Raw genomic sequence first — 55794 nt, forward strand, 5'->3', positions numbered from 1 at the left:
GCCAAACAGTCTGCCCGTGCGTGCAGATCGCATCCACTTCGCCGGGAGCGACATCGGCCGCTTCCAGCAGTTCGCTGACCGCGTGGGCGTACCACTCCGCCAGTCCGAAATGGGCCAGGGTCAGCCGGTCGATTCGGGCCGTCTGCGGACTGCACAGCTCGGCCAGCCACTCCCGCAGCTCATCCGAGTACGGCAGGTAGTGAAATTTTCGGAGACGGACCGCGGCGATGGCACCCGCCTGGTCCGTTTCGATCGCCACCAGCGCGGCATCCACTCCGTCGAGCGAGGTTCCCGACATCAATCCGATGACCAAATGCTCCCGTTTCTCCCGGTAGCACCGCTGCGCTTGACCGTCCATTGGGCCACCTCCTTGCGAGCATTCCACAAACAGAATGTTGAAAAAATACAGACTTTAAAGCGCTATCACCATTATATGTAACAAAATTTCTTCAGTCAATTAATAGTAACTAAATTTTATTTCAAGAAAGATAACAAAAGCGGCGGACCTGCCAGGCAAGTCCGCCGCAGCTAGCTGCGTTCTCTTTTTTTCGCGATGATCCGCGCTCATTTGTAAGACAGAGACGTTTGAGAAGACGCACGTTTTTGCGATGGATGTCATTTTCATATTGACAATGATAATAATAATCATTATCTTGTTCGATGTGAGAAACCTCACCGTGCATCCATACATTATCAACATAGGAGGAACTTGTCGTGCGCTTCGGACGAAAACAAATGAAAATGGGCTTGGTTTTCCTCGCGATTATGGTTGTAAGCGTACTGCTTGCAGCTTGCGGAAGTTCCGGAAGTCATTCGGGCGATCACTCGCCGAACGCTTCTGCCGGTTCAAGCCAGCCCGGCGAACAGTCGGCATCTGATCGAGTCATCCAAGACGCCATGGGCCATCATGTAACGATTCCGGCCAATCCGCAACGGATCATCGCCTCGTATTTGGAGGATCCGCTGGTGGCCTTGGGCGTCAAACCAGTCGCCCAATGGTCGGTGGCAGACGGCAAAACGGTTCAGGGTTACCTGCAGTCGGAACTGAAGGGAGTGCCGACGATCAGTTACAATCTTCCCCCCGAAGAAGTGGCGAGTTTTAATCCGGACCTGATTGTCATCGGCTCGCCCTCGTCCGTACAAAACGGTCTGTACGAGGCGTATTCCAAAATTGCGCCGACCTATGTGCTGGGAGACGAAATCAACAGCGATTGGCGGAAAACGCTTCTGAAGATGGGGGAACTCCTTGACAAGAAGAACGAGGTCGAACAACTGCTGAAGCAATACGATCAAAAAGCGGAAGCATTGAAGGCGAAACTGCACCAAACCATCGGCGACCAATCCGTCGCGATTCTCTGGTTGACGCAAAAACAATTCTACGTGGTGGACAAAACGCGTTCCAGCGGCTCCGTTCTGTACGGGGACCTGGGAATCAAAGTCCCGCAGTACCTGTCCGATCTGCCCAGCAGCTCGCAAGCGACATGGAGCCCGGTTTCGCTGGAAAAGCTGGCGCAACTGGACGCCGATCACATCTTCCTGGTCAAGAGCGACACCGAGCAGACATCGGAAATCTTCAACAATCCGATCTGGAAAAACCTCCCTGCCGTCAAGAAAGGACACGTGTATGAAATGAGCTCCGACAGCAGTTGGTTGTACAGCGGATTGCTCGCAGGCCAACAGGTGATGGAAGACGTGTCGAAAATCCTGGCAAACAAATAAGGGCCGCAAAAAGCCGGACACCCGCCTTTGGGTATCCGGCTTTTCTTCGTTGGGGACACCGCATTTCAGCCGCTTGATGCAAACCGTACGGCACGGCTGATCAAGGCCGGCAGCAGCGATAGATGGCCTTCCCCCTCAAACTCCTTGAACTCCACGTGCACTCCGCGGCCTGCCAGGGTCCGCAGGCGTTCCGCCAGTTCCATCGTGTTGTCGTTTACGCGGCTTGGATGGCTGCTCTCCCATTCCCCCACCGCGAGCAGGATGCGGACGTCGATCTTTTCTTGTTTTACGCGGGCCACGAATTGCTGCTCCTCTTCGCGAATGACGCGCTTGTTCCAATGAATGGATGGGCTGCCTGCGACATACGTCCGGAAGGCAAGCGGCTTGGTAAAAAGCGCGTGCAGCACGAAGAGGCCGCCCAGCGAATGGCCGATGATCGTTTGCCTGCCTCTGTCAATCTTGAACCGGCGCTCGATCTCCGGCTTCAGCTCTTCTTCAATGAAACGCAGGAATGCGTCCGCCCCGCCCTGTTCCGGCCATGCTGTCCCGTCGGGTTTCACGGGCAGCTCCGTTACAGGCACCGGCAGCGTAAAATCGTAATGGCGCGCGGGTGGGAACGGATCGTCCGTCGGATAACCGATGCCGACGACAACCGCCGGAACAACTCCCGTCTTCTCGGGTCGTCCTGCCTGCGCTCGAAGCGTCTCCACCATCGTGCCAAACACGGCATTGGCGTCCAGCAAGTACATCACCGGATAGCCTGCAGAAGGCGGCTCTTCCGCAGGTGCTGCCACAACAATTCGATAGTCCCGGTTCGCAGCGCGCGACTGCATCACCCACTGGGTTGTCAGCGGGATTGTGACCTCGCGGCTGACCGGACCGTTGGCCATCGTGACGGATGGTTCAATGATTTTGCGAGCCACCGTGTCGAATCCCTCCCCAATTGACCGTTTCGTTTGCATGCAACTCCTTCATCCTTCCAAGCATCGCTTGGAAACCGTTCCCCGCCCCATTCGTCATCCATCACAACGGGACATGACGTTTTGCAAAAAATGTTCCACAAAACGGCCGGCGTCGACCTCCAGGCAGACATCGACGTTGGGCGGGGCTGCCGGCTGCGGGCGCCTGTCGCCAATCGTCCGCCCGTCGGACAGGCCACCCGACGTGTCTACCTGCACATGCATCGGGACGCTCGTGACAAACGTCGGGTCGATGACCGCCCCGACCGCCAGCGGATCGTGCAGCGCGCAGCCGCGCACATGGCCCACCCGGGCGTAGGCCTCCATGTAAAAGCTGCAGATGTCGGCAAAAAAGCGGCTGACCGGCGTGTCGCGCCTTCTCCACTCCTGCAGGTGGTCGCGGGTGAGCAGCGTCTGCATCGTCACGTCCAGCCCCACCAGCGTAATCGGCAGGCCCGATTGGAAGACGTACGCGGCCGCCTCCGGGTCGGCGCAGATGTTGGCCTCCGCCACCGGCGTGCGGTTGCCCGGTACGGTAACCGCTCCGCCCATCACGACCGCCCGTTTGACCAGCGGGACGATCTCCGGCGCGGCCATGATCGCCAGTGCCAGGTTGGTCAGGCTCCCCACCGTCACCACCGTAACCTCATGCGGGTGGGCCTTGATCGCCGAGATGAGGAAGTCGGCGGCACTCTCCGGCCGGGCCGCCGTCCTCGGCGGAGGCAGTTGGACGTTACCCAGGCCGTTTTCGCCGTGGAACAGCTTTGCCTTTTCCTTCAGCTCCCGAAAGAGCGGCTTGGCCGCTCCCTGAAAGACCGGAATGTGCGCCGCATCCAGCAGCTCCAGCAGCTGCAGCGTGTTGCGCGTCGCCTCTTCCACCGCGATATTGCCGAACGTGGTGGTCACGCCGAGCACGTCCAGTTCGGTCGCGTGCACGGCGTAGGAAATCGCCAGCGCATCGTCAATGCCGGTGTCCACGTCCAGGATCACTTTTTCTCTCATCGGCTGCCCTCCTCTCCCGGAACGATTGCCTGCAGGCTTGGATACGCCTGCGCGGCGTCCACGGCGACGCAGACGTCGACGTCCGTTCCGACGCGGGGAACGGCCCGCAGATCGGCCAGCACCGCACCGGCGGACAGCGCACTTTGGCATTCCACCGCCAGTTTCATCCGTTCCGTCCGGGCCGCTTCCGGGCACAGTGCGACCAGCATCGCCGCCAAGGCGTCGAGGCGGGCTGCCACGTCCGTCACGGGCCCAAGCGGCGTTGGCCAGGCTTCCACGGCCACAGGCAGGGACAGGGAGCGGGTGGCGTCGAGCGGCACCAGCGTCAGCGGCAACCCCGCTTCCAGGACGAATCGGGCCGCTTCCGGGTCCGCGTAAACATTGGCTTCGGCCACGGGGGTCACATCGCCCGGCACGCGAATCGCCCCGCCCAGCGCGACCACGCGCTTCAGCTTGCGGCCAAGCTCCGGGTCCCGGGCCGCCGCCAGCGCCAGGTTGGTGAGCGGCCCCAGCGTCACGATCGTCAAGCCGCCCTCAGCCTGCTCCGCCGTCTGCACGATCAGTTCCGCCGCCGATGCGGCTGCGGGCATCCGGCCGGCGTCCGGCAGCGGCAGACTTTTTTCCTGACGAGCCGTCCCCACGGCCGTTCCCCGGCGCAGGAGCGGTTGGACGGCCCCTCTGGCAACCGGCATCTGCTTTGCCCCGGCGAGGGCCGCCACCTCCAGCGCACGTGCCGCCGCCTCCTCCTGATCCGGGCCGACGCAGGTGACGGCGCACACTTCCGCATCCGGCCACCGCAGCGCGCACCAAAGAGCGATCGCATCGTCCCGCCGCGCGCACATGTCGACGAGAAGTTGTCGTTTCTCCACCAGGCTTTCCCCTCTTTCTCTGCTTCAGGCAGTCTGTTTGCCCCTATGCTATCCCAATTGGTCTGAATCGGTCAAATTGTCTGAGACGATGAGCCAACGGACAGCAGACCTGCGGGACGGGCTCTGCGTTCACACTCTTGCGTCCCTTCCATGCGTGGCTTACACTGATGCGTAGAAGTGATTGGACGGCAATTCCGACAGCAGGACATTGCCCGCCGGGGACGACGCGCAAGCCTGTCCCCAAGCGCACCGACAAAGGAGTGGCAGCCCGTCATGCTAACCGTGGAAGACCAGAGCCGGGAGCTGCTGGACAGCCTGCGTGTCCATCTCGTGAAAGTGCTCAGGCGACACAAGCGCAAACCGTACCTGCCCGTCTGGGGTGAACTGTTCTGGGCGCTCCGGGAGATCTCCAAAACCGGACAGCGGCTTGCCCAAGACATCCCCATCTACCCGATCCAGCCGCTCGGAACGCTTCTGTACCGCTATCAAACCGACAAGTTCCAGGTCGACATCCCCGACCCCGGCATCACCATCTCGCTGACCGCCGAGCAGTTGATCGACGCGCTGATCAACGGCAGCTTTGCGCCGGTCGAAACCTTTCCCGCACACAAACCGCCCTCCTTCGGCTAGACACCTGTTGTCAGCTTCAGGAGGGGGCCTTTTGGACACATAAAAAAGAGGCGGTCCCTCCTGCACAGTTTTGGACCGCCGTCACGAACTCCCCAAGTTCGTACATACTAGGAATTGTACTATGCTTTTCGCTTATCGAAAAGTGTCGTCTTTTGTTTTCTTCATAATTTGTCAAATCTGCACCATGGCGGGACGCGATTTACAGGTGCGTGCTCCCGTCTGTCCCGGGGCGGTTCGTTCGGTGCCGCCGTTCATCCTCCCTTCATCCTTCCTGCCGCTTTGCCCCGAACAGGATGTACAGGTAGACGTACTGACTGAGGCTCAGCTTGGGAAAGACGAATGCCAGGGTGGTTTTTCCCGGCAGTTGTTTGACGGCGTAGCGCAGGTTTCTGGCTTGCAGCATTTTGGCCAAGCGGGTCGCGTCGCTCCACGATACGGTAAAGGAAATATTCTGCTCCATCCGGGTCAACACCTCAGGAGCTAGTATTCCCCAGTTCAGGAAAAGTTACGAAACCATTTCCCTGAACCATCCTCAAGGATACCGGCGGGACGGCAGGGTGGATGACCGTGCCCTTGACCGACGGACGACTTGGCTATGTGCCCAAAACGGTGATCACCCAATACGCCGCCTCTTCTCCCAAAACCATTACCGTCCACGCCGAAAAAGGCTACGTGTTCAACATTCCTTCCGGGCTGGGAACCGTGCGGGGCAGTTTTTCCAAAGGCACACGCCTGAACGCCATCGACGAAAACGGGCAGTGGTATTTCCTCTCCACCCCGGACGGGAACGGAGGAACCAGCAAAGGCTTCATCGCGAAAACCGTCGCATGGCAGAGATACCATGGACGGAGATGGCGCGACACATCCCTGCTGTGAACAGACGCCAGGAAGCCCCCACATCGGGAGCTTCGCCGTTTCTTTCGCGAAGGCTGCCCTACCCGCCATCTGCAATTAATAAAAAAAAAAAGCCACCTGTATCGTACAAGCAGCTCATAAAGGGAGGGGTAATACGTGAAGCGTGTACCTTACAGACGGCAGGACGGCAAAAAGGTTGCCGATATTCGCGTTTTTGCGAGTCCGGACCTACGCAAATGGTACAATGTTCACAGCGCAGCATGTCCACTACAACCGCAAGGAGGAAGGCATTCGTGAATCGTTTGTCGGAGGAAGAAAAACGGGGCGTGTACAAGGCCATCGTAAACCGCAGGGACATCCGCACGTTTCTGGACAAGCCCGTTCCGGACGAGAAGCTGCTCGCCATCCTGCAGGCCGGCCACCACGCTCCGTCTGTCGGCTTCATGCAGCCGTGGAATTTTGTCATCATCCGCGACCCGGCGACGAAACAGCAGTTGGCGGAGATCGTGCAAAAGGAGCGGCGGGCGCTGGCCATTCACTACGAGGGGACGGACAGGGAACTCGCCTTTTTGGATCTGAAAATCGAGGGGATCAAGGAAGCGCCGATTACCCTCTGCGTCACCTGCGATCCCACCAGAGGCGGGGACCACGTGCTCGGGCGCAACTCCATACCGGAAACGGACATCATGTCCGTAAGCTGCGCCATCCAAAACATGTGGCTGGCCGCCTATGCGGAAGGCTTGGCCATGGGCTGGGTCAGCTTCTACAAAAAGCCGGATGTGCGCCGCATCCTCGGTATTCCCCCGCATGTGGAACCGGTCGCCCTGCTGTCCATCGGCTACACGGACCACTACCCGGAACGGCCGCTGCTGGAAATCTTCCAATGGGAGCGCAGGCTTGACCTGGAGCGGCTCATCTTCGAAGAAAAATGGGGCCGCCTTCCGGACTCCGTGAAAGCCGGCCAGCCCGTCCGTCCGTAAAAGACGCGCTGGCGGGCCAGTCATACGCAGAAGGTTTCCCCCACCTGGAGGGACGCCGGTTCAACACGTGACCGGCTCTCGCACACGAAAAACAGGGCTGTCCCGTCAAGCGGCATTCGCCGCCGCGGATACAGCCCTGTCTTCGTCAGGTCCTCATTTTTTGGGCACGTGTTGCTTCGGCTTCACGAACGGGGGCGGGTCCGGTTCGTCGGGAGCGCCTCCAGCGGATTGTCCGGCCAGTAGTGTTTGGGGTAACGCCCTTTCAAATCTTTCTTCACCTCGAAATAGGCGCTGCGCCAAAAGCTGGCCAGATCGCGCGTCACCTGTACAGGGCGGTGGGCCGGCGACAGCAGGTGGAGCGTCAGCGGCACCCTTCCCCGGGCGATCCGGGGCGTTTCCTTCAGCCCGAACATCTCCTGCAGCCGCACGGCCAGCACCGGGGCCTCGGGATTGCTGTAGTCGACGGGAATGCGCGAACCGCTGGGCACGACGATATGCGTCGGGGCGTACTCGTCCAGCTCGCGCCGCCGCTCCCAGGAGAGCATCCCGGCGAGGATGTCGGTCAAGGAGAGACGCTGCAGGTCGTCGCGGCTTTTCAATCCGTACAGGTGCGGCCCGAGCCAGTCAGGCAGCGAAGCCGCCAGCGCCTCCTCCGACACGTCTGGCCAGCCCTCCTCGTGCCGGCTCATGAACAGCAGCCGCTGCCAAAACTGGCGGGCCTGCTTGGTCCACGGCAGCATCTCCAGCCCCTCTTCGGCGATCCCGCGAAGCAGCGCAGCCGCGGTCTCTTCCGGATCGGGATCGGCCAGGGGGACGTCTTTCAGCACCAGGGCCCCCAGCCGCTCCCGTTGTCTCGCCCGCACGGCCTGCGCCTCGCGATCCCAGTAGACGGTCGTCTCCGCCTCGATCTGGTCGGCGAAGTGCCGCTCCAGATCGGACACGTCCACCGGAGCAGCGAGATGCACGCGTCCTTCCGCCCCCAGATCGTCCAGTTCGGCTGCCACCAGCCAGGGAGCTTTGGCCAGCGGCTGCGGCCCCGCCAGCGCCGCCCCGCGGCCGTTGCGCAGAAGAAACCGTCCGCTGTCGCGCCTCCGCGCGATCCGGTCGGGGTAGGCGAACGCGAGCAAAAGCCCACACGCGTCCACGTCGTCGCCGCTGTCGTCGGCAATCCCCGCCTCCCGCTTCCAGTGGTTCGCCTCGGCGAGAATCCGCCGGCACGCAGCCGCGTCCACCGTGTAACCGGGCGGTGCGGCATCGCCGGGCCGCCCTCCCGCCGCTGCCTGTCGCAGCGTCTCCACCCGCAGGCGCAGATCGGCGTCGGCCGGAGCATGACCGCTGCGCAAAACGTCCCGTTCACTCAGAATTGCCGCCAGTTCGCACGCCAATCCGCCCAAACCGAGCGGAATGGCCCGCAGGATCATGTGCGCGAGGCGGGGATGTAGACCGAGCTCCGCCATCCGCCGTCCGTGCGGGGTAATCGTACCGCTTTTCTCCAGCGCGCCGAGCTGGACGAGCAGGTCGCGCGCCTGCGCAAGCGCGGCGGCCGGCGGCGGATCGAGCCAGCGCAGCTCCGCCGGGTCCACGACGCCCCAGGCAGCCAGCTCGAGCGCCAGCGGAGCCAGGTCCGATTCCAGAATCTCGGGCGTGTTTCGCAAAGCCAGGTGCCGGTGCTCCTGTTCAGTCCACAGGCGGCGGCATACGCCGGGGCCGAGACGGCCTGCCCGGCCCCGCCGCTGCTCGGCCGACGCCTGCGACACCCGGACGGTTTCCAGCCGCGTCATGCCGGTTCGCGGCGAAAAGCGCGGCACCCGCGCCAGGCCGCTGTCAATCACCACCCGGACCCCTTCCACCGTCAGGCTGGTCTCGGCGATGGAAGTCGCGAGGACAATTTTGCGCTCGCCCGGCCGTCCCGGCGCGATCGCCCGGTCCTGCGCCTCCTGCGGCAGATTCCCGTAGAGGGGGGCCACCCGGACGGAGGCGCCCAAATCCAGCTCGGCGAGCCTTTCTTCCACCCTGCGGATCTCGCCCGCGCCCGGCAAAAAGACGAGGATGTCTCCCGGTTCGGACGCGAGCGCTTCCTGAATCTGGCGGACGACGACCGGTTCGACCGGTCCCTCCACCCGGCGGTCCAGATAGCGCGTCTCCACCGGATAGGCCCTCCCCTCGCTCGTCAGGACCGGCGCATCGCCCAACAGCGCGGCCACCGGCTCGGCGTCCAGCGTGGCGGACATGACCAGGATGCGCAGATCGTCGCGCAGCACGGACTGGGCCTCCAGGCACAGGGCCAATCCCAGGTCGGCGTGAAGGCTGCGCTCGTGAAATTCGTCAAAAATGACCAGTCCCGTGCCCTCAAGAGCCGGGTCGGCCTGCAGCATCCGCGTCAGCACGCCCTCGGTAATCACTTCGATGCGCGTGGCAGGCCCGACCCGGGAATCCAGGCGCACCCGGTACCCCACGGTGTCTCCCACCTGTTCCCCCAGTGAGGCGGCCATGTAGCGGGCCGCCGCCCGCGCAGCCAGACGGCGCGGCTCCAGCATCAGAATGCGGCGTCCGGCCAGCCACGGCTCGTCGAGAAGCGCAAGCGGCACCCGGGTCGTCTTCCCCGCCCCGGGCGCAGCCACCAGCACCGCGCCGCTGCGGGTGCGAAGCGCCTCTTTCAACTCCGGGATGATCGAATCGACGGGCAATGTGTTCATGCGATCACCTCATGTTTGTTCCAGCCGCGAACATCCTGTTCTTCCTCTGCTATTATAGCCGCTTCGCAAGCGGCCGGCACGCGTTTTGACGCACACGGCGGGTGCGGGGGCCCGGCGGCCTGCAGCTGTCAGCTCTCCACGACGTAGGTATCGGGGGAAAGCGCGGTCACAAACGGGCTCACCTCGCCGACGGCATACAGGTGCAGTTCATGCATCGCCCGTGTACAAGCGGTGTAAAACAGCCTGCGTTCCGTCTCCCGCCCGTACTTCGCCCGAGACGCGTCGTAGATGAGCACCGCGTCGAATTCGACGCCTTTGGCCAGATAGGACGGGATGACGAGCACGCCCGGTTCGAAGGAGACCGTCTCCTTGCCGATCAGGCGCACCGGCAGCCTGTCGCTGAGCGCCGCGTGCGCGTCCCGGCTTTCCCGGGCGGTTTTACAGATGACCGCAATCGTCCGGTGTCCCGCATCTTGAAGCGCGCGGATGCGGGCGGCGATCTTGTCGGTCAGGTCGGTCGTGTCGGCGGCTTGCGTCAAGGTCGGCTTCACCCCGTCCCGGTTAAACGGCTGAATCACTTCGCCCCCGGCGATCAGCCCTCGGGTAAACTCGACGATCGGCCGCGTGGACCGGTAGCTCCGCGTCAGCACGATCGTCTCGGTCTGCCCGTCTTCGTACAGCGAAGCGAGCGGGGAAAAGTCCGTTTGGGCATCGACATGGGCGAATATCGCCTGGTTCAAGTCGCCGAGCACGGTCATTCTGCTGTGCGGGAACAGCCGCCGGATAAAGGCGAACTGAAACGGCGAGTAGTCCTGCGCCTCGTCGATAAACACGTGCCGGACCGACGTGTTGGTCTGAAACCCTTCAATCCGCTCCTTTACGTACAAATACGGCGTGGCGTCCTCCCAGAACAGCTCGGATCGGTCCAGCATCTCCACGGTCCGGGCGCAGATCTCCTCCCACTGCTGCGGCAAGGGGACGTCGTTCGCAAAACGAGACGCGTACCGCGGATCGGCGAACAACTGCCGGTAGACGGCCGGCATGTCGACAAATCCCAACTGCTTCACCCACCGGCGCAGCGGATCGAAGTGATCGTTGACGACCGTGGCGGCAAGCAGCTCCCGTTCGCGCTCAAAGTCGTCAAACGTCTCTTCGGTGAAGCGCTTTTGCCGCCGGAGCTTTTGATAGGCGCGGTAATACGCCTCCCGATCAAGCAGGTCGATTTCGTCTTCCACCCACGGTTGGGTTCGCTCCTGGCGCTCCCGCTTCCGCAGCTCCTCCAGCAGCCACTCCGCCGTCAGCCTCATCCGGTTGGGAAGGCGCAGCGAGGGATCGAGCGAGTAAAACTGCTCCCGGATTCGCTCGGCGTCAATCAGGGTCCTGCCGCGGAACGTCACATCCGCAAAGATCATCCCCGCCTGCCCGAGCGATTCCACGTAGCGCTCGATCACCTGCATGAACGCGGCGGACGCCTTGAAGCGGATTCCTTCCATGCGGGCGTCATACCCCGGTTCGTCCATGGCGGTGTAGGCGTATTCCATCTGCGCGAACGGATCTTCGATGCGAAACGTCTCCCCCAGCCTGTGCTCAACGTACGCCTGGAACGTTGTCTGCTGCATGTTCTCCTCCCCCAGTTCGGGAAGGACGGTCGACACGTAGCTGTTAAACAGCGGATTGGGGGAAAACAGCACGATCTGCTCCGCCCGCAGCGTTTCCCGGTACCGGTAGAGGAGATAGGCCACCCGCTGCAGAGCGGCCGACGTCTTGCCGCTTCCCGCCGCCCCCTGCACGACGAGCAGCCGGCTTCGCTCGTTGCGGATGATGCGGTTTTGTTCTTTTTGAATCGTGGCCACGATGCTTTTCATCTGCCCGTCCGCCTGTCTGCCGAGCACTTCCTGCAGCAGTTCGTCGCCGATGGTGACCCCCGTGTCAAACATGCTGCGGATCCGGCCGTCACGGATGATGTACTGCCGCTTCAGCTCCATCGTGCCGGCAATCGTGCCGCCGGGGGTCTCGTACTGCGCCGGTCCGGGCGGGTAGTCGTAGTACAGGCTGGACACCGGCGCCCGCCAATCGTAGACGAGAAACTGTTCGTCCCGTTCGTCGAGCAGGGAGGCGATTCCCAGGTAGATGCGCTCCGCTTCCCGCTCCCCGTCTTCGACAAAATCGATCCGCCCGAAATAGGGCGACTTTCTCAGCTTCCTCAACGTGTCAAGCTGCCTGCTCGCATGGCGGTGGCTGCGTTCCCGCTCCGACAGCACCTCTGCCTGCTGCTTGATGCTCGCGTACGTCTCCACCGCTTCCGTCGCATCGTCAACGTTGACCGTCACGTCGTCCCAGAAGTTTTTGCGGATCTCCACGATGTCCGCCCGCACGTCGCTGACATGCTCCTGCAGACTGCCGATTTTCCGGTCAATCTCGCCGATGACACGTTCAACGCGCTCTTCTTCTTCCCGCCATTCTCTCTCCGTTACGCTCATCGTATCGCTCCTCTTCAGCCAATTTTTTGGGACCACAGTGTTTGACAATCCGGATCATTTGTGGTATGATTATATTGGGATATATTATTCAGTTTTTGTAATTGGTAGTGACCACTCCTCATTCTAACACAGACGGGTGCAAAACACAATGCGGTTGGCGCCGGAAGAACACGTCCGGTTCCACTCGCAGCGAAACGAACGGAATAACGAACGGAATAACGAACGGAATAGAGATAGACCAAACGGAGACGCGCGATTCGTCTCCGTTTTTTCGTGGATGCTGCCAATGATTGCGTTCCGGTCTTTTTTTTCATCCAATCTTTCAGAACGGCTGTAAATCTTCTATACTAATACCATAGATTTCCATGTAAGATCAAGAAAAATTCGAATACACGCCGATCATGGAGGAGGATCATGACGAACCCGTGAACGCATCACAGTTGCTCCTGATACGCACATCTTGAAAGCGACCGTCACATTGAGACTATGTTCGCCAGAGGTTTTACGGGGGACCGCCGACGACCGGCAGGCGGTGGCTGAAGCATGGGAAGCAGCCCTGCTCGGCAGTGGGTTGGCACCCATTGACGTGCATACACCCTTGTGGTTGTGGAGCCGCGCAGGGTTCCCATCACTTGCGGTCTCCAAAGCATCACGAAGCAGGTAAAAGGGGAAGGGGGATTCGATTGAGTACCGTGCTGCAAACAAGTGTACTTGCAGGTTTGCTGACCTTTTTGGCCATAGGGGGATTGCTTGCGAAGGTGCATTGGAAGTGGAAAGCGAACCCGTGGTTGGTTGGCATCATGGTTTTGCTGTTCAATGCTGCACTTTTTGGTGCTGTCTTCCTTACCTATGTCAACATGAGACGCGCCCTGTTTACATGTGTTCCCTGTGCAGTGGTTCTGGGCATCACGGTGTGGTTGACGATTGGCAAACTCTGGCGAGGAACAAAAAAGGAGCGTTTCATTTTGGCGGCAACAGGAAGCAGTCTCTACTGGGTGTTATCCTGTTATGTCCTGTACAGAAGAATGACCGTTACCCCAAGATATCCCGGTGATGATGTATTCATGGCTGCCCTTGGTCTCGACATTGCATTGCTCGTCGCGGGAACTGCTGCTCTCTCCTGTACACTCATGTTGGGATGGCCCCGAAAGGACACTTACCAGAGCCATTGAAACAGCCTGCGGTCCATGAGATTGGTGTCGACCGGACATTCTCTCGCGTTTTCGCCATACTGCCATGCCCACACCTGTGCCGGACAGGGGGGACGTACGGGTGAATACGCCGGTGCTTGACGCGGGGACGATGGGCCCGGCGTAGGCTCCTGGCTCCACAGCACCGTTCGCGTTCTCACCTTTTCACTCTTTTCCTGCGCAAGACAATAGGCTCTGGAAAAGGCGGGTTGACTCGGGTCACAGTAAATCCCCGGACGATATCCCCCCTGATCGACGGCATCCACCCAACCGCGGATCCACGCCTCATCGACCTGAAACCGTTTCTCTATGTTGGCAAACAGCATGGTTCCCTTGGGAATACCGAGCAGTTGAGCATAATACATGCTGTTTCTTGCAGCGATTCGCCCCTGGCCATAGCCGACCGCTTGGGTGAATTTACTGTAAATCGGCAGGATCTTCACGCCGTTGCGATGAAGAAAAGACGCTTCCGCTCTCGTAAGTCCGTCCGCCGCATTGGGTACGGTTGCCAAATACCTCCCCCAGTAGGCAGGTTTGCCGAAGTTGCGAACCACACATTGATACAAATTGTTTCCCACTCGTGAAGCTGAATCTACTCCCCACAGCATTTGTTCCGGCATGCTCGCAGGCCCCCTCACATTTTGTTCCCTCCATATATATGGGGGGAGCAGGGGGAACGACAAACACGTCATATCTGCTTTTATTCTCCAGTGATTTGTGGTATCCTAAAAACTACACAGCGCTGGGACGTTTCCCGTCTTGAACAATAACCAAGGCGTGGTTCACATTGTGGGGAGTAGGTCACCATGCAGCCAAGCTCAAGGGTGATCGGCTGTTAATCTTCAGGGTTTTGTGGTATCTTAAACCCAGCAGCATTTGTGCACACTAAAAAAGACCAACAGCGCGGCAACGCTGTCGGTCTTGCACAATAGACGTTCCCCAAAAGGGGGCGGCTCAAGTTCATTTCGGAGTAGACCGCGCGAGATGTCAGCTCAAGGGCGGTCTATTTCTTTTTGAGGTAAGTCAGCAATGCGAGGATGAACATGCCGAACATGAACATCAGCGTCAATGCTTGATAAACCTCCATCAGCATCACCCCCTTTCATGAGGGGATGAGCCGACCACCCTTGAGGAGCCGATTCTATTGTGCAAGTAACATTCTACCACAGTTTGGTAAGATCTGCCTCAGTCTCCTGAACTGGGGCTTTTGCGCTTTCATAGAAGCAGTTTACGACAACTTTGTTTAATCCCGCACACCACAGCACACGCTGATAAGGCGCGTAGGAGCTGCCGCATTAGGAATACTGCCCTCCCGAACAGGAAGGGCATAGTTATTTCATGGAAAAATTTGTTCAATTTTGCGTAGTTTGTCCCCACATTGTTCCCAATTGACTTTGCAGCAGCCTATAAGACAGATAATGTTGTTCATTTCCAATAACCGGAATTAGCCAACCTAGAAAATAGACAACACCCGGTGACCAATAGATACCATGATCCGTCGGATATGCTCCTGTTCTCGCCACGGATTCCGCAAATCTGGCGATATGAATGGAATCACCGAAAGGCTCGGCTGAATATCGCAAATTAAAATGAACGCGAATGGCTGCTGCGGCTGTCAGGATAGCTAAAATAACAAACATTTCAAGTTTTCTGCTCAAATTGAGATTCACCTCTTTACGTAGCACCTATTCCCTTTTCCGTTACGACATCCAATAGAATAAAAGGCATTACGCGCCACTATTGTCCATTTTCCTACCGCCAGTTGTTTAGACGCTTTAACCCAAAAAATGTTACGATTTAATTTTGATTGGGGATTTATTTGTAAGAGGATTTTTATGAAGTATCAATTCCGTCTAAGGAATCTGTCCGGTACGATTACGGAACATGCCTGGATTGGACGGCTGCCAGTCACATGGCGAGATAGTTGAGGAACTGCTGCGTAACCTGGAAGAAGCAAAGCGCGGATGGTTAGAGGTTAAGCTGGAACATGGCGATGCGATCCGATCCCGGAACCGCAAGAGGAGGACAGCGGCAAAATCAATCTGCGTATGCCGAAGTCACTGCACCGGCAGCTTGCTGTCGAGGCACAATTGGAAGGTGTAAGTTTGAACCAATATATGCTCTACAAATTGAGCAAATCGCTCCAGAAAAGGCCCCTGTCATCAGGCGGAGGTGTTTGTACGGATAGGAAGGGACCTTGCAAATAAAAAATGCCCCACTTTTAGTAGAGCATCGGTCGGTTACCTTCCCCGGAGAGTTTTGATTTCAGCCCTCTCTACATTCATAGCTTTGTCGCTCCTCTTTTTTCCTTCCCCTCCACGGCATAGGCTACTTTTTCGTAAAAAAGTCAGCCAAAAGCAAGTACTCCTGTCAAAAGCATACTTTTGGCTGACTTCAAATTATTATGGTTGCTTAAAATGATGAGTGATTTTTAGATGTCTAAAAAATGTTGGCATCCAACGAAAATCGCCGATATTATGTTTCGCATTAAACTCCCATTTCTTCAGGAACATATCTAAGCCATAGACCCAATTTGAATATTTTTCTTTTATCGCGTTTACAAAAATCTCATTACCACCTAGAACAGCAAAATCACTGTGTGCAACCAATATTCCCCAGAGGCCACTAGGAGAATAAATAGCATTTTCAAAAAGGATAGGGGGGGTTGTACCGGTATATTCCTCATAGGTAACATCTACATGTATTTTCCAGTGGTTTTCATCATGAAAAGACTGAATGGACTTGCCTTCAACTTCAGATAGATAGAAATATTCGTCTCCAACCAATTTTGCTGCATATGCGACAGCCTGCAATAATTCCTCGTCAAGTAAAGGGCTTGGAATCGGGCAAATTAACAATCGGTAAGAAACATCCTCTTGAAATATCTCACCCATTGGATCGTTGCTATTAAATACTTTATCATACAATATTTTTATTGATGATTTTTCGGCAATTGATGTGATTTGAACTATGCTCATATATTCACTCCGTGGGATTACGTTTCTGTAGGATAAAATTTTAGTTTCCGCAAATTCTTTATACCATTAAACGAGAGCGTTGGTACTCCATCCGTGGACCAGCTACGGTATGTAATAATAACTCCATCCTCATTTTCACCTGTAACTGCCCCATTTGATCTTTCTATTATAGTGTCTTCTTCTACAGAGTTGATAAAAATATTATAAGCTGCATCATCAGCATCTGAATAATCTCCGTTAACCCAAATTACTCTAATATAATCTTGCTCTCCAGGCTCACTATAATAATATAATTCCTCAAGATCTTCCGAATCTAATTTCTCGTCTTTTGACGCCGCTTTTAGAATTCGAATCAGCGCTTTTATGAATGACTTGAAACTTTGCGTTTCTATTTGATTTTTTTCTATCGCATATTGTTCTGTTGAAGTGGTTTCAATACCCTTAGCACCAGTTTTTGTTAAAGTACTGTGATCATTGGCGAATACAGGAACAGAAAAACTTGTACATAACAATAGAGTAAAAGCAATAGCAATGTGGAACACTTTCATAAAATCTACTCCTTTTCAATTTTTTTTACATTCCTTATATAGTAAAAAATGATATTTTTCAATATTGATCTTATTTTGGAACAACAGCTTTCCGTGTTTGAAGAACAGTACCTACCACAGAAAAAAACAAAAAGGTGGTAAATCGAAGTCAGTAAGATAATAGTGCACAATGATGGTACGGAAGATGTTTGGTGACTTTGTTTGCCCACAATTTATGACGGAAAGTAATAGGGTTAATAGGAGGAGGAGAAGGAGAAGGAGATGGAATTCTACGAAAAACTTAGCGAAGTATATGATATCGTATTTCCAGCTAATCCGGATACCGTTCGTTTTCGCTAACCTCGGGAAGCCGCGTGTTGGATATCGCTTGCGGGACTGGCGGCTATTCGGTGAAAATCGCTGAACAAGGTCATCAAGTGGATGCCATTGACCTCGACATCGGCATGTTTCGCAGAGTGAGAATGCGCGATGGTGCGCAAGTCAATTGGGTGCAGGGGGATATGACTTGGTTGCGCCACTTCTGGCCAAATGAATCGTTTGACCTGATCAAGACGATTGCCGATTGCCATCGTCAATTAAAAAGAAATGGACGTTTGATCATTGGGACTGTAAATTTTCGAAAAATCATGACCAACAACATACGGACACTCCTACCATTGAACGAAAAATGGAAGGAATACGTTTTGAGCGCAACTATAGGCTGGTTGAAATGACTGGCAAAGTTTCATTTGAAAGCCGACTTAAAGAGAAAAAGGGGAATCAGGGTATGTTACGACCATGCTGTACAGTTGCTTCCCTTATACGGCAATGACCTTTCAACGCTCTCCTTACATTCAGGATTTTCGAACGTAAGGCTGTATGGGGTTTTCATAAAGAAGCTTATTGCCCGCTTTGCTCACCTGCCGTTGTGTTACAGGCTGATTCATCACAGCTTCCTTGCTAGTTACGTTGCCATCATTGCAGCAATTAACCAAAAGAAATAGACCGCCTCGCCAAGGTAACGGTTTATTTCCCGATCGTAATACCCAAGCCGACCGCCTTTGAAGGGGTTTACTGTGCCGGGGAGTCGTGTTACCGCACGACTCCTTCTTTGGTTATATTATACATTTTCCAATTTCTACATGCAACATACAGGTCAACACAAAAAGCACAGCCTGTAAATAAGCTGTGCTGATTTATTTTTTATGGTGGAGCATAGCGGGTTCGAACCGCTGACCTCTACACTGCCAGTGTAATTTTTTGCTTTTGGTCTATGTTGTTATAATTGGATAAACCTTTGATTTAAAAGGGTTTTTCCTGTTCGTATATTGTTCCATAGAAGCTTTTATAGGCCTTTGTTGACGGTTTTCGTCAACAATTCGTCAACAACTTTCCGAGTAACTATTGTCCCTTTAACCACTCCACAAATACACTTTTTAGAATCCTGTATCTTTGACCGATCTTTATTACTTGAAACTGACCCGAGTGTATTAATTCGTAAGCATGATTCAGGCTTATCCCCAGTATCTTTTGAATATCCTTGGGAGTAAGGATATCATCATAATTTTTCAGCACATCGTCATCTACTTCTGGTAGCCCTAATTCTTTCCTCAGCTCCGCTTTTTCCTTTTCATACTGGTACTCCTTCAATAGCTCCCGGTATGCACGCACTTCTTTAATCAGAGTATCCACATCAATCATCATTAGCTTTTGCATGGACTTTAAACGCTCTTCAATCTCTGAAATTTGTTTGTCTGTTAGAAAGTTGTGTACCATTCTAGCACCCCGTTTCAAATGTACCACCTTCCTATCTACCTATCTACTCTTCAAAAAGTTAGCCACCGTATTCATTTCCTATGTCAGGATAATTGAGGTAAACGGAAAACCTTTTGTGGAAAGGGCACTCAACTGTGCCAATCCCAGCAAGGCTGTTATTGATTACTGCAAAGGTATCCGTAAGTTGGGAATACCTTCGCAGGGAGGCATCCAAGAAACGAACGTCAATTCCCGAAGGCGGCGTTTGCCGTCTGATCGTCAAGGCAGCATTGTCTTTTGTTATCCCATGTTGGTGACGCAATAAAAGGATCACCTCCTCATACAGGAAAGCCCTCCTACATGTAGAAATTTGTAAAAAGAAGGGAGGTGAAAATGTGCCCAATCAACATGTAACTCCGCATCCGGATGGTGGATGGCAAGTAAAGGGGGCGGGCAATAAAAAGGCTACAGTCCGTACAGACACCCAAAAGGAAGCAATTGAGAAAGCAAAGGACATCGCTAAAAATCAAGGATCAGACGTAATTATCCACCGTCCGAATGGGCAGATTCGTGATAGAGATAGTTACGGCAACGATCCATATCCTCCAAAAGGTTAATCTCGATTATTTATGTTTTACCACCCTCGCCGGTGGTTCTTTTTTCGAAAAAGAAAAAGCACCGCGTGGGTGCAATTTAGACTCTATTCATCCTCAACATTGCTTATGAACTTTATAAAATACTCACCATAGGGACTCAACTTTACATTTTCTCTTGATAATTCCTGCCCTTCACCTCCAATATACCCCCACGTTCTCATTACATAGATGAGTGACAAATTTGCCAACTTCGAATCAGCATAATTGACCAATGCGTCCATCTCACTTCCAATAAAATAAAATCCCTCTGGATATATTTCGTCCAAGCCTGCGAAGTAGCCCAACCTTCTGATATCTAAATAACGAAGTCCCCGTAAAGTATCAAAATAGGCCAAGATTCTTTCTTCGTCATAAATAGGCCCGTCGAGTACACTTTTGAATCCATTCAGAATGTATTGGATCTTCATATCGTCGTGCTCTTCAAGCAAATCTTCAAAAACGATTGGGAAAACTCTTTCTTTAATGAAATCAATGTCGATGTTTGGTTTGCTAAGCGAACCTTCAATTTGTTTAAGCAGGTGTTCATGTTCCTGGAGTCGTTTTTCCAAACGCCTAAATTTTTGAAACTGAAACGCTTTACCTATATATGGAGCTAAAAATACTCCCGCTTCAAAAACTTCATAGAGAATAGTCCCTTCTTCTATGCCAACAGATTCAAGGATTGCTTTTAAGTCAATAGGGCTAGAAATAATGCTTCTAATATCCATCTTGACCTCCAGTATGTCTTAGTCTATAACACATAAAGTCATTCGCCTCGTTCCCTATTTTACCTTCCAAGATGCCTTCAGCCCAGGCATCGCATCTCAATCAGTGTCGTTTGGAACAAAAGAGAACGGCGACTATATAGCCGCCGCTTCGAATGTTTTTATCCTCTAGCCCGTGCAGGCTGCCGTAGTTGCTGGGTGATGATTGGCAAAGTATCAGTCTTTATGACATGCCTGATTTTCTCTTTAAGATCAGATATACCATACACTGGACCAGAAATATGGACATCAAATTGAAAGTTATTCGTCACACTTGAGCCGCCTCCGACACGAGGGATGTCATAATTCGGAATCACCTGAGCCCCACGTGGCAGACGAAGCAGTTCAGGTCCATTCTCACCAACCCACGTCCATCCGGATTTTGTGACGGTGCCACCGGTCGCAAGGCCGGGGAACTTGAATGCGTCTTTCACTTTGTCGAAAACATCTTTGATCGAGTCACCAATATCCTTGGCTGCTTTTTTCGTCTCGCTCTTGAACGAGTCGAATATGTCGCTACCTTCCCAGCCTCCGTCCTCGTTATCCCACCATCTACCTTTATCCTCATCCCAGGTGTAGCGATCATCGTTTTTGTAGTCTTTATCGTTGGGATCCGTAGGATTGCGGCCTTTGTCCCTTTTCTCTTCGCCGCCGCCATTATTGGAGGTATCGAGCCAATCCGAGATCCTGCTCACCACTTTTCCCTCATCATCGTATATCACAGGGTTGTACGGACCAGTGTCACCAATCTCCACCCAGTGGCCGTTGTCGTTCCGGAAGAAGTTTTTCCCGTCTGCCTGCAGAAACTCTATTTTTGCCGAAGTCGCTTTCTTTAGTTGCTGCTCAACCTCTTGCAACTCTTTTTTGAGGCCCTGATAAGCGGTCTGCTCCTTCAGCAGTTCCAGGTACAGCTTTTGGGTTTCCTCCATGTTGGCTCCTTTGGTCGCCTTCATATCCTCGTAGGCCTGACGCAACACGGCGACCGTCTGGTTCTGGATGTCAAGCTGCTGGGTCAGCAGTTCATACTTTGCTTTGAGTGTTTCACTCTCTGATCCTGAATCCTGCATTTTGGCAGCGATCAGGTCAAACTCGGCTTGTGCGATCTGAGCAGTCAGTTTCAACTCATTTTGCAGCTTGCCAAGCGCACCGTTGATCGCCTGCGCCATAAGATCGGCTTGCTGGATGGGCTTGCCTTTGTTTTGTTCTATCCCGATTGCGAGTCCTTCCGCAATATACCGCCCATACTCGGCCATCAGCCTGGAAGGCGAGGCGATACCGAAAAACTCTTTGAGGGTGTTGGCGATGTTGGAGGCAAATTGAGTTACGTTGCTCTTTATCCAAGAGGCCATCGATTGGATGCCTTCCCACAGCCCTTCAACGATGTAACGACCGTATTCGGCCATCAGTCGAGATGGTGAGGCGATGCCGAAGAATTCCTTTACTGTGTTAGAGATCGCTGTTACAAGCGAAAGGACTTTTTCTTTTACCCAAGTCGCCATCGACTGGATGCCTTCGCCCAACCCTTTAACAATGTCGCCGCCGTAACCAGCCATCTGCTTGCCGATTTGCCCAAAGTAAGCTGCAATCCCAGATACCAGCCCGCCAGCTATGTTCAGAATCACTTGGATCGCTGAGCTGAAAATGCTCTTGATGGCATCCCAACCAGCCTGAATGCTCATCTTGGCGCCGTTCAACGCTCGATCCCAATCCCCGGTAAACACACCGATGAACAACTCCATAGAACCCTTAATGGCGTTGATGGCAGCGGTGATTACTCCTTTGATTGCTTCCCACACTGCCACAGTGATGTTCTTAATGTACGGCCACACTGCATCAAAGACAGCTTTTATCGTCTCAAGTGTGGGGCGGGTGTAGGCCAGAATGGCGTTCCAGATGTTCATGAACGCCACTTGCAAATCAGGCCAAATGCTTTTCCACCAGGTAGCCAAGTCGCCAAATGTCTTGGTGATAAACGATGCAACCTCATCGACTGCAGGTTTAACGACAGAGACGATGCCGTCCCATGCGACTTTCGCGTATTTGCTGATCGTGTCCCAATTCTGATACAGCAAAACCCCCGCGGCCGTTAATCCGGCGATTGCAGCCGTAACGGGCAGGATAGCAGCTGCAACCGTTGAGAGGGAAATCCCGAGCTCTCCCAAACCTAACGAAGCCAAACCGACCGTTGCCATGACAGCTCCGAAGGCTCCGATCAGGGTGAGGAGCGCGGCACCGGCTGCCGCCGACAGTGCGATAAACTGCTGGACGGACGGGTCGAGTTGGTTGAACCAGTCGACAACGGATTGTAAGGCGCCGGCAAGTGATTGGATGACGGGAATGAGTGCGTTACCAATGGTGATCTGCATGGTTTCAAAGGCGCCGCTCAATTGCTCCAGAGCGCCTTTGAGGTTGTCTTTTATCTGTGCTGCCGCTTGCGCAGAAGCCCCGGTGGAGTTTTGTAACTCTGCAGTTAAGGCTCGTATTTTCTCGGGGCCAGCCTCGATAACGGCCATCATTCCAGAGACAGCCTCTTTGCCGAACAAGGTTTCCAGCGCGGCGGCCTTCTGCGCATTACCCCAACCCTGCATGCCTGTTTTCAACTGAGCGATGATGTCCGCAAACGGGTGCATGTTGCCCTGAGCGTCCGTAATTCTTACCTTGAGTTTTTCAAGCTCTTTGGATGCCTCTTTGCTTGGTGCCGTCAGGCTCAGCAAGGCGGAGCGCAATGTTGTACCCGCTGTCTCACCACGGATACCAGCGTCGGCCATGATTGCAGCAGAAGCTGCCAACTCTTCGAGAGACATACCAAGCGTATGGGCCGGGGCTGCAGCGTACTTGAGGACATATGCCATGCCCTCGATGTTCGCGGCCGACTTATTGGCGGTTTGAGCCAGAACGTCCGAAACATGGGTAGCTTGAGAAGCCTCCAGCCCAAAGGATCGCAGAGCCACGGCCATGGTATCGGCCACAAGGGCCATATCCTGACCAGACGCCTCTGCTGCTGCGATCACCCCAGGCATGGCCGCGATGATTTCGTTGGCTTTGAAGCCCATCGCGGCCATCATTTCCATGCCTTGGGCAACTTCACTGGCTGACTTGCTGGTCGAGGCGCCCAGCTCCATTGCCGTTTTTGTCATGGCCTCCAGTTCGGCAGAGCTCGCTTCGGCAATCGCCCCAACCCGGTCCATTTGGGCCTCGAAATCGGCTGCCGTGTTGACTGCATAACCCAATGCTGCGCTAATGGCTGCCCCGGCCACGCCGAATGATGTAGCGATCTCCTGTCCGGCCGCCTGGAGATGGTTGCCGAAGTCTTTTAGACCGCTCGACCACTTCGCCATCCGGGAAGGCTGATCGGCCAATTCCTTGTTGACTTGTTTGAGCTCGGCCTGCATCTTGGCGAGGGCTGCCTCGGCTTTATTCAGTTGTGTGGCCAGCTTCTGCGTGGCGACCGCGTCCTCGCCTTTTTCTTGAGCTGCTTTCTTGAACTCTTGCCGAAGCAGTTCTACTCGCTGCCCCTGCAGGGCTATCTGCTTGGTGAGCTGGTCACTCTTAGCGCGGAGCTTATCTTCTTCACTGCCAAACGCCTCCAAGCTGGCTGATGCCTTCTCAAACTCGCTGGCAACCAACTTCATTTCACGCTGGATTTGTGCAAGAGACTTGTCAATCCCAGTGTCATCCAGCGTAATCCTCGCGACGAGATCGCCGACTTCAATGTCTGCCATATGAATCACATCCTTATAGAGACTCGCATTTCACGTCAAAGCCAAAAGAAAAAGCCCTGACCGCGACGCAAAATGCGGTTAGGGCTTCATGAGCCTCAAAGAATGGGATTCATTGATCCTCTTTTTTTGAATTGAAGAACATATTGCAGGTGCCACATCTAGGACATTTAATTTCGGCAACGCCGCTAAGCTTCCCCAGGAGCTTGTTGCATTTTTTGCACCTGACTTCTTCGAGAATTTTTATTTTAATAATCGTAACCCCCCTTCATGTAAAAAGTGTCCCGCGCTGAAAACGAAGGGGGCCGCGCCGGTCCCTAGACAATAGCCTCCCAATTTCGAGGGTAGGGGGGCTATGTTCACTTCCCCAATCTCCACAGCAACATATCGGCTTCCAGTAAAACAATCTGTGTCTCTAGTGAAAAGAGGTCTGCTCGAATAGAATCCAGACTTTTACTGCTGTGTTTCGCATTCATACGCGATGTTTGTCTGGCTTGCATAATCTCATCTTTTCGCATGAGAACATTGTGATACAGCTCCATGATTCCGGGCGGTGCGCTCTTTTTATATGAGCCATATAGGCGTCCCGAACTTGTTGCATGAACATGCCTCTCATATCTTCACCTCATTCGTGCCTATAGCTTGTATACATTGCCGCGCTCGATCAAAAGCGGGTTAATGTACTTGTGGATTTCATACCCGTCAATTCCGTATTTACGTAAGCCAAGTCGCTCCCTGTTCGAGCTATTCAGTTGCTCATTGTAGTGGTTGATTGCGTGCTTTAATCTATAAGCCTGATTGTTCAAATCATTCAATTCAGCTAGGCCTTTAAGCAGCTTCTCTCGTTGCGGCATTAGTTCCTGATGTAGAGCTGCAGCTTTCTTGTCGATTTCTTTTAGCCTCTCAATCCATTCAGCTACTTTCTCACTAATCATCCGCTGAATGTTTGGGTTGTTGCGATTGGACAAAGCATCGATCATGTACTTGCGGCGCTGGATCCGTTCCGTTATTTCTTTGATCTGTAAGTTGACTTCATCAATCGCTTTGCTGTCCTGGCTGGTCACCGCTTCGAGATACCGCCGCTTCTGTTCAGCTAAAAGCTCCTCGTCCCTCTTATTTTCCTTTCGCAGCTCGTCCAACTGTTCCGCAGCCCGCAAGCGTTCTTCATTGATCCTTGCTTCCAGATTCATAACTGTTCAATCCTTTCCTCTAATTCCTTGAGTTCTCGCTCGATTTCAGATATTTCTCTTTCAATCTTTTCGATGTGAAGCGGCCGGAACGGTTGTCGATTCTCCAACTTCATTCTTGGCTTACCATCCAAGGTATTTTCCCATGTCACCCCCTGCAGTAAAGGATGGTTTTCATCTGTCGTGCAGAATGTTGATTTATTTGCCGGGTTATTTGTCAGACAGATTTCGAAAAGGATGATTCTTCGGTATTCTCGGACGATCACCTTTTCCTGTACACCGAAAGAGCGTGCCTGCATCATGGCCTCATCTTCTGCTTGATAGTTCCGGCGAGCGCTTCTTACGAAATACATGCAACTACAATACCGCAATGCCCCCCGCTTTACTTTCTTGTAGGTGCTATGACCGAACGGCGAATCCGGAATCAGTTTAAAAAAGACGCCTCTTTCGTTGGCTTGAAGGAAAAGATTCTCACCGGTAACGCCGATCGTCCGAGAAAAATCATGATCCACGGTTGCTCCGACAAGCCCATCGATCACCACGGCCTCCCGGTTCGTTTTGTCAAAAACAAAGGTTTTATTTTCATGATCGTATTCCCAATAGCTGTCATTAAACGGCATCGCCATACCATAAATTGCTTTTTCCAAACAATCACCCCCTTTCCCCTTTACAAAATCAGCGGCTATGGTACAATTGCTACGGACAAATGGTAAATTTCTTGTGCCTTCACTTTTCCGTAGTGGAGGCTTTTTGTATTTCATTCAGCCAATCATTTGGATCCAGCCCAAGGTATTCGGCCAGTTTTTCAAATCGGACAACTTTTCTCCCGTCAACATCTGCTGCTTTTTCTGAGCATAGATCGAAAATTGCCTCCAACCTAGGATTCCCCTTCTCTTTCAGTCTGGCAGCGATTTCTCTTTGAATGTTTGACAAGATGATCATGCCTCCTTAGAAGTTCGGCTTCTTATCGCTGAGTATGAAAAACACTTCTTCCACAGGATCGTAATGCCTGGTCAACAATTCAAATGCTGACAATTCTATGATCCGCATGGCGTACTTCTCTAGAACTGAGATACTTTGTCCACCAGTACCTAGGAAAAACGTGTAATTTGATCTCGACTCCGTAGGCTTATAAACCCCATCCTCCTTCGCCGGTTCAACTTCAGTCATCTGCACAATGCCCATCCGGCTAAAAATAGCGTATCTATCTTCCAGCAAAATAGCCTGAAAGTACTTGTTTTTGTTGCTGCCCGCCCACGTTTCTAGCAGGATCTCTTTCATTTTCGCACCTCCCCACTCAAATGTTTTATTAGCTGGATCTCCTTATCGAAGTGATCGCACTCTTTATTCAACCTGGCCATTCTGGCCTCGATCTTTCTAAACCCTTCTTCAGTCAGGAACGGCTTGCTGTCATAAAGTTGCTTTAAACGCTTGTACTCCTCGGCGGCTTTTATGTACCGCTTTGCGAGTTTAATAAGTCTGCGTTGTAATGAATCGTTCATCTGCAAATGGCCCCACCTCCACATTCTCGAACTGCTGCAAAATTGACTCCCGTTCCTTACGCAACTGCTCGATTCGCGCTTTGTAAATCTCCACTTCCTCGACCGACAGTTGATCACGATCGATGATCAAGCTTCGTGCCAACCTGGTATGTTCCTGAGTGATCTGTACCAGGCGGTCGCCGTGTTCGGAATTAACGGCCTGCCAGATGGTGCGTTTACTATGGTTCATAGACTCGCACCGCCGATCAATCGCACGATGTTCATAATTTCCTGACTGTCTGAAATGTACCGCTCATACGTCCTCTCAACCCAGCGGATCGCCTCCGACTTGCTCATCCGTCGAACTTCCTGCCTGATAGCTGCAGCCGTTTTACCGTATCGTCGTAAGGCCAAGAGCTTGAAATATTCATCCATGAACCGAGCGCCCTTCGGGTTTTTATCAAGCATTTCAAGCAAGCTGAATTTGACAATACCGCGCGCGGAGAAAAGCATTGTTTCTGGATCGTCTGGATGCGGCATGACATCCACGCCGCTCTCCATCAGTGGTTTGTCGACGTTGGACTTTTTCAGCCGGCGCATCGTCACGTCTGGAGCGTCCATTTGAGCCTGGTAAGAGATGAACCGAACATCTCGCGAATAGTCAGCATTAACCCCTTCTTCTTTCAGCCCCTCCAGAAGCATCTTAATGCAGGCAGCAACTTCATTAATGGTCATCGGCTTCGGGTATGTCTTAAAGTGGCCCCCACCCAAATCCATCGTGATAGCATATTTGGAAAACGGATCGGCTTCGTTTACGGGGAATGCAAAAATCTTCCCACCCAGTTGTTTTTTAAGTTGTGCTGCCCTCTTTTCAATTTCCTGAATGTGCATCGCGCTGCACCGCCTTTCACAATGAAATCAGTTCACTTCGTGCTTAAGAATGCCAAGCATGGCCGCTAGTTTGTACATAGCCCTGTTTCTAATCTTGCTGTAAGTCCCCTCGCTGATCGGTGGATCAAACCGATGGCAATATACACTGTAGTCGGTGATGTACTCACTATCAGCGCCCATATAACGCTCAGTGATCAAAAACTTTTCCATGCGCGGGAGTCGGTCCACTGCCCGTTCTACCTGTTCGCAGTACGCGCGGCGCGCTGCCTGGCCGTCTACGTTATGGATCGCAATAGTACCGGTGCCATCACTAGGAATGTTTGATGATCCCCCTACCCTCAGCTCATAATTGGCCGTGATCGTTGCTTCGCGCTCATCGTAGGTCAGGTACTTGTACATTCTGTACTTTGCCAGTGCAGATTCAACTGATTTACGGATAGCTTTTCTATCAGCGGTCGAAATTTTATCGATGGTGTTCATCTGTTTCCTCCTTTACAAGCCCAAGCATTAGCGCCAATTTATACATGGCCCTATTTTTAATCTTGTAGTAGGTGAACTCACTGATAGGTGGGTCAAATGAAAAGCTGTAGACCTGGTAGTCTAAAATATAATCATCTTCCAAGTACCGCTTTGTGATAAGGAACTTCTCTTTCTCTGGCAATTGATCAACTGCTCGTTCGATTAGCTTGCAGTACGCCTCCCTTTCCGCCTGAGTATCCACGTTTTGAATGGCGACAGATGCAGTCTGATCACTTTTCTGGTTTGTCTTGGAGTGGAAGAAAGGTTCGTATGATGCTGTCACCCTAGTAACACGCTCATCAAACATCAGATACTTATACAGCCGGTATTTTTCCATCGCAGCTTCTACGGATGTTCGAATAACCTTCATTTCAGTAGCAGGAATGGAATCAATGAATTTCATGAACTGGCCCCCAAGTGGTTACTTGCTGCAACGATTTAAGCTCTCGCTCCATTTTGTGAAGCAAAGACAGTAAATCATTTAAGGTTGGCCTTTTATCAGTTCTCACGTTTGCATTGCGAGATATATAGGCTACCATCTCTCTTTCATCCTTGATGCCCAGTTCCTTGAATCTGGCGGCAATTTCAAAGCGGGCTTTCTTTATGGCGTCATCCATCCCATTGGTTCGAATCATAAACCAGCCCCCATTTCCTCCTGTTGTCTCATCCATGCCTCTAATGTGTCTCGGCGCAGGAGGTATTTGCTCCCGATTTTCACATGAGGGATCTTCCCCTCCCGCAACATAGCGTAGAGCTTGTACTCCGAAATGGAATTCTCAAAGACTTCTTCAAGCGCTTCTTTCACCGTGAGTGTGTTTTTACGGTTCCGTTCCGGCTGTAGCTGTTGTTGCATTAGCGCTTGTGCCATTTCTTTTGCTAACTTTTGAATTAGTTGCCCTGGATCATCGTTCTGCCCTGGACTCCTATCAACAACTTGCGGTGTATGAACGATTACTGCTGGGCTGATTGCTCTGTTTGTTCTCCCTCTCGAACCTCTCATTTTTTCACCGCCTATGATTCTTATTTCGTGACAATCTCGTTGCGTTTTTGGTGATATTGCTTCATCCGTGACCTAGATGCTTCTTTTTGCTCTGGTGTCATTTTTGAAACGATCTCAACAGCAAAACGCACTTGATTGCCTTTTAGCTTCCACTTGGCAGCCGTCACGCGGTTGCCGACTTTTTCTTCCCAGTACGGTTCCGCAATCTTCCGTAGCTTTGTCATGTGACGCTGCACGCAGGTATACACGTCCCATGAGTCATCAATGTAGTCGTAAACACAGACGGTTTCTTTTTCCTCTGCAGAGTACATTTCTAACACCCCTTTCTTTGGCGAATTTTGCAGTCTACCGCTTACGTTTTCAGCGGTTACATTTCTGGCAATAGTTCTCCTACCCGATGGAACACTGACCTAGAAAATGTGTCGATATCTAGCGTTTTTTAGGTCAAGGAGTTTTTCATGTGACGTTGTGCGGTTTACTATTGACCGACACTTTTCTGGAAGTTCTCCCGCTCCTGCTGGGCAATCCATTCATCAATTGTGGCTTTGCGAAAGAAGATTCGGTTACCGACTCTGTAAGCGGGAATCTGTTTCTTTCGCACCATTTCGCGCAGCTTGTACTCGGACGCACCGATGTATGGAGCTGCCTCCTTTACAGTCATGCGTTGCACTCGCATTCACCTCCTGATGTATGTTTGCCCACTTTAGTGGGCAAGATGGTAAAAAAAATATAACCCATCTGCTTCTAAATATAACTCACTTCCGCTCACTTTAGCAAGCAAAATAAATAAATTAACTAGCTTTGCCCACAATAGTATATAATCAGCTACAAAAGGAGTGATTTTGGTGGATCAGATAGAGTTCGGGCAGTATCTCAGGAGTTTGCGAAAAAAACGAGGTTTAACAATCAGACAGTTAGAGGACGTTTCTGGCGTTTCTAATTCTTATATTTCGCAAATAGAGAAAGGAGAAAAACTGCCATCGCCAGACATCCTCAGGAAACTTCATGAGCATTTAGGTGTGTCCCACGGTGAGCTAATGATCAAGGCAGGTCACATCAACTTAGCCGATTGGATAGGTGATGATGACGAGGATTTAGAGAAAGGAAAAATAAATCTCGCTGATTGGATAGGTGACAACGATCAAACAAAGGAATTATCCAATTTCCTCCATCAACCAGACATCACCTATCACGGCCACAAGCTTACTGATCAGGACAAGCAGCTAATCACTGCATATCTTGATGCTCTGTTTCGGGATCGTATTTCAGAGAAATAAAAAAATCACTCTCCATACGAGTGACGTGTCACGAGTATATTTCTTTAATATTTTCTTTAATATTTTCTTTCTTAGTACTCTACGTGGAGTACAGATCTGTACCCTACGTGGAGTACGGAACCGTACTCTACGTGAAGGACGGTGGTGACTGTACCTTACGTGGAGTACAGTGTCCCCGAAGCCTTGATACATAAGGGTTTTCGCGTGACCGTACTCTACGTGGAGTACAGACAGTGAATCCCCCATTTAAGGCATTGCTCAAGGAGGTAATAGTTGAATGAAATTATCTGATGCAAAAAAATTAATCGTTGAGCTACAGCACTACGTCAACCTGGTAGAAAAATACCAACCAGCCACTTTTGAAACCAGAGTAATTTATGAGTATGCACTCCACGAGAACGTCAATGAAGTGGCGAAAATAATGAACGATCTCGGATTTCGTGTAGATGGCCGTAAAATAACCAGTTCGGATGTTTCTGCAGTGTTAAAACAAAGCCCTATTGATGAGTTGCACCAGATTGTGTCTAAGAACTTTAAACGAAACAAAAGGCTTGTACAGACAAATACCTAATAAGCATTAGATGTAGCGTGCTGGCTCTCACTAATGTCGACCATCAGCACATGCTGTCATACTGTTCCCGGATCGGAAGTAAGGTATCTCCAAACTTGGAGACTCCTAAGCTTTTAGGACTCCTCAAAATTGAGGATACCTTTTCGTGTATGGGTGGACAGGCCGTCCAGTCATGCCTGCGCAAAGTTGCTCAACCACAAACACCCGTCAGTACCCCTCATTTTGAGGGTAACTGAAAACTCCTCATTTATCCCATCAAAAACAAAGGAGGACTGGTTTACATGGCAAGCATTCAGAAGCGTGGTGAAAACTCTTGGCTGCTCGTCGTCGAAGCTGGTTATGACGCAAACGGCAAACGGATTAAGCGGACAAAAACTGTCCGTTGTAAAACTAAACGGGAAGCAGAAAAGGAACTGGCTAAGTTTGTTGTTGAGGTTGAAGCCGGGGAATATATCGCACCTGAGAAGATGACCTTCGCCGCGTTTGTGGAGGAGTGGCGTAAAAAACACGGGGAGAAAAACCTTTCCCCCACGGTACTGGATAGCTATGACAGCTATTTAAAAAATCATATATTACCGGTTTTCGGTCACTTGCGGATCGATCAGGTTAAAACCATTCAGATTGTAAATTTTTTTGACAAGCTGGCTGAACCGGGAATGCGTAAAGATGGCGGTGTATTATCCAGTACAACACGTCGCTATATCTACCGAGTCCTGCGGGATGTGCTTGAACGGGCTGTTGAGTGGCAGCTGATTAAATCCAATCCTGTTGCAGGAATTAAAAAACCTGAGGTTGATACCAAAGAGAAAGAAATTTTTGTAGAGGACGAGCTCATACGAATGTTTGAGAAATTAACAGACGAGCCTTTGAAATGGCGAACATTCATTGAGCTTGCAGTTACTACAGGGATGCGCCGAGGAGAACTATTGGCAATTGACATAAACAAACATCTGCGATGGGAAAAACTCGACGGCGAAGACACTCTGTTCATAGACATTCGTGATAACGCTGTGAAGGCAGGGCGAGAAGTAATCATCAAAGAAGTCAAGACGAAGAAGTCTAAACGGTCGATTGCAGTGACTCCAGAGGTCGTGCCACTCATTCGTCAGCTTGCTAACGAAGTGAGACAAAACAAAATCGGTCTGGGTGATAAATGGCAGGGTGGGGAACGGATGCTCCTTTTTGGTCAATCGAATGGCCTGCCTACCTACCCGGATACACCCACAACCTGGTTTACCCGATTCTTAAAAAGACATGGGCTTAATGAGAAAAAAGTATCTCTCCATGGTTTACGACATACTTATGCGACCTATCTTCTTTACAAAGGTTATTCTCTGAAAGATATTCAGGAGCTTCTAGGGCACTCAAATATTCGTATTACAGGTGAGTTGTATACGCACTTCCTCAAAGAGATGAATAAACGCGCAGCGGGTGCATTTAGCGATTTAAAGAGGAAGGTTAGATAATTTCGTCAACAATCCGTCAACAGTCTCGATATTTCACTGCTGTACTACTCAATATACAAGCACTGTAATAATCAAAAAACCCTTGATAAATCAAGGGTTTTACTTTTGTGTTATGGTGGAGCATAGCGGGATCGAACCGCTGACCTCTACACTGCCAGTGTAGCGCTCTCCCAGCTGAGCTAATGCCCCGTATCTCGTTATCTTCTTCGGAACATCTCGTTCCTTACCACGAGATTGATTATAGCACATGCCTTCTTCAAAGATCAATAGGATTTTAAAAAAATTTTTCACCCTGGCGAAACGGAAAATGTTCTGCCCGAAACCCGATGAACGACCTTCTGATACGCCTCCTCCCTCGCCGCTATAAATACCTGACCGTCACCTCTCCCCCGCCATCCACCAACCCCCTGCATGTGCCCACCAAGCGTAACGGACCGGCCCGCTTATCCGTATATGTACATAGGAACACCGCTGCCCTGAAATCAACTCGCCATCATCCATTCATAGCGCGGCGGACTGAAGCACGAACATAAGCACACCGCCCGAAAAAACGATGGGCAAGCGGATCGCGAACACCGAGCAACATCAATAAACGCTCAAAACCCCTGACAACCGGAGGAAACCCATGTTACCGACATCAACCATCCCAACCGTACACCCCTGGAAAAAACGCCTGCTCACCTGGTCGGCCGTCTGCCTGGCGGCGGCCGCGCTGTGGTCCGGGTACGTTCTGTGGCGGATCGATCAGACGAGCCGCAACGCCGCTCCGCAAAAAGCGGACGCGGCCATCGTGCTGGGGGCGGCCGTGTGGGGAGACCAGCCCAGTCCGGGGCTGCGGGAGCGGCTGGATTTGGCGCTGCGGTTGTACAAGGAAGGATACGTGCCCACCCTGATCGTCACAGGGGGACTGGGTGACGGAAAAGGCGTGACGGAGGCGCTGGTCATGCGCAGCTACCTGGTGGAGCAGGGCGTGCCGGCAGACCGCATCCTGATGGAGTCCGAGGCGACCAACACGTACGAAAACCTGCTGTTCAGCCGGCAGGTCATGCAGCAAAACGGCCTGCACAGCGCGCTTGTCGTCAGCCACGACTATCACCTCGCCCGGGCGATGGACATGGCGCAAGCGCTGGGCATATCCGCCCATCCCGTCGGGGTGAAGTCCAACGTGCTGTACAGGCCGTATCACTTGGCGCGAGAGGTGCTGGCGTACACCAAATGGCGCCTCTCGTATCTGGGAAGTCAGCTTTCGATGCGCTGATTCTTGCGCATGATCAGATACACGTCCACGTAATGGCGGATCCGCTCCATGATGCGGGCCGCCTTTGTTCGTTCGATCCGGTTGCCGTTGGAGATGGAGAGATGCTCCTCCAGCTCCTCCAGCGAGTAGTTGGAGGTGAACAGCGTCGGCAGGTGGTTGTTGACGCGCTGGTTGAGGATGACGCCCAGCACTTCGTCGCGCACCCAGGGCGTGAGGTTTTCCGCGCCGATGTCGTCCAGGATCAGCACGGGCACTTCCTTCAGCATCTCCAGTTTGCCGGCGTACGACTGGTCGGACAGCGAGTCCTTCATCTCGCGGACAAAATCGGGCACGTACACCATGAGCGAAGCGATGTTGCGCTCCGACAGCTCGCGGGCGATCGCCCCCATGATGTAGCTTTTGCCCACGCCAAACGGCCCGTGCAGGTACAGTCCTTTTACCCGCTCGCCGCTGCCGACCGTCTGGCAAAACCGGATGGCCGCCGCCACGGCCGCCCTATTCGCCTGGTCCAGCTCCAGCCGGTCAAAGCTGGCGGCCATCGTCTCCTCGGAGACGTAGTAGCTGCGCATCAAGCGGCGGCGGCGCAGGTCTTCCTCGTACGCCTGCTGCTTGTCGCAGGGAGAGATGGCGCTGACGATGGCGCCGTTTCTCACGCTGAGCTGGCTGCGGTGGCCCTTGACCAGGTTGGGACACTGCTCCAGCCCGGGACAGTGCTCACACCAGTACTGCTCCTTTACCGCCGTGTAGACGCTGGACAGGGCCCGCAGGTAGTCGTCGCGGGACAGGTCCGGGTGTGCCTGCTGAAACGACTGCAAATAGGCGGAGGAGCGAAACATCTTGTCCAACTGCTGATCCGGCGTCAGCAGGTGGCGCGGCGTCCGCTTGGCCAGTTCCTGCATGAATTGGCTGATCGATTCCATCCCTCATCACACTCCTCTCTGCCGTCTGCGCAGCGATTCCAACATGGTTTTCAACTCGGGATCGTCCTGGATGGACTGTCCTTTGACCGTCTCCTGGGGCTCGCGCTCCTGCGAAAGCTGCCATTCCACCGAAGCGGGCAGCTTGTCCTGCAGGATGGGGCGGCCGCCGCGGCGAACGGCGGTGTCCGTTTCCCGCTTCGGCCGCTTCGCCTTCTCCGCGTGCTGCGCCCGCTGGTCGGCGCGCTCCAGGATCTGCCGGACGGCTTCGTCCACGGTCGTGATCCGCTTCGCCTTCCAACTGTCGCGGATCGTCTCCATGTAGGCTTTGGGCAGTTCCATCTGCATGCTCTGCAGCGTGTGAAGCAGCAGCGCATTGGCCACCTCGACGGTCAGGCCGTCGCCAAACACCAGGTTTTCCGCCCGTTCCAAAAAGACCCGGCTCACCCGGCCGCCAACCACCCGCTCCAGCAGGGAGAGGGGCGAGAGCTGCCGGCAGGCGCGGGCAAACGCTTCGCTGCCCGGTTCCGGCAGGCGGCCCGGCCCCCACTCGTCGTCGCCTGGGGCAGGGGCCGCCGGCGTGCGGTGCAGCTTGTCGTCCGTGTAGCGCTGCACCAGCCGCTTGCGCAGGACGTCCATGTCCAGGCTGCCGTCCGGCTTGTACAGGGTCCAGTCGCGCAACTCCTGCCCCAATCCCCAACTGTCCAGTTGGTAGAAGTGGTGCAGCTTGTACAAAAACTCCACGCTTTCCCCGGAGAAGACCTTGTCCGGGGAGGCGTTGTCCGGCAGGTAGTGGCGCAGGGACGAAGCCCCGAGCGGGTGATGGACCGCCGCTTCAAAACCTGACTGCATCGGAGACGCCGGATAGCGGGTTTCCATCTGCGCGAGAAACTGTTCCCGCTCCGATCCTTTGTGCACTTCCAACTCGGACGGTTTCAACGATTGGAACACTTCGTAAAAATCCTTGGTCACCGTCTCCGCCACCGGGTACTCCTGTTCCAGAGCAGCCCCCAGCGGGTCGGCGTACCGCTGCCGCAACTGCTGATAGCGGACGTTTTCGATTTTGTTCAGCAGCATCACGGACAGCACGTAGTCGGCAAAAAACTCGTTTGGCGTCAGCGGCGGTTTTACCAGGTATTCGTAAAAGTAGTCCCGCTGCCGATTCTCCCGTCTGCGGACGGCCAAAAGGCCCAGTGCCTCCAGCCGCTCCCGCGCCGCCAGCAGGCGGTCCAGCGAGAGATCGGTCATCAGCATCAGGCTGCGGTGCGTGCTTTCCACCGCCGCTCCGTTCGCCTCCTGCACCTCGTGCACCAGCAGTTGGTAGAGGGAAAACGACTCCACACCGATGATCGGCAGGTAGAGCTGGGTGACGAAGCCCATTTCGGCAAAGCTGAGCGGACGCGCCAGCCGCACCAGATATCGATCTTTCGGCAGTAATTCGTTCCACACGAGACGAGGCATTGATCCTTTTCCTTCCTGACTAGTCTGGTTTCCCTATTATATCATGTCCGGCCGGCGATAGATACGACAGTGGCTGGAAGAGCACGCGCCGCCGCCGTACCCGAAACGGCGGGACGCGCGTAGGGGGGTGAAACAGTTCGTCCCCGCTCAACTCGTCCCGCCCAAGAAGTGAGCGCTTTGGCCGAAAACGAAGCCCACCGACCTGCCACCGCGGAGCCCAAAAAGGTCGCCCTTCCGCCGTCCTGCCCTCCGCGAACGAAAGCAGAACGTGCACGCGGCAATCGGGAAAGGGGCTCTCTGAAAACCGAACGAATGGGGTTTGAAGACAGCAGGAAAGACGCTCTTGCTCATCGCAAGGGCGTCTTGGCCCGATTGTATCGAATGTTTCAAAGGAGAAGCATGTTTCCAGACAGAGCGACTGGCGAATCCCTACCAAGCGACGCAGCGATTTGCGGGAAAGGCTTGTCCTCCCCTTCCCCGCTGCCTTACTCCGCCTGACCCGAGCCGCGCGCCTGGGCCAGCAGTTCTTCCAGTTCCTTCATGAACACGTTGATGTCCTTGAACTGGCGGTAGACGGAAGCGAACCGGACATAGGCCACTTCGTCGACGTGGTACAGCCGCTCCATGACTTTTTCCCCGACGTCCTTGCTGGGGATTTCCGACTGACCGCTGCTGCGCAGTTCCTTCTCAATCTCGTTGACGACGTTCTCCAGCACCTCCAGCGGCACCGGCCGCTTTTCACAGGCCCGCACCAGGCCGCGGAGCACCTTTTCCCGACTGAATTCTTCGCGGGTTCCGTCTTTTTTAATGATCAAGAGCGGCGTCTCCTCCACCACCTCAAACGTGGTAAAGCGGCGTTCGCATTTTTCGCATTCGCGTCGGCGGCGAATCGACTTGTTATTGTTAAAGGGGCGGGAATCTAGTACCCTGGTCCCATTGTAATCGCAAAACGGACAGCGCATCGCGGAATCAACTCCAATTATGACGGTACTTTCATTCAGTGTCCCTCAATTTCCCGCCGGAAGTCAAGTCAATCCTTGTACCTATTTCACGTCTAAGCCAAATGGAGTACAATTTGGGTACAGGTTGGAGGGATTCCTATGCGGTTAGTTTCAATAAAACAAGCCCGCCCCGGGATGAAGGTGGGCCGCACGATCTTTACCGAAGACGGGAAAACGTTACTGGGGGTAGGCGTCACCCTTACCGAACGGCTGATTCAGGGGTTGACCCGCTCCGGCATCGACTCGCTCTACATTGAAGACGAGCGTACGGAAGACATCGTCGTGGAGGACGTCATCCGGCCGGAAACCCGCCAGACAGCCGTCGAAGCGATTGTCAAAACAGTCAAGCAGATCACCAACTCGAACAAGCTGGCCCGGAAGGTTTCGCTCAACGAAATGGGGCTTCTCTTTCAGCAGGCCTGTAATTCCATCTTGGACGACATGATGGGCAACCAGCAGCTCTTGCTCCATCTGACCAGCATCTCCACCCATTCGCCCTCGCTCTACCATCACTCGGTCAACGTGGCGGTACTGGCGGCCGCGGTCGGCATGTCGCTCGGCTACAGCCGCAGCCAACTGATGGAGTTGAGCATCGGGGCGATGCTGCACGACATCGGCAAGGTGCAGCTTCCGCCGGAGCTGTTGCAAAAGCAGGAGCGCTGGAACGAGGAAGAGCAGGAGATCGCCAAGCAGCACACGATGCTGGGCTTCAACCTCCTGCGCAAGCAGCACGACATCTCACTGTTGTCCGCCCACGTCTGCCTGCAGCACCACGAGCGGCTGGACGGCAGCGGTTACCCGCAGGGGTTGAAAGGAAAGAACATTCACGAGTACGCGCAGATCGTCGGTATCTGCGACGTCTACGATTCGCTCACGTCTCCCCGCCCCTGGCGAAAGCGGTACATGCCGCAGGACGCGCTGGAATACCTGTTCGGGGCGGGCGGACACCTGTTTGAGCACCATCTGATCAAAGCCTTCAGCAAACACATCGCCGTCTTCCCGATCGGCAGCAGCGTCGTGCTGAACACCGGCGAGGTGGGTGTCGTCTGCCGGGTTGACCCGGACTACTGCCACCGCCCCACCGTCCGTGTCTTGAAGGACGGCCGCGGCAACGACGTGCGCGTGCCGTACGAACTGGATCTGAAGTCGCAGATCAACCTGTTCATCGTCGGCTTTGAAGACGAAGAATTGTTCTCGCTGGAAGGGCTTACGCAAAACAGTGCAAATTGAAACGTCTCCTTCCCATAATAAACCCCACCCGGCTATACCTAACGCTGAGCCGGGCGGGGGCCCCCAACTTTCTTCCATGACTTCTTCGTTTTACAGAAAAGCCTCTATCGAAAACTAACCTGCCCCCGACTTCGGAGGCAGGTCTCTCAACGCTACTCAGCTTCCTTGCCGCTTGGACCCACTCGTACCTCCCTTTCCTTGTTCAAAACAGGACTTATATCCTTCCATCCCTTCGGTTCTATAATCTGAAACTTGGAAGTGTCAGCGCCTTTGTCAATTGACAGACGAAGCACTTCCATCTGATTCATTACGGTTCCCTCATCATCTGTCTCAACCAGTTTTAACAACACTCCCGTTTCCTGATCAACCCATAGCTTGAATGTGTTCGCCCGGTGTTTTTCTGCCAGTGTCCCGGATAGAGTTCCTTCAAGTACGACTGCCGTTCGATCCAGATATTGTTCCGTTCCCACAATTTCGTGCGGGTACCGATAGAGCCAAAAACCATAAGCCTGCGGAAAGATGACATCGTGAGCCCTTTCTGCATGCGATGGGTCTTTTCTGTATTTATATACAGGGATTCCCTCTTCATCTTTATAGTAGCGGGGGCCCTTCTGGATTTTGCTTTCCTTCGTCACCTTTTTTATTTTCTGCTGTTTGACAAATGCTTTTTCCTGTTCGTATAAATGGATCATGGTCTCCCCATTTGATATGTGCTCACTCTGCTTCCCTGTCACGTTGCTTTTCACTTTTACGTAGCTCCCGGGTGTATCGCCTATGGATACGTCAAATTCCACAACCTCATCGACGCCAATTGGCTTTTGAATGATTCGATAAGCTCCTTGAATGGTGGTATAATAATCAATGGCGTTGAGCATTTTATCCCGGATTTCCGCAGCGGTAATATCTTGACGTGCGGAATGTATTTCTGATTTTTGCTGAACCGTGGTTTCATTTGAAGCGGGAGACGGAGCATTTCCTGTATCTCCACTAGAGCCATAGGCGACTGAAGTGAGTAGTAAACATATACCTGTGCAGCCGGCAATCATCATTTTTTTTGACATTATATGCCCTCCTTACTTGTTTTACATTCATTAATAAACCAATCGTGCAGCATCCGCTCCAGTATCCCCGCTTCGATCATAATCATACGCTATGACCATCAACTCAACATCCCCACTAACAGTAACGTCATCCCCAACAAAATTCCACCCTTCATCTGCGGTATATTGATTGACAGCGCCCACATATTCAGACGTGTATGGATCTGTAGTTCCAAGGTAATAATGAGCTTCTCTGTTAGTAAAAGAGGCGCTATTTAAATAAACATACACTTCAGGAGTCCCGGCTGTAGCTTCATCGAAGTACCAGATATAATAATCATCTTCATCTTGTGCCGTACTTAATCTATGATCGTCGTTATAACTACTGCTTTGATTACTTTTGTAAACAAAAGTACTTCCATTGTAATCACTACAACCGGAACCAGAAACAGGATCATTGTCGCAAGTATACGTTTTCGCAGAGGCTCCCGGTGCCAACAATACAGAAAGCATGGCTAAGATTGTAACACCGCCCATAATTTTTTAACCTAACAATTATAGCATTAATACCAAAAATTTCAAATATTTAGGGTGACACACCCATCGTTTGTCAAAATTTTGTCACATATTTGCTTTATTTAGGGCTTGATGAACAGTTTTCAAACTGAGCAAACAATTCTGAAACCAGGAATTTTTCCAGATAAAATCTGATGGTACCAGAAGATGAAAAAATCCCGGAGCCTTCCCTCACCAAAATTGCCTTAATACCCTATTTTCCCTTGTTTGCTCCAACGTTTCTCTTTATCCTACTTGCCGCCAAACGTCCAAAAAAATATTAGGATTAGTAATTGGTTATCAAGCACAGAGGCGTATGGATACAGCCATATCCGTTCCAGGAAAGGAATTTCGAACATTGATTTCCTTGTACATGATTTCGATGAAAACGAGGCAAATCCCATGTGGCCAATGAAGTTTGAATCTGTTCAGCGGGCCCTTGTTTTATTCTTTGACAGGATTGAACGAATCGTCTTGATGCGTGATCTTTGTCCACCATCGACGGTTTACATCTAACCTGCGAATTTTTGTTGGTTAGAGGATATGAGTGGCACGAGGTATCCTAAAACCATGACAAATACCGGCACTTTTCGGACTGAACCATCCAGAGCTACATGATAACCCCCAGTCAATCTGGGCGTATTCACCAAGTTTCGTCTCGTAGCGAAGAACAGCGGGAACCTGTTTCGGAAGACGAAGTCCCCCTATCATCATTCAAGATGATTTACCCCTTGTCTTGCACGTTCGCAAAAAACCCCTGGACTCCGCAAGGGTCCCAGGGGGTTCGCTGTTTACGGGCAGGTTAGTTCGCGGCTACGGCTGCCGCCTCTTTCGTCCGGGTGCGGTTGCGATCCTCGGACACGTGGCGCACCAGATCGACCACGCGGCAGGAGTAGCCCCACTCGTTGTCGTACCAGGCGATCACTTTCACCTGGTTGGTGCCCATCACCATCGTGGAGAGTCCGTCGATGATGGAGGAGTGATCGTTACCGTTGAAGTCGCTGGAGACCAGCGGTTCGTCGCAGAATTCGATGTAGCCCTTCATGCTGCCTTCGCTCGCTTCGCGCAGCACGCGGTTCACCTCTTCCACGGTCACCGGCTTCTTGGTGTTGACGACCAGGTCGACGACGGAGACGTTCGGCGTCGGGACGCGCAGGGCGAAGCCGTTCAGCTTGCCGTTCAGCTCCGGCAGCACCTTGCCCACAGCACGAGCGGCGCCGGTCGTGGTCGGAATGATCGATTCGCCGGCAGCGCGTGCGCGGCGCAGGTCCTTGTGCGGGTTGTCGATGTTCACCTGATCGTTGGTGATGGAGTGAACCGTCGTCATCAGGCCCTGCTCGATGCCGAACGCGTCGTGCAGAACCTTGGCCACCGGCGCCAGGCAGTTGGTGGTGCAGGAGGCGTTGGAGATGATGTGATGCTTCTCGTGGTCGTAAATCTCCTCGTTTACGCCCATGACAATAGTCACGTCTTCTTCCTTGGCCGGCGCGGTGATGACCACCTTTTTCGCGCCGCTTTTCAGGTGCTTGCCGGCGCCTTCGCGGTCCTTGAACTTGCCGGTGGCCTCCACGACGATCTCCACGCCCAGTTCGCCCCACGGCAGATTGAGCGGGTCGCGGTCGGACAGCACGACAGTCGGCCTGCCGTTTACGATGATCTGGTTGTCCTGCACGTCCACTTTATGGGGAAAACGCCCGTGAATGGTATCGTATTTCAACAGATGAGCGAGTGTTTCAGGGGGATAGCTGGCATTGATGGCAACGATCTCGATGTTGGGGTCCTGAACAGCGCGGCGAAAAACCATACGTCCGATGCGTCCGAAACCATTAATACCGATTTTGATTGTCATAATTAGAAACCCCTTCCTACATTGAGTTACACTAATCCTTACTTTTATTATAATAAGTATGACACAATTATCAATGTGTTTTACTGAAAAAATAAATATTTGGACGATTTGCCATCCTGTTTTCCGTTCGGTCGGAAGGGGCGGGGTGATCAGGCAAAGGACAGGACAAGCGGGAAGGGCATGAGACTGCGACCAGGCGATCGAGGTGGCAGGGAGCGAACGCGTAAAGCATGAAAAGCCCCCCATCTGTTCGGGAAGGAGGCCCGTCGAAGAATCAGGGACAATTGTGGACGAATGCCTGAGAGCTACCAATCAGCCCAGGGCACAAAAGGGAAATACGAACACCGTGGGTAATGGGGGCGGGCTGCAAAGAAAGGAAACCGCACGCCGTCACCCACGTTTTTTTATTGAACGAAAGTCGGTATGGGACAGGTCAACGGGTGAGCCATTCGAAGACGCGACCGTATTCCATACACAACCCGTGTAATAGCAGCACTTCGATCCCTGCCGTACGACGACATATGCAGCAAGTGCAGCGGGAAAACAGCGTCTGTGGAGTAAGATGCTGACATTAGAGGTTGATTGGCTGCAAGTGACGACTATCCATGGTAAAATTTGTATGATACAGGCGGTTACTTGTGTTTCTTTTCCTTTGAAAAAATGGCTGCATGATCGTATGGCGGCAACGTCATTGTCGCTACCAGCAGTCGTTACCAGTCCAACAGAAGCTGCCCGAACCAAGGTATCACAGTGGATTGACTCGTTGTACGACTTTGAAAAAAATGGATTTCCCGCGGGAGGGTACGTCATGAAACCATATACATTGGCCATATTGGGTGTAGGAATCGTCGCGGGGATTTCTCTGGCTACATGGGCTGGTGCAGTCAATCAGGGGGATAAGGAAGCGCTGAACGCATTCAAGCAGATGGAGGAAGCTCGAGGCCGCCATAACAAATCGCTGCGCAATGAAAGTGCCAATTACCGCCTGTCCGACTTTTCCATTCAGGGTGCCGAATTGCCGGATGTGGAGGAAATCCTCTCCTACGAAGGTTCAACCATGACAGACCTGCTGCTGCCTTCGGATGAGAAGCTCTCATTTATCCTGGATGGCAATCAGGTGAAAGGGTTTACGCTCGCAACGGATACGAGGCCAATCATGGCCGGTGAATCAGGGTCTGAATTGTTTGAACTGCACGAGAAAATAAAGGCGGAGCTGGGCGAAGACGTTAACCTCACGTACGTTTTTTACGCGGGCGGGTTTATTTTTGTCGCTGTTGACCAAAAAGGACAAGAAAGTGTGTGGCTGGATAGACGGGCGGTAACGATTTTGAATGTGTCTCCCTCCACGCCGTACGCTCCAGAAGAGATACTGGAACACATACAGAAAGGGGCGAAAGCGGCTGTTACGTCAAAGTCAAAATCAAAGCCAGAGGAACTATAAAAGCCGCTTTCCCCCAGGGGAGAAAGCGGCATTACTGCAGTTCTTCGGAATAGATGTTGCGGTATCGGTCGTGGTAGTAGAGCACCCGCTGGACGTACAGGCGGGTCTCGCCGAACGGGATGTCCTCGAGGGTGTCTCGCTCTCCGTTCCACTGCTCGCGCGTCAGCCATCCGTTCACCTTGCCGGGGCCGGCGTTGTAGGCGGCAATGGTTTTGACCACGTCGCCCTGAAACCTCTGCTGCAAGAACGACAGGTACCAGGTCCCGATGTTGATGTTCATCTCCGGATCGTACAGGTAGTCCTTTTGCTTCGGCTGAAAGCCCGCCTGCTCCACAATCCATTCTGCCGTGTCGGGCATGATCTGCATCAGCCCGATCGCTCCCTTTTTCGAGACGTTGTCCGGTTTGAAGCCGCTCTCCGAACGGATGATGGCCAAAATCAGGTAGGGGTCTACCTGATAGCGGCGGGACGCCTCCAAGATCTCGCTCTGATACTTGATCGGATACATCCACTTCCAGACCAAGGGGGAGTTGATCAGCAAAAAGACGCCCATCAGCACGATCAGGACGACTGTCGCTCGCCTGCCTCGCTTCATCCCGACAGCTCCGCTTTCAATTCTGCCAGCAGGCGCTCCACCTGCCGTTCCGTCTCTTCACGCGTCCCGGTGTTGTCAATCAGAAAATCGGCGAGCTGTTTTTTCTGCTCAATCGGCCACTGCGCCCTAAGCCGCTTGTGCGCCTGTTCCTCATCCAGCTCGTCCCGCTCTAACATCCGCGCCAACTGGACGGAGGCCGGCGCGTACACCACGACGATTTTATCCACCATATGCTGCAGCTTGCTCTCAAACAACAAGGGAATATCCATAAACACGATGGCGGCCCCGTTCCGCTCCGCGGTTTCCGCCTCTTCCCGCATCACCCGGCGGACTTCCGGGTGGACGATGGCGTTCAGCTTCTGCCGCTCCGCCTCGTCGGAAAAGACGATTTCCCCCAGCTTCTTGCGGTTGATCTGGCCGTCGGCAAGCAGGATGTCCCTGCCGAAGTGACGAACGATCGCCTCGTAGGCAGGTTTGCCCGGCTCCACAACCTCGCGGGCGATCTGGTCGGCGTCAATGACAGGAATGCCGCGCTCCCGCAGCATGGCCGTCACCGTACTTTTTCCCGTGGCGATGCCTCCTGTCAATCCTAGAATCATGCCCGATTTCCTCCTCGTTTGATGGGCTTGCCAACTTTTTGACAGGCGGGACAGATGTGCGTCCCCCTGCCGCCGACCACGAACCGGACGATCTCGGTTCCGCAGCGGGTACACGGCTCCCCTTTGCGTCCGTATACCAACAGCGACTGCTGAAACATGCCCATCTCGCCCTGGCCGTTGACGTACGACTTGATCGAACTGCCGCCTTGTGCCACCGCCTCCGTCAGCGTGGCAACGATGCTTTCGTGCAGCTTGGCCACCTGTTTGGCGGTCAGGCTGCCTGCCGGCTGTTCCGGGTGAATGCCTGCCCGAAAGAGGGATTCGTCCACATAAATATTCCCCAACCCGACAATACATTCCTGATTCAACAGAAGCGGCTTGATCTTGGTCGTCCGCCCTTTGAGCAGACGGCGCAGCACGTCCGGGGTAAAGCTGTCCTCCAGCGGTTCGACGCCCAGTTTGGCCAGCGGCCCCTCGCTCGTTTCCAACCCGATCGGGAACAGGTCCATCGTCCCGAACTGGCGAACGTCCCGATAGCGCAGTTCGGTGCCGTCGGCAAAGTGGAAAATGACGTGCGTGTGCTTCTCCACCGGGTCCGCGGCCTGGTACAGGCCGTATCGTCCCTCCATGCGCAGATGGGAGACGAGCACGTCCTTGTCCAGAATGAACTGGATAAACTTGGCCCGCCGCTTGATCTCACGAATGGTCTGGCCGGCCAGCTGCGCCTTGAACGCTTCCACGTCGTCCGGCCGGCGCACAATCCGCGGCAGCGTCACGCTGACGCGTTCGATCGTCTTGCCCAGCACGAGGGTGCGCAGGGTGCGGACGATCGTTTCCACCTCAGGCAGTTCCGGCATGGGTCTCCTCCTCTCGTTTGTCTCTCGATGCTGTGGGGATCGTCCCGGTTACTTCGCGTCGTACCAGGTGCGTCCGTAATGCACGTCCACTTTCAGCGGCACGTCAAGCTTGAGCGCGTTTTCCATCACATCCGGCACCAGCTTCTGCATGACGGCCAGTTCCGCTTCCGGCACTTCGAAGACCAGTTCGTCGTGCACCTGCAGGAGCATCCGGCTCTCGAGCCCTTTTTCCCTGATGCTCTCCTGCATCCGGATCATCGCCAGCTTGATGATGTCGGCGGCCGTTCCCTGGATCGGGGTGTTCATCGCCGTGCGCTCCGCAAACGAGCGCAGGTTGAAGTTGCTGCTCTTGATGTCCGGCAGGTAGCGGCGTCGGTGCAGGAGCGTGGTGACGTAGCCGTCCTGCTTGGCCTGCTTGACGATCTCTTCCATGTACCGCTTCACGCCGGAAAAGACGGCGAAGTAGCGTTCGATGAAGTCGGCCGCCTCCTTGCGGGTGATGTTCAGGTTTTGCGACAAGCCGTAGTCGCTGATCCCGTAGACGATGCCGAAGTTGACCGCCTTGGCCTGGCGGCGCATCAGCGGAGTGACCTCCGCCTCGCTCACTCCAAACACGTCCATCGCCGTTCGCGTGTGGATGTCCATCCCCTTGCGGAAGGCGTCAATCAGGTTTTCGTCCCCGGAGATGTGGGCCAGGACGCGCAGTTCGATCTGCGAATAGTCGGCGGCCAGCATGTACCAGCCCTCTTCGGAAGGAATGAACGCCTCGCGGATTTTCCGGCCTTCCTCCAGGCGGATTGGGATGTTTTGCAGGTTGGGCTCGGTGCTGGACAGGCGGCCGGTCGCCGTGGTGGCCTGATTGAACCGCGTGTGAATCTTGCCCGTCTTGGCGTGAATCTCCTTGGTCAGCCCCTCGATGTACGTGGAGCGCAGCTTGCCCAACTGGCGGAAGTGCAGGATCTCCCCGATGATCGGATGGTACGGCGCCAGCTTTTCCAGCACGTCGGCGCTGGTGGACGGGCCGGTCTTCGTCTTCTTCAGCACGGGCAGATCCAGTTTGTCGTACAGGATCTCCCCCAACTGTTTCGGCGAATTGATGTTGAACGGCGTGCCGGCCAGCTCGTAAATCTTCGCCGTCAGCTTCTCCAACTGGCTGTCCAGCTCTTCGCCCATCTCCAGCAGCCGCTCGCGGTTGATTTTGACGCCCTGCTTTTCCATTGCGGCCAGGACCAGACTGAGCGGCGCTTCCAGGTCGGTGAGCAGCTCGTCCAGCTTGTGCCGGGCCAGCTCGTCCCGAAGTTTCGGCACGCTCTGCCAGATCGCAGCCGCTTTGCGGGCCACGTGTTCGCTGAGGACGTCTGTCTCCGGCACCAGCCGCTTGGCTCCTTTGCCGTACACCTCATCGTCCGGCAGCACGCCCACCTCGGCGTACTGGGCGGCGACGCCGTCCAGTGTCGGATTGCTCTCCGTCGCGTTCAGCAGGTAGGAGGCCAGGTAGACGTCAAAGCCGATGCCGGCTGTCTCCAGACCGTGCCAGGCCAGTCCTACCGTATCCCGTTTGCCGTCAAACACCCATTTTTCCCGGGTATCGTCCGCCAGCCAGTCGCGGAACGCCTGCCACTCCACGGCCGCGTCGTAGGGCACGTAGAGCGAGACGCCTTCTGCGGCCAGCCCGAAGCCGAGGATCGGCGCGTGGTGGTAGTTGTCGCCGTCCATCTCCACGTACAGCGCCATGGGAGACGTCAGCTTTTCGGTGTAGCGGTCCGTCCTGCCGCTCTCCACCACCTCGAAGGAAAACGGCGCGCGCTCTTGTCCCGACGCGCCCGCTTCCTCCGGTGCGGCAGCCTTCACCTTGGGCAGGAGCGATTTGAATTCCATTTTTTTGAAAAACTCGGTGACAGCCGCCGCGTCGTAGCCGGGATACACCGTCTGTTCCACGTCCAGATCGACGGGGGCGTCCCGCATGATGGTCGCCAGCACCTTGCTCATCCTGGCCTGCTCCACGTTTTCACGCAGGTTTTCCTGCAGCTTTTTGCCGGAGATCCGGTCGATGTTCTCCAGCACCGCTTCCACCGATCCGTATTCGTGCAGGAGCTTCAGCGCGGTCTTTTCCCCCACGCCGGGCACGCCCGGGATGTTGTCCGAGGCGTCGCCCATCAGCCCTTTCAGGTCGATGATCTGGAGCGGCTTCAACCCGTACTTGTCCGCGATCTCCTTGGGCGAATACAGATCCATCTCGCTTACGCCCTTGCGCGTCAACGCCACGGACACGTTGTCGGAGACCAACTGGAGCATGTCCTTGTCCCCGGTGATCACCGTCGTCTTCCAGCCCGATTCGTCCGCCCGCCGGGTGAGCGTCCCGATGATGTCATCCGCTTCGTATCCTTCCAGTTCAAAGCGCTGGATGGAAAACGCGTCCAGCAGCTCGCGAATCAGCGGAAACTGCTCCGACAGCTCCGGCGGCGTCTTGGCCCTGCCGCCCTTGTATTCGGCAAACTCGCTGTGGCGAAACACGACTTTGCCCGCGTCAAACGCGACCAGCATGTGCGTCGGCTTCATCTCTTCCAGAACCTTGAGCAGCATGGTGGTGAAGCCCAGCACCGCGTTGGTGTGCAGTCCCGCCGACGTGGACAGCAGCGGGAGCGCGTAAAACGCCCGGTTGGCGATGCTGTTCCCGTCAATCAACACAAAGTGGCTCAACTCGTACGACTCCTCTCGTTCCATCACTATTCCTTCAGTTTACCACAGGGCCACAACCCTGGCAAAACAAGTCTCTCTGCGGCGGATCCGGCGGGTAAGCATTCCTCTGCTTGAACAAACTAGGAAAAACAAACGGAAAGAAGGCGATCACATGCGCAAACGAACATGGGGGGCAGCCCTGCTCGCCGCCTGTCTGTTCTCCTTCACGGCGGGGGCGCACGCCCTCGCTCCCGGTGCTTCCCCGGCGAAAGCGGCCGGAAAGAAGGTGGCGGTTGTCATCGACGACTTTGGAAACAACATGGCGGGTACGGACGACATTCTCAACCTGCCCGTTCCCCTGACGGTCGCGGTGATGCCGTTTTTGCCCAGCACCAAACGGGACGCGGAGCAGGCCCATCAGAAGGGACACGACGTGTTTGTCCACCTGCCGATGGAGCCGGTAAAGGGAAAGCGTTCCTGGCTGGGGCCCGGGGCCATCACCACTGACCTGAGCGACGAGGAGATCCGCGACCGCGTCCGTAAGGCGATCGACGATGTTCCGCACGCGATCGGCTTGAACAACCACATGGGCTCCAAGGCGACCGCAGACGAGCGCGTGATGCGGGCCGTGCTGGGCGTGTGCAAGGAACGGGGGCTGATCTACCTGGACAGCAGGACGACGCCCCGCAGCACCGCGTCCAGAATTGCCCGGGAGCTGGGTGTGCCGTTTCTGGAAAACGAACTGTTTCTGGACGACGTCTACACCGTCTCGCACATTACCCGCCAAATGGAAACGCTGTGCAGGCGAATGAAAGACCACCCCGTCTGCATTGCCATCGGCCACGTGGGGCCGCCCGGCAAGAAAACGGCCTCCGTTCTGCGCCAGTACATCCCGCGCATTCAGAAGGAGGCGACGCTTGTCACCGTCTCAACGCTTTTGAACAGCTTCACGCCCTAGCCGTTTGAACCGGCTGTTCTCGTCGGTTCCGGCTGAAGGCGTCCGCTCATCGCCCCGCATCTCGCCGGTGAGCGTCCGGTCTTCATCGCTCACGGCGTTTGTGATCGCCTGGGCGATTTTTTTGGGAACGGCAGGGCGGGCGGCAGGTCCCGCCCCCTTTGTCCGTGCGGCTGCCAATGTGTGGCGATTGTGAATTTTTCGATGGACCTGTAAAATAGAGAGCATGCGATTTCCCTATTGCAAGAAGGTGTAGGCATGAACAATCCCAACGAAAAGCCCTGGGTACCGCCTTATCTCGCCCTGTTTCTCGGCGTGGCGGCCGTCTCCACTTCGGCCATCTTCGTCAAGCTGTCCAGCGCGCCGGCGCCGATTATCGCCACGTACCGGCTGGTTTTTTCCGTGCTGCTGACGCTGCCGCTGCTGTTCTGGAACCGCGGGGCCATCGGCGAAATGATGCGGATGCCGGGCAGGCAGTGGCTGCTCTGTCTCCTGTCGGGAGCCTTTTTGGCCAGCCACTTCCTGCTCTGGTTCGAATCGCTCAACTTCACGTCCGTCGCCAGCTCCACCGTGCTGGTCACGCTGCAGCCGCTGTTTGCCTTTGTCGGCGGGTATTTCTTCTTTGGCGAGCGGATCCGCCCGCTGGCGCTGACGGGAGGCCTGCTGGCCATCGCCGGCAGCTTCGTCATCGGCTGGGGGGACTTTCGCGTCGGCGGCATGGCGCTGTGGGGAGACATTCTGGCGCTGATGGGCGCCGCCACCGTCACCGGCTACTGGCTGGTCGGCCAGTACGTGCGGCAGCACCTTTCCTCGTTTTCCTACACGCTCGTCGTCTACACGATCACCAGCGTGCTGCTGGTGGCGTACGATCTGGCGCTGGGGTACCCGCTGGCCGGTTACCGGACCGAGGACTGGGGCTGGTTTTTCTGCCTCGCCCTGTTTCCGACGCTGCTCGGCCACTCGATTTTCAACTGGGTGATCAAATGGCTGAACACCACGACGATCTCCATGGGGATTCTGGGGGAACCGGTCGGAACGGCGATTCTGGCGTACATCATCCTGGGCGAAGTGATTACGCTTCCGCAATGGGTCGGCGGCCTGATCATTCTCGCCGGCATCTACCTGTTTATCCGCTGCAATACAGCCAAAGGAGTGGAGTCTCGTGAAGCAACCGCCGTACCGCCGGAAAAGCTTGCGTGAGTTCGTGAGCGGTCTCAGTATCTGGGCCAAGATCGGCTGGACCGTCCTGCTCGGCTACATCGTCGGCCGGATCATCTACTGGCTCAGCAAACTGTTCTGAAATCCGTCATCAAGCAAAACAGCAGCCGCTTAGGCTGCTGTTTTTTGCTGCTCTTGTGCCGCCCCTTTCTTGGCCGGCTTTTTGTGCATGAAGAAAATGAAGGGGATGGACAAAAAGATCGGGATGGCCGAAACGAGCATGGCATCGGCAATGCCCCGAACGACCGCCTCTTTGGCGATCATCCCGGCCAGAACGGATCCGGCTCCTCCCTGGGCGGTCGCGGCGTCCACGCCCGCCTGCGCAAACAGTCCGGCGAGACCCTGGAGCGCCTCGATCGCCGTGGTGGACGTCACGGACACGCTGTCCGAAATCGCCGCGGTGTGAAAGGATTGGCGCGAGCTCATGATCGTCGTCAGGATGGCGATCCCAAACGAACTCATCACCTGCCGGATCACGTTGGAGAGGGAAGATGCCCTCCCGACGCTGGCGCGGGGGATGACGTTCATCCCCGCCGTCGCCAGCGTCTGCATGCACAGCCCGATGCCGAGCCCGCGAATCGTCAGCACCGTATTCAACCAACTGTGCGGCGTATCCGCGGTCAGGTTGTGCAGTTCGTAAGTGGTCACCCCCATGACCAGCATGCCCACCAATCCGACGGGACCGATCCCGTACTTGTCAAACAGCTTGCCGCTGATCGGCATCATCAGCGCCATGGCGATCGACTGCGGCATCAGGAGAAGCCCGGAGTCCATCGCCGACATGCCCTGAATGTTTTGCAGGAAGATCGGCATCATGAAAATCCCGCCCATCATCCCCATCATGACAAAGCTGGAGCTGATGACGCTGAGGGTAAACACGGGAATTTTAAACAGGCTGAAGTCAAGCAGAGGCTGTTCCTTGCCCGTCTCCACCCAAACGAACAGCGCCAGGCTGATCAATGAGACAAACAGCAGGCTGACGATGTAAAACGAGTCCCACCCTTCCGTCTGGCCCTTGCTGAGCGCGAGCAGCAGCGTCCCGAAGCCGATGACGGAAAGAATCGCTCCCGGATAGTCAAACTTCAACTCCGGCTTTTTCGGCGTTTCCTTCAACAGGGCGCTGCTCATCACCACGGCAAACACGCCAATGGGAACGCCCAGCAGGAAAAGGAACTGCCAGTTCAGGTATTCGACAATGTACCCGCCCAGCGTCGGCCCGACCGCCGGCGCCACCATCGCGGCGATGCCGAACAGCCCCAGAGCCAGCCCCATCTTTTCCCGCGGGACAATCATGTAGATCATCGACATCCCGATCGGCATGATCATCCCGCCGCTCAGCCCCTGGACGACGCGGAAGGCGATCAGGCTGCTGTCGTTCCAAGCCAGCGCGCAGAGGACGGACGAAGCCGTAAATGCGGAGAGCGAGAGCAAAAAGATCCGCTTGTACCCGTACTTTTCGCCCAGTAGGCCGCTCATCGGGATCATCACGGCGTTCGCCAGCATGTAACCGGTCAACACCCACTGGATCGTGTCCGTCGTGGAGCCGAACACGTTTACCAGGGTAGGCAGGGCGACGTTGATCAAACTGTTGTTCAAGATGGCGACGAAGGTACCCATGAGGATGGCCAGAAGCGAAATCCACATCTCGCCTCCGCTGTTCTCATGGCGCTGTGCCGCTGCTTCCGCCATGGTTCTCCCTCCCGTCAGTTGACGATCACTTTGCTGCCCTCGGCCAACCCGTCACCAGGGTTCAGCACGAGCTGGTCGCCAGCGGCTACCCCTTTGGTCACAGCAATCCAATCGCCCTTGGTTTCGCCGACGGTCACCTCTACCTGGTGCACGATGTCGTGATCCACTTTGTACACGAAGTGCTTGTTGTCCTTGGTCACCACGGCCGAGGCGGGGACTTTCAATTCGTTTTTGGACACCTGGTTCGGCAGGTACACCTCCGCCAGCATCCCGGCCCGCAGCGCGCCGTCCTTGTTGTCCACGCGCACCTTGATCGGGAAGGAACTGCTGTTGGGGTCGGAGATCGGGCTGACGAACTCCACCGTTCCCTTGAGCGTCTTTCCGTCCAGGCTGTCCACTTTCACGTCGACGGCCGCGCCGACTTTCACCTGGTTGATCTGCTCCTGGGGCACGCTCGCCTCCACTTTGACCTGATTCATTTGGACCAGCACCAGGAGCGGGACGCCCGGCTGGGCCATCTCGCCGGGGTCGATGCTGCGGCGAGCCACGATGCCGGAGATCGGCGCGAGAATCTTCGTGTTTTCATAGGTGCTTCTGGCCAGGTCCAAACCGGCCTGCAGGCGTTTCACTTCCGCCTGCAGCGCGGCCACGGAATTGGCTGTCGGCCCCGCCTTGGCCAGGTCGTATTGGGCCTGGGCCTGATCGAATCCCGTCCGCGCTTTTTCCAGTTCCAGCGACACCTTTTCCAGATCGGCCTGGGAGATCGCGCCGGAATCATACAGCGCCTTCATCCGATTGTAGCTGCTCTCGGCCACCTGCAGCGCGGCTTTTGCCTGCTCCACGCCGCTCGCCAGACGCTGCAGCTCCTGGCTGCGCACGCCGGCCTGGGTGTCGCGCAGACGCGCCTGGGCGCTGTCGATGGCGGCTTCCGCCTGTCTGATCTGCTCCAGGTAATCGGTCGCTTCCAGCGAGACGAGCACGTCGCCCTTCTTCACGACCGAGCCTTCCTTCACGTGGACCTGCTCCACTTTCCCCGGCAGTTTGGAGACCACCTGGATTTCTTCCGCCGGTGCGATTTTCCCGTTTGCGATCAAACCGGTCTGGGTCGATTCCAGCTTCCACACTTTCACGACCGGCTGGTTCTCTTCCGGTCCGGCGGTCGTTTCGCTGCAGCCTGCGGCGAACAGGGAGAGAGCCGCCACGACGGTTCCCAATCGTTTCCATTTCGTTGTCTTGTTCATCGCTTACATCCCCTTCACGTGCACTTTGATTTCCGCGTTCAGACCAGGGGTCAGATGGATTCCGGCGGTGCTGTCAATCGCCACCTTGATCGGAATCCGCTGAGTCACTTTGGTAAAGTTGCCGCTGGTGTTGACGGCCGGCAGCAGCGCAAAGGTGGAGTTGGTGGCCTGGCCGATCTCGATCAGGTGACCGGTCAGCAGTTTGCCCGGGTAGGCGTCAAGCGCGATGTCCACCTTCTGCCCCAGCTTGAGGCGGCCAAGCTCCGTCTCTTCCACGTTGGCGGAAATGTAGAGGTTTTTCTCGTCCACCACCATGGCCACCGCCTGGCCGGGAGAGACAACCTCTCCTTCCTTGGCCAGCGTCTTGATCACCGTGCCGGTGATGGGCGCGCGCAGCACCGCGTTTTCCAGCAGGCTGGTCGTCAGATTGGTCGTATCCTGCTGTCCGACGATCTGATCCGCCACGACGACATCGCCCTCGTGAATCTTCAGCATCGTCAGCTTGCCGGCAATCCGCGGCATGACGCGGTAAATGTCACCGGCGACGCGGGCGTCCTCCGTGGTGACGTAGTGGCTCCCCTGATACCAGTAGTAGTACCCGATGCCGCCCCCTCCCGCCACCATCAGGAGCAGGATGATGTACAAGACAAGTTTTCGCTTCATGGTTTCTCCTCAACTTTCTCTTTCTAGTTTTTCGATCAGCGTTTCCAGCGCGTTGACGATTTGATCCATCTCCGCGTCGGAAATGTCTGCGAACAACTTGTTGTAAAACTCTTCGGAAAAGATCGGGACCTGCTCGACCTTTTCCTTCACCTTGCCCGTGCCGCGAATCCAGACCACCCGCCGGTCCTTTTCGTCGCGGACGCGTTCGACCAGTTGCTCCCGCTCCAGCCGGTCGATGATGCCCGAGACCGTGCTGTAGGACAGGTCGACGGCCTTGCTGATCTGGCCGATCGTCTTGGGTTCGCATTTGATTTGCCTGAGTACCATCAATTGCGGCACAGTCAATCCGAATTTCCCCAATTCTCTGGTCGCCATGGTGGTAATCGTTTTGTTCAGCCGCTTTAACAGATCCCTCACCAAGATCGGCTTGCTCATCATGCGCCTCCTTTCCTCCGCAATTATTTCGTACCCGAAATTTTTTAACACGAAATTTATATTACGCCTTTTTCATATCCCTGGCAATATGTTTTTCGTTCGCCCAGCACATGCACGGAGCCCCCGGACGGAGCCGCCCAAACAAAAACAGCACCTCGCAACGGGTGCTGTCTAGTCCGGCAGCCGCGGATCGGCCGGCGTTTCTTCCGGCACGTGGTTGCGCACGCTGGGCACATGCCGGGGTTCGTGTTCGATTTCCGGGAACGAATGAATCGTGACTGACATCTGTCCGTTTCCGGAGAAGGCGCGGATCAGGATGGGATACGCGTACTTGTTCTGAAACACGAAATCAGGTCCGTTCCAGCTCACCGTGGCGTCCCGTCCGGGCGGGACGTACGCGACGTGGCGGCTGTGCGAATACCGCTGCAAAATATGCATGCCGGCGCGGTCGACGGCGTTGTACAGGGTGGACGACACCTGGCAGATGCCACCGCCGATCCCCTCTGACAGTTCTCCCCTGACGATGATCGGCGCTTCCAGATAGCCCTTTTGCCGGGTGCGCTGGCCGACCACCTTGTTGAACGAAAAGATCTCGCCGGGCAGGACGACGTAATTGTTGATAGCCTTGGCAGCCAGCATGATGTTATGAGAGCGGTTTTTGTTTCGGGGATTGTAATAGGTGGCGTAGCCGCCGATGAACTTCTGCCGCACCTGGTTCAGCAATTCGCGGTCTACCTTGGGCATCACCTCGCGGATGGCGGGCGTAATGCTTTCGGAACCGCTTGCGTAAAAGTAGTCGTAGACCTGTTCGGTAAACGCTTTTTCATGCAGCGCCCGCCCCCGCTTCTCGGGAACGATCCTGCCCGCTCCGTCGATCGTGGCGTTCACCGGTGCCTGGTACACATGTTCTGCCACGCTTTTGATGACCTGCTCCAGCTTTGCTTCGTCCACCAGGGGAACGCCGGAGAACGGCAGGGTGTAATCGGCGCGGTCGAGTATGGCAATCGTCTCTTCTCCCCATTCGATCCGCAAAAAATCGGTCGCGTCCAGGGGATTGGCCAGAAGCAGCAAGGCCAACACAACAGGAAAACCCATCCGGACTGCTCACCTCCTCCGAATAGTATGAGCAGCCGAACGGGTTTCATGCGCATGGGCGGCAGCCGAACGTCAGGCCAGCCGGGCGGTCAGCTCGCGGATAATGGCCTGGTGAATGGCGTCCACTTTTTCACGGTCGGCCGCCTGTCCGTAGATGTCGGCCAGGCGATGGCGGCACGCCTGCGCTTCGGCCAGGCTGGCCGTTCCCTTTTTCATCACGGCGGCGTAGCGCTCCCTGATCTCCGCCAGCCGGTCGGCAAACGCCTCGTCGGTGCCCGGCTCAATGGCCCGGGCGTACATGTCGATCACTTCGTCACTGCTCCGATCGGGGAAGTACTCGTGCGGCGCCGTGCTGTCAAAGATGGCGAGGCTTTTTTCGGGCAGGATCACCATATCCAGGCTGTGCGGGTCCAGTCCGCAGTGGTACACGTCCGCGTCGAAGCCGCGCCGCTTCGCTTCCGCCACCAGTTTTTTCAGCATCGTCGACTTGCCGGAACCGGGACGCCCTTTGATGAAATAGCGTTTGCCGATGCCGGCGGTCAGATTGGGAATGTGGTCGACCGGTCCGGCCGGTGTGGCCGCGCCCAGATACATGTGCCGGATGCGGGCGTTCTTTGGCAGGGTTTCCTCTCCGAAGAACAGCGCCGTCACTTCTTCCGCCACGCGGTTGGCTTCTTCCCGATTCAGGCGGGCGATGTAGATTTCCTCCCACTCGTCGTGGATGCCCAGCGCCTGGGCGAACGCCTCGTACGCTTCCTGCGTCTTCTGGTACAGCGCTTCGTACCAGGTCGCAATCAGATTCCTGCGGGGAGACAGGCGGTCCGCGTCAATCGCGGCCTGCAGGTCGACATACGTCTCAATCAGAC

General features: G+C 54.7%; 60 protein-coding genes, 1 tRNA gene and 2 pseudogenes (2 of these 63 only partly in view). 17 read left to right on the top strand and 46 right to left on the bottom strand.

Annotated features, from left to right (window positions below):
- Positions 1–358, bottom strand: partial view of an anhydro-N-acetylmuramic acid kinase gene (locus FOI68_RS03415; protein WP_044898352.1) — the start only. It extends 860 nt beyond the left edge of the window; the window shows 358 of its 1218 coding nt (coding positions 1–358); its start codon is at positions 356–358; the stop codon falls past the left edge of the window.
- Between the two features lie 356 nt (positions 359–714).
- Between FOI68_RS03415 and FOI68_RS03420 the strand changes: the two genes are divergently transcribed.
- Positions 715–1719, top strand: coding sequence for an iron-hydroxamate ABC transporter substrate-binding protein (locus tag FOI68_RS03420; RefSeq protein ID WP_255433353.1), 1005 nt, complete (start codon positions 715–717; stop codon positions 1717–1719).
- 65 nt (positions 1720–1784) lie between these two features.
- Here FOI68_RS03420 and FOI68_RS03425 read toward each other — a convergent pair whose 3' ends face one another.
- From FOI68_RS03425 to FOI68_RS03435, 3 genes are all read right to left on the bottom strand, one after another.
- Positions 1785–2609, bottom strand: a complete 825-nt coding sequence (locus FOI68_RS03425) for an alpha/beta hydrolase (RefSeq protein WP_143862476.1) — start codon at positions 2607–2609, stop codon at positions 1785–1787.
- 126 nt (positions 2610–2735) lie between these two features.
- Positions 2736–3680, bottom strand: a complete 945-nt coding sequence (locus tag FOI68_RS03430) for a nucleoside hydrolase (RefSeq protein WP_143862329.1) — start codon at positions 3678–3680, stop codon at positions 2736–2738.
- Positions 3677–4549 (bottom strand): nucleoside hydrolase, encoded by an 873-nt coding sequence (locus tag FOI68_RS03435; protein WP_143862330.1) that lies wholly within the window; start codon positions 4547–4549, stop codon positions 3677–3679. The genes FOI68_RS03430 and FOI68_RS03435 overlap by 4 nt, the downstream gene beginning before the upstream one ends.
- Before the next feature lie 273 nt (positions 4550–4822).
- Between FOI68_RS03435 and FOI68_RS03440 the strand changes: the two genes are divergently transcribed.
- Positions 4823–5179, top strand: coding sequence for a hypothetical protein (locus FOI68_RS03440; protein WP_035300580.1), 357 nt, complete (start codon positions 4823–4825; stop codon positions 5177–5179).
- 262 nt (positions 5180–5441) lie between these two features.
- On the opposite strand, the gene FOI68_RS03445 is transcribed toward FOI68_RS03440, so the two are convergent.
- On the bottom strand, positions 5442–5639 hold the full coding sequence (locus FOI68_RS03445; RefSeq protein ID WP_065067991.1) for a hypothetical protein: 198 nt from the start codon (positions 5637–5639) through the stop codon (positions 5442–5444).
- 101 nt (positions 5640–5740) lie between these two features.
- Here FOI68_RS03445 and FOI68_RS03450 point away from each other — a divergent pair, with 101 nt between their 5' ends.
- Both FOI68_RS03450 and bluB read left to right on the top strand, forming a co-directional pair.
- Positions 5741–6055, top strand: coding sequence for a hypothetical protein (locus tag FOI68_RS03450; RefSeq protein WP_143862331.1), 315 nt, complete (start codon positions 5741–5743; stop codon positions 6053–6055).
- A 272-nt stretch (positions 6056–6327) separates the two neighbouring features.
- A complete protein-coding gene (gene bluB / locus FOI68_RS03455; RefSeq protein WP_035288588.1) occupies positions 6328–7014 on the top strand; it encodes a 5,6-dimethylbenzimidazole synthase in 687 nt (228 codons plus the stop codon).
- 182 nt (positions 7015–7196) lie between these two features.
- On the opposite strand, the gene hrpB is transcribed toward bluB, so the two are convergent.
- The gene (gene hrpB / locus FOI68_RS03460; protein WP_143862332.1) at positions 7197–9710 is read right to left on the bottom strand and encodes an ATP-dependent helicase HrpB; all 2514 of its coding nucleotides are present in this window, start codon (positions 9708–9710) and stop codon (positions 7197–7199) included.
- Positions 9711–9838: 128 nt separating this feature from the next.
- Positions 9839–12190, bottom strand: a complete 2352-nt coding sequence (helD, locus tag FOI68_RS03465) for an RNA polymerase recycling motor HelD (RefSeq protein ID WP_143862333.1) — start codon at positions 12188–12190, stop codon at positions 9839–9841.
- A 683-nt stretch (positions 12191–12873) separates the two neighbouring features.
- Between helD and FOI68_RS03475 the strand changes: the two genes are divergently transcribed.
- Positions 12874–13362 (top strand): hypothetical protein, encoded by a 489-nt coding sequence (locus tag FOI68_RS03475; protein ID WP_052660220.1) that lies wholly within the window; start codon positions 12874–12876, stop codon positions 13360–13362.
- On the opposite strand, the gene FOI68_RS03480 is transcribed toward FOI68_RS03475, so the two are convergent.
- The 3 genes from FOI68_RS03480 to FOI68_RS03485 form a co-directional block, all read right to left on the bottom strand.
- Positions 13347–14000 carry a glycoside hydrolase domain-containing protein gene (locus tag FOI68_RS03480; protein WP_143862334.1) on the bottom strand — a complete coding sequence of 218 codons (654 nt, stop codon included), beginning with the start codon at positions 13998–14000 and terminating at the stop codon, positions 13347–13349. The genes FOI68_RS03475 and FOI68_RS03480 overlap by 16 nt on opposite strands.
- 383 nt (positions 14001–14383) lie before the next feature.
- Entirely contained in the window at positions 14384–14473 is a 90-nt protein-coding gene (locus tag FOI68_RS23765) for a putative holin-like toxin (protein ID WP_134687556.1), read from the bottom strand.
- A gap of 259 nt (positions 14474–14732) precedes the next feature.
- The gene (locus FOI68_RS03485; protein ID WP_143862335.1) at positions 14733–15038 is read right to left on the bottom strand and encodes a hypothetical protein; all 306 of its coding nucleotides are present in this window, start codon (positions 15036–15038) and stop codon (positions 14733–14735) included.
- Positions 15039–15428: 390 nt separating this feature from the next.
- On the opposite strand from FOI68_RS03485, the gene FOI68_RS23875 reads away from it, so the two are divergent.
- Positions 15429–15587 (top strand): toxin-antitoxin system HicB family antitoxin, encoded by a 159-nt coding sequence (locus tag FOI68_RS23875; RefSeq protein ID WP_231558810.1) that lies wholly within the window; start codon positions 15429–15431, stop codon positions 15585–15587.
- A 195-nt stretch (positions 15588–15782) separates the two neighbouring features.
- Here FOI68_RS23875 and FOI68_RS03495 read toward each other — a convergent pair whose 3' ends face one another.
- A complete protein-coding gene (locus tag FOI68_RS03495) occupies positions 15783–16358 on the bottom strand; it encodes a hypothetical protein (RefSeq protein WP_143862336.1) in 576 nt (191 codons plus the stop codon).
- A 17-nt stretch (positions 16359–16375) separates the two neighbouring features.
- Entirely contained in the window at positions 16376–16906 is a 531-nt protein-coding gene (locus tag FOI68_RS03500; protein WP_143862337.1) for a hypothetical protein, read from the bottom strand.
- Between the two features lie 350 nt (positions 16907–17256).
- Here FOI68_RS03500 and FOI68_RS03505 point away from each other — a divergent pair.
- Positions 17257–17619: pseudogene (locus FOI68_RS03505) on the top strand (class I SAM-dependent methyltransferase); the annotation flags it as partial.
- A 667-nt stretch (positions 17620–18286) separates the two neighbouring features.
- On the opposite strand, the gene FOI68_RS03510 reads toward FOI68_RS03505, so the two are convergent.
- A complete protein-coding gene (locus FOI68_RS03510; protein WP_255433354.1) occupies positions 18287–18688 on the bottom strand; it encodes a helix-turn-helix domain-containing protein in 402 nt (133 codons plus the stop codon).
- A gap of 347 nt (positions 18689–19035) precedes the next feature.
- Between FOI68_RS03510 and FOI68_RS03515 the strand changes: the two genes are divergently transcribed.
- On the top strand, positions 19036–19257 hold the full coding sequence (locus FOI68_RS03515; RefSeq protein WP_143862339.1) for a DUF2188 domain-containing protein: 222 nt from the start codon (positions 19036–19038) through the stop codon (positions 19255–19257).
- An 83-nt stretch (positions 19258–19340) separates the two neighbouring features.
- Here the strand turns inward: FOI68_RS03515 and FOI68_RS03520 are convergent, their stop codons facing one another.
- From FOI68_RS03520 to FOI68_RS03590, 15 genes are all read right to left on the bottom strand, one after another.
- Entirely contained in the window at positions 19341–20003 is a 663-nt protein-coding gene (locus FOI68_RS03520) for a hypothetical protein (protein ID WP_143862340.1), read from the bottom strand.
- A gap of 158 nt (positions 20004–20161) precedes the next feature.
- Positions 20162–23761 carry a phage tail tape measure protein gene (locus FOI68_RS03525; protein ID WP_143862341.1) on the bottom strand — a complete coding sequence of 1200 codons (3600 nt, stop codon included), beginning with the start codon at positions 23759–23761 and terminating at the stop codon, positions 20162–20164.
- Between the two features lie 109 nt (positions 23762–23870).
- The gene (locus tag FOI68_RS03530; protein ID WP_370512101.1) at positions 23871–24014 is read right to left on the bottom strand and encodes a zinc finger domain-containing protein; all 144 of its coding nucleotides are present in this window, start codon (positions 24012–24014) and stop codon (positions 23871–23873) included.
- 379 nt (positions 24015–24393) lie between these two features.
- Positions 24394–24948, bottom strand: a complete 555-nt coding sequence (locus tag FOI68_RS03535; RefSeq protein WP_143862342.1) for a hypothetical protein — start codon at positions 24946–24948, stop codon at positions 24394–24396.
- Entirely contained in the window at positions 24945–25592 is a 648-nt protein-coding gene (locus FOI68_RS03540) for an HK97 family phage prohead protease (protein ID WP_185973859.1), read from the bottom strand. The genes FOI68_RS03535 and FOI68_RS03540 overlap by 4 nt, the downstream gene beginning before the upstream one ends.
- A gap of 79 nt (positions 25593–25671) precedes the next feature.
- Entirely contained in the window at positions 25672–25878 is a 207-nt protein-coding gene (locus FOI68_RS03545) for a hypothetical protein (RefSeq protein WP_143862344.1), read from the bottom strand.
- A gap of 15 nt (positions 25879–25893) precedes the next feature.
- Positions 25894–26226 (bottom strand): hypothetical protein, encoded by a 333-nt coding sequence (locus FOI68_RS03550; protein ID WP_143862345.1) that lies wholly within the window; start codon positions 26224–26226, stop codon positions 25894–25896.
- A gap of 189 nt (positions 26227–26415) precedes the next feature.
- A complete protein-coding gene (locus FOI68_RS03555) occupies positions 26416–26676 on the bottom strand; it encodes a hypothetical protein (protein WP_143862346.1) in 261 nt (86 codons plus the stop codon).
- Positions 26673–27317, bottom strand: a complete 645-nt coding sequence (locus FOI68_RS03560; protein ID WP_143862347.1) for a hypothetical protein — start codon at positions 27315–27317, stop codon at positions 26673–26675. The genes FOI68_RS03555 and FOI68_RS03560 overlap by 4 nt, the downstream gene beginning before the upstream one ends.
- A gap of 27 nt (positions 27318–27344) precedes the next feature.
- Entirely contained in the window at positions 27345–27797 is a 453-nt protein-coding gene (locus FOI68_RS03565) for an ArpU family phage packaging/lysis transcriptional regulator (protein ID WP_143862348.1), read from the bottom strand.
- On the bottom strand, positions 27781–28239 hold the full coding sequence (locus FOI68_RS03570) for an ArpU family phage packaging/lysis transcriptional regulator (protein WP_143862349.1): 459 nt from the start codon (positions 28237–28239) through the stop codon (positions 27781–27783). Before FOI68_RS03570 ends, FOI68_RS03565 begins: the two co-directional genes overlap by 17 nt.
- A complete protein-coding gene (locus FOI68_RS03575; protein ID WP_143862350.1) occupies positions 28226–28471 on the bottom strand; it encodes a hypothetical protein in 246 nt (81 codons plus the stop codon). The genes FOI68_RS03570 and FOI68_RS03575 overlap by 14 nt, the downstream gene beginning before the upstream one ends.
- Positions 28468–28836, bottom strand: coding sequence for a helix-turn-helix domain-containing protein (locus FOI68_RS03580; protein ID WP_143862351.1), 369 nt, complete (start codon positions 28834–28836; stop codon positions 28468–28470). Before FOI68_RS03580 ends, FOI68_RS03575 begins: the two co-directional genes overlap by 4 nt.
- A gap of 20 nt (positions 28837–28856) precedes the next feature.
- Positions 28857–29147, bottom strand: coding sequence for a hypothetical protein (locus FOI68_RS03585; RefSeq protein ID WP_143862352.1), 291 nt, complete (start codon positions 29145–29147; stop codon positions 28857–28859).
- Positions 29148–29314: 167 nt separating this feature from the next.
- Positions 29315–29497, bottom strand: a complete 183-nt coding sequence (locus FOI68_RS03590) for a helix-turn-helix domain-containing protein (protein ID WP_255433366.1) — start codon at positions 29495–29497, stop codon at positions 29315–29317.
- Positions 29498–29681: 184 nt separating this feature from the next.
- Here FOI68_RS03590 and FOI68_RS03595 point away from each other — a divergent pair, with 184 nt between their 5' ends.
- From FOI68_RS03595 to FOI68_RS03605, 3 genes are all read left to right on the top strand, one after another.
- A complete protein-coding gene (locus FOI68_RS03595; protein WP_185973860.1) occupies positions 29682–30113 on the top strand; it encodes a helix-turn-helix domain-containing protein in 432 nt (143 codons plus the stop codon).
- 277 nt (positions 30114–30390) lie between these two features.
- Positions 30391–30684: a hypothetical protein gene (locus FOI68_RS03600; RefSeq protein WP_143862355.1), complete on the top strand. Its 294-nt coding sequence runs from the start codon at positions 30391–30393 to the stop codon at positions 30682–30684.
- Between the two features lie 281 nt (positions 30685–30965).
- On the top strand, positions 30966–32150 hold the full coding sequence (locus tag FOI68_RS03605) for a tyrosine-type recombinase/integrase (RefSeq protein WP_143862356.1): 1185 nt from the start codon (positions 30966–30968) through the stop codon (positions 32148–32150).
- 113 nt (positions 32151–32263) lie between these two features.
- Here FOI68_RS03605 and FOI68_RS03610 read toward each other — a convergent pair.
- Positions 32264–32339: transfer RNA gene (locus tag FOI68_RS03610), tRNA-Ala, on the bottom strand.
- Between the two features lie 436 nt (positions 32340–32775).
- On the opposite strand from FOI68_RS03610, the gene FOI68_RS03615 reads away from it, so the two are divergent.
- Positions 32776–33408, top strand: coding sequence for a YdcF family protein (locus FOI68_RS03615; RefSeq protein ID WP_035300598.1), 633 nt, complete (start codon positions 32776–32778; stop codon positions 33406–33408).
- Here the strand turns inward: FOI68_RS03615 and dnaI are convergent.
- From dnaI to nrdR, 3 genes are all read right to left on the bottom strand, one after another.
- Positions 33390–34328 carry a primosomal protein DnaI gene (gene dnaI, locus FOI68_RS03620; RefSeq protein ID WP_035300599.1) on the bottom strand — a complete coding sequence of 313 codons (939 nt, stop codon included), beginning with the start codon at positions 34326–34328 and terminating at the stop codon, positions 33390–33392. The two genes, FOI68_RS03615 and dnaI, sit on opposite strands and share 19 nt — an antisense overlap.
- A gap of 6 nt (positions 34329–34334) precedes the next feature.
- Entirely contained in the window at positions 34335–35786 is a 1452-nt protein-coding gene (locus tag FOI68_RS03625; protein WP_029097706.1) for a replication initiation and membrane attachment family protein, read from the bottom strand.
- Positions 35787–36271: 485 nt separating this feature from the next.
- Complete coding sequence (gene nrdR / locus FOI68_RS03630) at positions 36272–36748, bottom strand: transcriptional regulator NrdR (RefSeq protein WP_029097707.1); 477 nt, start codon at positions 36746–36748, stop codon at positions 36272–36274.
- Positions 36749–36886: 138 nt separating this feature from the next.
- On the opposite strand from nrdR, the gene FOI68_RS03635 reads away from it, so the two are divergent.
- A complete protein-coding gene (locus FOI68_RS03635) occupies positions 36887–38017 on the top strand; it encodes an HD-GYP domain-containing protein (RefSeq protein WP_143862357.1) in 1131 nt (376 codons plus the stop codon).
- Between the two features lie 152 nt (positions 38018–38169).
- Here FOI68_RS03635 and FOI68_RS03640 read toward each other — a convergent pair whose 3' ends face one another.
- The 4 genes and pseudogenes from FOI68_RS03640 to FOI68_RS03655 all read right to left on the bottom strand — a co-directional run bounded on the left by FOI68_RS03640 (position 38170) and on the right by FOI68_RS03655 (position 41461).
- Positions 38170–39078: a sigma-E factor regulatory protein RseB domain-containing protein gene (locus FOI68_RS03640; RefSeq protein WP_143862358.1), complete on the bottom strand. Its 909-nt coding sequence runs from the start codon at positions 39076–39078 to the stop codon at positions 38170–38172.
- Positions 39079–39108: 30 nt separating this feature from the next.
- The gene (locus FOI68_RS03645; RefSeq protein ID WP_143862359.1) at positions 39109–39594 is read right to left on the bottom strand and encodes a hypothetical protein; all 486 of its coding nucleotides are present in this window, start codon (positions 39592–39594) and stop codon (positions 39109–39111) included.
- Positions 39595–40169: 575 nt separating this feature from the next.
- Positions 40170–40308: pseudogene (locus FOI68_RS23880) on the bottom strand (IS21 family transposase); the annotation flags it as partial.
- A 106-nt stretch (positions 40309–40414) separates the two neighbouring features.
- Positions 40415–41461, bottom strand: coding sequence for a glyceraldehyde-3-phosphate dehydrogenase (locus FOI68_RS03655; protein WP_035300605.1), 1047 nt, complete (start codon positions 41459–41461; stop codon positions 40415–40417).
- 562 nt (positions 41462–42023) lie between these two features.
- Here FOI68_RS03655 and FOI68_RS03660 point away from each other — a divergent pair.
- The gene (locus tag FOI68_RS03660) at positions 42024–42902 is read left to right on the top strand and encodes a hypothetical protein (RefSeq protein WP_255433356.1); all 879 of its coding nucleotides are present in this window, start codon (positions 42024–42026) and stop codon (positions 42900–42902) included.
- Positions 42903–42933: 31 nt separating this feature from the next.
- On the opposite strand, the gene FOI68_RS03665 is transcribed toward FOI68_RS03660, so the two are convergent.
- From FOI68_RS03665 to polA, 4 genes are read right to left on the bottom strand one after another with little or no spacing between them, the layout of a single operon-like run.
- A complete protein-coding gene (locus tag FOI68_RS03665; protein ID WP_035300606.1) occupies positions 42934–43497 on the bottom strand; it encodes a lytic transglycosylase domain-containing protein in 564 nt (187 codons plus the stop codon).
- The gene (coaE, locus tag FOI68_RS03670) at positions 43494–44096 is read right to left on the bottom strand and encodes a dephospho-CoA kinase (protein WP_029097712.1); all 603 of its coding nucleotides are present in this window, start codon (positions 44094–44096) and stop codon (positions 43494–43496) included. Before coaE ends, FOI68_RS03665 begins: the two co-directional genes overlap by 4 nt.
- A complete protein-coding gene (gene mutM / locus FOI68_RS03675; protein ID WP_143862361.1) occupies positions 44093–44953 on the bottom strand; it encodes a DNA-formamidopyrimidine glycosylase in 861 nt (286 codons plus the stop codon). Before mutM ends, coaE begins: the two co-directional genes overlap by 4 nt.
- Before the next feature lie 48 nt (positions 44954–45001).
- Positions 45002–47653 carry a DNA polymerase I gene (gene polA, locus FOI68_RS03680; RefSeq protein WP_143862479.1) on the bottom strand — a complete coding sequence of 884 codons (2652 nt, stop codon included), beginning with the start codon at positions 47651–47653 and terminating at the stop codon, positions 45002–45004.
- A gap of 151 nt (positions 47654–47804) precedes the next feature.
- On the opposite strand from polA, the gene FOI68_RS03685 reads away from it, so the two are divergent.
- The 3 genes from FOI68_RS03685 to FOI68_RS23260 all read left to right on the top strand — a co-directional run bounded on the left by FOI68_RS03685 (position 47805) and on the right by FOI68_RS23260 (position 49887).
- Positions 47805–48590 (top strand): divergent polysaccharide deacetylase family protein, encoded by a 786-nt coding sequence (locus tag FOI68_RS03685; protein ID WP_143862362.1) that lies wholly within the window; start codon positions 47805–47807, stop codon positions 48588–48590.
- 255 nt (positions 48591–48845) lie between these two features.
- A complete protein-coding gene (locus tag FOI68_RS03690; RefSeq protein ID WP_065067973.1) occupies positions 48846–49787 on the top strand; it encodes a DMT family transporter in 942 nt (313 codons plus the stop codon).
- Positions 49750–49887, top strand: a complete 138-nt coding sequence (locus FOI68_RS23260; RefSeq protein ID WP_160297111.1) for a hypothetical protein — start codon at positions 49750–49752, stop codon at positions 49885–49887. The genes FOI68_RS03690 and FOI68_RS23260 overlap by 38 nt, the downstream gene beginning before the upstream one ends.
- Positions 49888–49916: 29 nt before the next feature.
- Here the strand turns inward: FOI68_RS23260 and FOI68_RS03695 are convergent, their stop codons facing one another.
- The 6 genes from FOI68_RS03695 to FOI68_RS03720 all read right to left on the bottom strand — a co-directional run.
- Positions 49917–51494, bottom strand: a complete 1578-nt coding sequence (locus FOI68_RS03695; protein ID WP_035300609.1) for a DHA2 family efflux MFS transporter permease subunit — start codon at positions 51492–51494, stop codon at positions 49917–49919.
- A 14-nt stretch (positions 51495–51508) separates the two neighbouring features.
- Positions 51509–52735, bottom strand: coding sequence for an efflux RND transporter periplasmic adaptor subunit (locus tag FOI68_RS03700; protein ID WP_035300611.1), 1227 nt, complete (start codon positions 52733–52735; stop codon positions 51509–51511).
- A 3-nt stretch (positions 52736–52738) separates the two neighbouring features.
- Positions 52739–53398 (bottom strand): HlyD family secretion protein, encoded by a 660-nt coding sequence (locus tag FOI68_RS03705; protein ID WP_029097719.1) that lies wholly within the window; start codon positions 53396–53398, stop codon positions 52739–52741.
- A gap of 9 nt (positions 53399–53407) precedes the next feature.
- Complete coding sequence (locus FOI68_RS03710) at positions 53408–53833, bottom strand: MarR family winged helix-turn-helix transcriptional regulator (protein ID WP_029097720.1); 426 nt, start codon at positions 53831–53833, stop codon at positions 53408–53410.
- Between the two features lie 171 nt (positions 53834–54004).
- Positions 54005–54928 (bottom strand): VanW family protein, encoded by a 924-nt coding sequence (locus FOI68_RS03715; protein ID WP_029097721.1) that lies wholly within the window; start codon positions 54926–54928, stop codon positions 54005–54007.
- Between the two features lie 72 nt (positions 54929–55000).
- A protein-coding gene (locus FOI68_RS03720) for a PRK06851 family protein (protein WP_029097722.1) crosses the window boundary here: on the bottom strand, positions 55001–55794 show its 3' portion. 298 nt of this gene lie beyond the right edge of the window; only the last 794 of its 1092 coding nucleotides appear in the window; the start codon falls outside the window, past its right edge; its stop codon occupies positions 55001–55003.

The organism is Brevibacillus sp. LEMMJ03 (assembly GCF_007197875.1).
In the GTDB taxonomy this organism is placed as follows: domain Bacteria; phylum Bacillota; class Bacilli; order Brevibacillales; family Brevibacillaceae; genus Brevibacillus; species Brevibacillus thermoruber.

Excerpts from the sequence above, each read along its gene's own strand:
- FOI68_RS03425 (WP_143862476.1), bottom strand. The coding sequence starts at position 2,609 with ATGGCCAACGGTCCGGTCAGCCGCGAGGTCACAATCCCGCTGACAACC.
- FOI68_RS03430 (WP_143862329.1), bottom strand. The coding sequence starts at position 3,680 with ATGAGAGAAAAAGTGATCCTGGACGTGGACACCGGCATTGACGATGCG.
- FOI68_RS03440 (WP_035300580.1), top strand. The coding sequence starts at position 4,823 with ATGCTAACCGTGGAAGACCAGAGCCGGGAGCTGCTGGACAGCCTGCGT.
- FOI68_RS03445 (WP_065067991.1), bottom strand. The coding sequence starts at position 5,639 with ATGGAGCAGAATATTTCCTTTACCGTATCGTGGAGCGACGCGACCCGC.
- FOI68_RS03450 (WP_143862331.1), top strand. The coding sequence starts at position 5,741 with ATGACCGTGCCCTTGACCGACGGACGACTTGGCTATGTGCCCAAAACG.
- hrpB (WP_143862332.1), bottom strand. The coding sequence starts at position 9,710 with ATGAACACATTGCCCGTCGATTCGATCATCCCGGAGTTGAAAGAGGCG.
- helD (WP_143862333.1), bottom strand. The coding sequence starts at position 12,190 with ATGAGCGTAACGGAGAGAGAATGGCGGGAAGAAGAAGAGCGCGTTGAA.
- FOI68_RS03480 (WP_143862334.1), bottom strand. The coding sequence starts at position 14,000 with ATGCCGGAACAAATGCTGTGGGGAGTAGATTCAGCTTCACGAGTGGGA.
- FOI68_RS23765 (WP_134687556.1), bottom strand. The coding sequence starts at position 14,473 with ATGCTGATGGAGGTTTATCAAGCATTGACGCTGATGTTCATGTTCGGC.
- FOI68_RS23875 (WP_231558810.1), top strand. The coding sequence starts at position 15,429 with ATGCCGAAGTCACTGCACCGGCAGCTTGCTGTCGAGGCACAATTGGAA.
- FOI68_RS03495 (WP_143862336.1), bottom strand. The coding sequence starts at position 16,358 with ATGAGCATAGTTCAAATCACATCAATTGCCGAAAAATCATCAATAAAA.
- FOI68_RS03500 (WP_143862337.1), bottom strand. The coding sequence starts at position 16,906 with ATGAAAGTGTTCCACATTGCTATTGCTTTTACTCTATTGTTATGTACA.
- FOI68_RS03520 (WP_143862340.1), bottom strand. The coding sequence starts at position 20,003 with ATGGATATTAGAAGCATTATTTCTAGCCCTATTGACTTAAAAGCAATC.
- FOI68_RS03525 (WP_143862341.1), bottom strand. The coding sequence starts at position 23,761 with ATGGCAGACATTGAAGTCGGCGATCTCGTCGCGAGGATTACGCTGGAT.
- FOI68_RS03535 (WP_143862342.1), bottom strand. The coding sequence starts at position 24,948 with ATGAATCTGGAAGCAAGGATCAATGAAGAACGCTTGCGGGCTGCGGAA.
- FOI68_RS03550 (WP_143862345.1), bottom strand. The coding sequence starts at position 26,226 with ATGAAAGAGATCCTGCTAGAAACGTGGGCGGGCAGCAACAAAAACAAG.
- FOI68_RS03555 (WP_143862346.1), bottom strand. The coding sequence starts at position 26,676 with ATGAACCATAGTAAACGCACCATCTGGCAGGCCGTTAATTCCGAACAC.
- FOI68_RS03560 (WP_143862347.1), bottom strand. The coding sequence starts at position 27,317 with ATGCACATTCAGGAAATTGAAAAGAGGGCAGCACAACTTAAAAAACAA.
- FOI68_RS03565 (WP_143862348.1), bottom strand. The coding sequence starts at position 27,797 with ATGAACACCATCGATAAAATTTCGACCGCTGATAGAAAAGCTATCCGT.
- FOI68_RS03570 (WP_143862349.1), bottom strand. The coding sequence starts at position 28,239 with ATGAAATTCATTGATTCCATTCCTGCTACTGAAATGAAGGTTATTCGA.
- FOI68_RS03575 (WP_143862350.1), bottom strand. The coding sequence starts at position 28,471 with ATGATTCGAACCAATGGGATGGATGACGCCATAAAGAAAGCCCGCTTT.
- FOI68_RS03580 (WP_143862351.1), bottom strand. The coding sequence starts at position 28,836 with ATGAGAGGTTCGAGAGGGAGAACAAACAGAGCAATCAGCCCAGCAGTA.
- FOI68_RS03585 (WP_143862352.1), bottom strand. The coding sequence starts at position 29,147 with ATGTACTCTGCAGAGGAAAAAGAAACCGTCTGTGTTTACGACTACATT.
- FOI68_RS03590 (WP_255433366.1), bottom strand. The coding sequence starts at position 29,497 with ATGACTGTAAAGGAGGCAGCTCCATACATCGGTGCGTCCGAGTACAAG.
- FOI68_RS03600 (WP_143862355.1), top strand. The coding sequence starts at position 30,391 with ATGAAATTATCTGATGCAAAAAAATTAATCGTTGAGCTACAGCACTAC.
- FOI68_RS03605 (WP_143862356.1), top strand. The coding sequence starts at position 30,966 with ATGGCAAGCATTCAGAAGCGTGGTGAAAACTCTTGGCTGCTCGTCGTC.
- FOI68_RS03615 (WP_035300598.1), top strand. The coding sequence starts at position 32,776 with ATGTTACCGACATCAACCATCCCAACCGTACACCCCTGGAAAAAACGC.
- dnaI (WP_035300599.1), bottom strand. The coding sequence starts at position 34,328 with ATGGAATCGATCAGCCAATTCATGCAGGAACTGGCCAAGCGGACGCCG.
- FOI68_RS03625 (WP_029097706.1), bottom strand. The coding sequence starts at position 35,786 with ATGCCTCGTCTCGTGTGGAACGAATTACTGCCGAAAGATCGATATCTG.
- nrdR (WP_029097707.1), bottom strand. The coding sequence starts at position 36,748 with ATGCGCTGTCCGTTTTGCGATTACAATGGGACCAGGGTACTAGATTCC.
- FOI68_RS03635 (WP_143862357.1), top strand. The coding sequence starts at position 36,887 with ATGCGGTTAGTTTCAATAAAACAAGCCCGCCCCGGGATGAAGGTGGGC.
- FOI68_RS03640 (WP_143862358.1), bottom strand. The coding sequence starts at position 39,078 with ATGTCAAAAAAAATGATGATTGCCGGCTGCACAGGTATATGTTTACTA.
- FOI68_RS03645 (WP_143862359.1), bottom strand. The coding sequence starts at position 39,594 with ATGGGCGGTGTTACAATCTTAGCCATGCTTTCTGTATTGTTGGCACCG.
- FOI68_RS03655 (WP_035300605.1), bottom strand. The coding sequence starts at position 41,461 with ATGACAATCAAAATCGGTATTAATGGTTTCGGACGCATCGGACGTATG.
- FOI68_RS03660 (WP_255433356.1), top strand. The coding sequence starts at position 42,024 with ATGCTGACATTAGAGGTTGATTGGCTGCAAGTGACGACTATCCATGGT.
- FOI68_RS03665 (WP_035300606.1), bottom strand. The coding sequence starts at position 43,497 with ATGAAGCGAGGCAGGCGAGCGACAGTCGTCCTGATCGTGCTGATGGGC.
- coaE (WP_029097712.1), bottom strand. The coding sequence starts at position 44,096 with ATGATTCTAGGATTGACAGGAGGCATCGCCACGGGAAAAAGTACGGTG.
- mutM (WP_143862361.1), bottom strand. The coding sequence starts at position 44,953 with ATGCCGGAACTGCCTGAGGTGGAAACGATCGTCCGCACCCTGCGCACC.
- FOI68_RS03685 (WP_143862362.1), top strand. The coding sequence starts at position 47,805 with ATGCGCAAACGAACATGGGGGGCAGCCCTGCTCGCCGCCTGTCTGTTC.
- FOI68_RS03690 (WP_065067973.1), top strand. The coding sequence starts at position 48,846 with ATGAACAATCCCAACGAAAAGCCCTGGGTACCGCCTTATCTCGCCCTG.
- FOI68_RS03695 (WP_035300609.1), bottom strand. The coding sequence starts at position 51,494 with ATGGCGGAAGCAGCGGCACAGCGCCATGAGAACAGCGGAGGCGAGATG.
- FOI68_RS03700 (WP_035300611.1), bottom strand. The coding sequence starts at position 52,735 with ATGAACAAGACAACGAAATGGAAACGATTGGGAACCGTCGTGGCGGCT.
- FOI68_RS03705 (WP_029097719.1), bottom strand. The coding sequence starts at position 53,398 with ATGAAGCGAAAACTTGTCTTGTACATCATCCTGCTCCTGATGGTGGCG.
- FOI68_RS03710 (WP_029097720.1), bottom strand. The coding sequence starts at position 53,833 with ATGAGCAAGCCGATCTTGGTGAGGGATCTGTTAAAGCGGCTGAACAAA.
- FOI68_RS03715 (WP_029097721.1), bottom strand. The coding sequence starts at position 54,928 with ATGGGTTTTCCTGTTGTGTTGGCCTTGCTGCTTCTGGCCAATCCCCTG.